This is a genomic window from Sphingomonas phyllosphaerae (assembly GCF_036946485.1).
In the GTDB taxonomy this organism is placed as follows: Bacteria; Pseudomonadota; Alphaproteobacteria; order Sphingomonadales; family Sphingomonadaceae; genus Sphingomonas; species Sphingomonas phyllosphaerae_E.
Genome location: NZ_JAQIJA010000001.1, coordinates 280926 through 338596 on the forward strand (window position 1 = coordinate 280926; position 57671 = coordinate 338596).

A 57671-nucleotide genomic window follows, 5' to 3' on the forward strand; every position below is an offset into this window, starting at 1 on the left:
AGTGGGCTGGTCGATCGCGGCGTGTTCCGGCTCGCGGCCGGGACGCATCGCGGCGCGGCGACCGCGCTGACGCCGTTCGCCGACATCGATTCGGTCCGACTTCCCGGCTTCGCGCGTCCGCGCAGCTTCACCTTCTGAGGATCGCCCCTTTGCGCCTTCGCCCGCCGTCGCTGCTGTCATCGGTTGCCATCACGTTGGTGCTGGCCGGGGCGATCCCGGCATCGGCGGAGACGCTGCGCGAGGCGCTGGTGCGCGCCTATCGCGACAACCCGACGCTGAACGCGCAACGCGCGGCGCAGCGCGCCAATGACGAGAACGTGCCGATCGCGCGGTCGCAGGGACGGCCGAGCGCGACGGCGCAGACCGGGCTGACCGACAATTTCCTGCGCGGGGGCAACAGCTTCACCACGCCCGAACGGCGGCTGGACGCGCAACTGGGCGTCACGGTGCCGCTGTATCAGGGCGGGCGCGTGCGCAACGGCGTGCTGGCGGCGGAAACGCGCGTCGAGGCCGGGCAGGCCAATCTGCGCGGCACCGAGGCCACGACCTTCACCGACGTGGTCAGCGCCTACAACAACGTGATCCGCGACGAGGCGATCGTCGGGCTCAACACGCAGAACGTCCGCGTGCTGGAAACCAATCTGCGCGCCAGCCGCGACCGCTTCGAGGTCGGCGACCTGACGCGCACCGACGTCGCGCAATCCGAGGCGCGGCTGAGCCTCGCGCGGGCGCAGCTGCAATCGGCGCAGGCGACGCTGATTTCCAGCCGCGAGAATTACGTGCGGCTGGTCGGGTCGCCGCCGGGAACGCTGGAAGCGCCGCCGCCCTTGCCGTCCTTCCCGCCGTCGGTCGACGGTGCGGTCGACATCGCCATGCAGGACAATCCTAACCTGATCGCGGCGCGACGGGTGCGCGACGCGACCGATTACGACATCCGCGTCGCGCGCGCCAATCGCCGCCCGCAGGTGAGCGCGACGCTGGGGCAGAATTACTTCAACTTCCTCGGCTCGCTCGGGCAGGGCAGCGCCGCCGGGCTGGGCAGCGTGCAGACCGGCAATGCCACGAGCGCCGGGGTGACGCTCAGCCTGCCGCTCTATCAGGGCGGGCGTCCCGGCGCGCTGGTGCGGCAGGCGCAGGAATTGCGCGGGCAGGCGATCGAACAGGCGACCGCCGCCGAGCGGCAGGTGATCGCCTCGGCCCGCTCGGCCTATGCGGTGTGGCGCTCCTCGCTGGAGGTGATCGCGTCGAGCGAGGCGGCGGTCAACGCCAACAAGCTGAGCCTGGAAGGCGTGCGCGCCGAAAACAGCGTCGGCACGCGCACCGTGCTCGACATCCTCAACGCCGAGCAGGAATTGCTCAACAGCCAGGTGACGCTCGTCTCGGCGCGACGCGACGCCTATGTCGCGGGCTTCGCGCTGTTGGCGGCGATGGGTCATGCCGAGGCCGAGGATCTGGGGCTGGACGGCGGCCCGCTCTACGATCCGACGATCCACTTCGCAAAAGTCCGCGGCAAGCTGAACGACTTCGACGACGGGCAGCGCGCCGCGCCGGTGTCGCGCAGCACCGCCGACAGCCCGGCGCAGACCGCCGTGGTCACGCGCCCGCTCGATCCGCTGCTCGAAAGCAATGTTGACAGGACGCCTGCATTGACGACAGGTGTCGACACACCACGCCCGTGATGTGCGGCGCAGCGTTGTGAGGTTGACCCGATGGGGGATTTGAGCGGCGAGCCGTCGATGGAAGACATTCTCGCCTCGATCAAGCGGGTCATCAAGGAGGGCGACGCGCCCGCGCCGCGGCGCGCGCCGGCCCCTGCGCCGGCGGCGCGTGACGAGGACGAGCCGACCCGCGACCAGGTTCTGGAGCTGAACGAACCGCTGGGCGCGCCGGAGCCGGTGGCGCCGCCGCCCGCGTCGTTCGCGCCGCCCCGTGCCGCCGAGACGTTCGAGGAGCGGGGCGCGCCGCCGGTCGCGGCTGCGCCGACGCCGGTGGCCAGTCCGACGCCCGCTCCGGCACCGGCACCGGCGCCCGAACCTGCGCCGGTAGCGGCTGCTCCCACGACGCCTGCGCCCGCCCCGGCACCGGCGCTCGACGAGCCGCCGGTCGTCTCGGCGGCGACGGTGCAGGCCGCGCGCGGCGCGCTGGGTGCGCTGTCGAAGCTGATCGTCAAGCCCGAACCCGACAGCGACGGGACGCTGGAAGGGCTGGTGCGCGAGATGCTGCGCCCGATGCTGAGCGACTGGCTGGACCAGAATTTGCCGCATCTGGTGGAGCAGATGGTGGCGCGCGAGATCGCCAAGATCACCAAGCAGGGGTGATTTCCCCGCCGGGGTGCGATTACGCCCGTCATCCCGGACTTGATCCGGGATCCCGCTTCTTCGTTTCTGTGGTTGAGAAGCGGGGCCCCGGATCAAGGCTCTCCTGAGCCTGTCGAAGGGTCCGAGGCGACGCAGAACGGCAGGGACACTGCTTCCGATGGCCTGATTGTCTCGCACGCAACCTTCTGCTTTATCATCGCGCGCATGAAGATGCTGACCTCCGCGACTCTGCTCGCGCTTGCCGCCACCACTGCCGCTCCAGCGCTGGCACGCCAGCTGACCATCGACGATGTCACCACGCTGAGCCGCGTCGGCGCGCCGTCGATGTCGAAGGACGGGCGCTGGCTGGTCTGGGCGCAGCGCGAAACCGACCTCGCTGCCGATCGCGGGCGTTACGACCTGTGGAAGCTCGACCTGACGCGCAAGGGGGCGGCGCCGGTGAAGCTCGCCGCCGATCCGCAGCTTGACGAGAACGATCCGCAGATTGTCGGCAACATCGTCTATTTCACCGCCGACGATGCGCTCTGGTCGGTGCCGATGGCGGGCGGCACGCCGCGGCGGCTGACCGACTTCAAGGGCGGCTTCAACGGCTTCAAGGTCGCGCCGACCGGCGACCGGGTGCTGATCTGGGCGGATCGTCGCCCCGGTGCGCCTTCGCTGGAACTGCCGGTCGAGAAGAAGGCGGCAAACGCCGGCAGCGGGCGGACCTATGACCAGTTGTTCGTGCGGCATTGGGATACGTGGGCGGACGGCACGCGCTCGCAATTGTTCGTGCTGCCGCTGACTTCTGCCGGCGCGCGCGGCAACGGGCAGGCGCTGGCGCCGACGCTGCTGGGCGACACGCCGTCGAAGCCGTTCGGCGGCGCGGAGGAAGTGAACTGGAGCCCGGACGGACGCACCGTTTATTTCGCGTTGCGCGAGCCGGGCCGGATCGAGCCGCTGTCGACGAATCTGGACATCTTTTCGGTCCCGGCCGACGCCAGCGCCGCGCCGACCAACCTGACCGCCGCCAATCAGGCGACCGATACCCAGCCGGCGGTGTCGCCCGACGGGCGCAAGCTGGCGTGGCTGGCGATGCGGCGCGCGGGCTATGAGGCGGATCGCTTCGTGGTGATGGTGCGCGATCTGGCGTCGGGGCAGACCGTCTCGCTGACCGAGCGCTGGGATCGCTCGCCGGGGTCGCTGCAATGGGCGCCCGACTCGCGCTCGCTGTACGTCACCGCCGACGACACGCAGGAAACACCGCTGTTTCAGGTCGATGTCGCGCACGGGCAGGTGACGCGGCTGACCGGCGAGGGGCATGTGTCGGGCGTCGCGGTCGGCGCGCAGGGCGTGGTGGTGGCGATGAACAGCCTGACCGCGCCCGACGATTTTTACCGTGTCGGGCCGCAGCGCAGCACGCTGCGGCTGACGCAGGTCAATGCCGCGCGGCTGGCGGGAATCGACATGCCGACGGTCGAGCGGTTCAGCTTCAAGGGCGCGAACGGCGACACCGTCTGGGGCTATGCGGTGCATCCTTACGGCGTCGCGGGCAAGGTGCCGGTCGCGTTCATGGTCCATGGCGGGCCGCAGGGATCGAGCAACAACAGTTGGTCGTACCGCTGGAACCCGGCGGTGTTCGCGGGCGCCGGTTACGGGCTGGTCGCGGTCGATTTCCACGGCTCGACCGGCTACGGGCAGGCGTTCACCGACGCGATCCGCAACAATTGGGGCGGCTGGCCGCTGGAGGACCTGCAAAAGGGGCTCGCCGCCGCGACGACGAAATTCGCGTGGCTCGACGGCGACAACGCCTGTGCGCTGGGCGCGAGCTATGGCGGCTATATGATGAACTGGATCGAAGGGCGCTGGCCCGATCGCTTCAAGTGCATCGTCCAGCATGACGGCGTCTTCGATGCGCGCGCGATGGCCTATGAGACCGAAGAGCTGTGGTTCGACGAATGGGAACATGGCGGCAAGGCCTATTTCCAGGACCCGCAGGCGTTCGAAAAGTGGAACCCGGTCAATTACGTCGACAAGTGGAAGACCCCGCAGCTGGTGATCACCGGCGAGAAGGACTTCCGCATTCCCTATACGCAGGGGCTGGCGGCGTTCACGGCGCTTCAGCGGCGCGACATCCCGTCGCGGCTGCTGGTGTTCCCGAACGAGAACCACTGGGTGCTGAAGCCCGCCAACTCGCGGCAATGGTATCGCGAGGTGCTGGGCTGGATGGATCGCTGGACGAAGGGCGCGCGATAGCACCGATCGACGTTTAGCGAGCGGCCGCCCTTTTTACGTCATCCCGGGCTAAGGAGCGGGGCCCCGGATCAAGTCCGGGGCGACGAAGGAGGGTGTCGGTGCCGCTTCCTCGTAAGTGGCGCAAACCCTAAGCCGCGGAAAGGCGCGGGAACAGTTCGCGCTCCTCCCACGCCAGCCGCATCCGCATCCGCTGCTGCAGCTTGAGCACCGCCTGCGCATACGTGTCCCACTCCGCCGGGATGCGCGCGGGCGGCCAGGCGCGGACATGCGCGCTATATTCGGCGAGCAATGCCTGCATGTCCGCCGTCAGCGCGGCGGCGAGCGGCGTGTCGGGCAGCGCCCGCGCGGTTTCACTATCCTCATCGACGCGGTGGCGGTGCAGGAGGTGTGAAAACAGCACGCGTTCGCGCAGCATCTCCGCCGCGACCGCGTCATGTCCCTGCGCCAGCAGCGCGGCGAACCGTTGCATCGCCGCTCGAATCTCGTTGTGATCGTTGTGGAATCGTCCCATCGGCCCGCTCGCCCCCCGTCCTTCGACCGGTAAGCGGCGCAGGTTAAGCAAGTGTTGGCCAGCGGCTTCTCAGCGCGGGACGCTGTGGCTACAGACACGGACATGACCGAGCTTCCCAAGACCTTCGACCCCGCCGCCATCGAATCCAAATGGTACGCCCATTGGGAGGACAAGGGCCTGTTCCGCCCCGATCGTCCCAACGCCGAGCCGTGGACGATCGTCAATCCGCCGCCCAACGTGACCGGTTCGCTGCACATCGGCCATGCGCTCGACAATACGTTGCAGGACATCCTGACGCGCCACGCGCGGCTGAAGGGCAAGGATGCCTTGTGGGTGGTCGGCACCGACCATGCCGGCATTGCGACGCAGATGGTGGTCGAGCGGCAGATGGCCGCCGGGGGCGAGAAGCGCACCGATCTGACGCGCGAGGCGTTCGTCGACAAGGTGTGGGCATGGAAGGCGGAGAGCGGCGGGCAGATCACGCGCCAGCTGCGCCGGCTCGGCTGCTCGATGGACTGGGCCAACGAGCGGTTCACGATGGACGAGGGCTTCAGCAAGGCGGTGCTGAAGGTGTTCGTCGAGCTGCACGCGCGCGGGTTGCTGTATCGCGACAAACGGCTGGTGAACTGGGATTCGGGCCTCGGCACCGCGATCAGCGACCTGGAGGTCGAGACGCGCGAGGTGCGCGGCAGCTTCTGGCACCTGCGCTATCCGCTGGCGGACGGGTCGGGGCATATCGACGTCGCGACGACGCGGCCCGAGACGATGCTCGCGGACATGGCGATTGCGGTGCACCCGGAGGACGAACGCTATCGCGCGCTGGTCGGACAGCAGGTGCGGCTGCCGATCACCGGGCGGCTGATCCCGATCGTCGCCGACGAGCACGCCGATCCGGCGCTGGGCTCGGGCGCGGTCAAGATCACGCCGGGGCATGATTTCAACGACTTCGAGGTCGGCCGCCGCGCCGGGATCGAGGCGCGCGACATGCTCAACATGCTCGATGCGCAGGCGCGGGTGGTGCAGACCGCCGATGGGCTGATCCCGGCCGAGTACCTCGGGCTGACCACCGCCGAGGCGCGCAAGGCGGTCGTCGCGCGGCTGAAGGCGGACGGCGTGCTGATCCCGCATGTCGACAAGGAGGGCTTCGAGCATGACGCCGAGGCGCGGACGATCCAGACGCCGTATGGCGACCGCTCGGGCGTGGTGATCGAGCCGTGGCTGACCGACCAATGGTATGTCGATGCCGCGACCTTGGCGAAGCCGGCGATCGAGGCGGTGCGCTCGGGCCAGATCAGGATCGTGCCGAAGACTTGGGAGAAGACGTTCTTCAACTGGATGGAGAACATCCAGCCGTGGTGCGTGAGCCGGCAATTGTGGTGGGGGCATCGGATTCCGGCGTGGTTCGGGCCGAGTGTTGTCGACAACGAGCTTCGGTACGACATCCCGCGACCGTTCGTTGCGATCGACAGCACGGATGCACAGACGGCAGCTGAAGATTTCTTGCCGTATCGTGGCCGGGGTGTTCGCGTCGTCGACACGCAGGTTCATGCAATCAACTTGATGCTCGCGGACGAGGATCAGGAGCGGGTTTACCTTTGGCGTGATCCTGACGTCCTCGATACATGGTTTTCCAGTGCTTTGTGGCCGTTCGCGACGATGGGCTGGCCGGACAACGCCGACCCGACACTCCACGGTCGTTACCCGAACGACGTGCTGATCTCCGGCTTCGACATCCTGTTCTTCTGGGATGCGCGGATGATGATGCAGGGCATCGAGTTCATGGGCGACGTGCCCTTCAAGACGCTCTACCTGCACGGCCTCGTCCGCGCGGCGGACGGCGCGAAGATGTCGAAGTCGAAGGGCAATACCGTCGATCCGCTCGGGTTGATCGACGCCTATGGCGCCGACGCGCTGCGCTTCTTCATGGCGGCGATGGAAAGCCAGGGCCGCGACATCAAGATGGATGAGAAGCGCGTCGAGGGCTATCGCAACTTCGCGACCAAGCTGTGGAACGCCAGCCGCTTCGCGCAGGCGAACGGCATCGGGGGGTCGACGACGATTGAGCCGCCGGTCGCGACCCTGGCGGTCAACAAGTGGATTATCGCCGAGACGGTGGCGACGGTGCAGGCGGTCGACCTCGCACTGGCCGACTATCGCTTCGATGCGGCGGCCAATGCGATCTATCAGTTCGTATGGAGCCGGTTCTGCGATTGGTATCTGGAGCTGATCAAGGGCGCGATCGACGACGAGACCAAGGCCGTGGCGGGCTGGGTGCTCGACCAGATCCTGATCCTGCTCCACCCGTTCATGCCGTTCATCACCGAGGAATTGTGGCATGCGCTCGCCCCGCGCGAGCACGAGCTGATCGTCGCGCACTGGCCGATGGCGGACGCGCGGGCGCTCGATCCGGCCGCGACCGCGCAGATCGGGCGCGCGATCGAGCTGGTCGAGGCGGTGCGCGGCGCGCGTGCCGAACTCAACGTGCCGCCGGGGGCGAGGATCGCGCTGCACACCGGCGCGGGCGAGGTGCCGGCGGCGATCGCGCCTTACGTCGAGCGGCTGGCGCGGGTGACGCTGACCGCGGGCGAGGCACAGGGGGCGCGGGCGCCGATCCTGTGGGGGGCGGAGACGTTCGCGCTGGCACTGGAGGGCGTGATCGACCTCGATGCCGAGCGGCAGCGGTTGCAGAAGTCGCTGGCGGCGGCCGAGAAGGAGCGCGATGCGCTGGCCGGGCGGCTGGGCAACGCGAGCTTCGTCGAGCGCGCCAAGCCCGAGGCGGTCGAGAAGGCGCGGGCGGATCACGCCGAGAAGAGCGCCGATGCCGAGCGGTTCGCGGCGGCGCTGGCGCGGTTGGGGTGACGTTTTGTTCGTCGCCCCGGGCTTGACCCGGGGCCCCGCTATTCTGCGAGGCCCGTCAAGAAGAAGCGGGGCCCCGGATCAGGTCCGGGGCGACGGAATATAGGTGACGGTGGGGCTTTTGTCAGACCGTCCGCCAAATCCCGCATCGTCATTGCTTCGCTGCGCTCGCAATGACGAAAAGAGGAGCACGGCACGGAAACCGGTGCCCTTACGCCTGCACCGCGCCGAAATCCGAACGGGTGCGGCGTTTGCCGCCCTCGCCGCCGCGGTTGAGCGCCAGCCGGACGCGGTCGAGCAGTTCGGAGCGACGATAGGGCTTGCTCAGCACGTCGGTCGCCCGCGCGCGTGGGCCGCCGACCACCAGTTCCTCGTTATAGCCGGTGGTCATCAGCACCGACACCGCAGCGTCGCGCTCGACGATCGCGTCGGCGAGCATCAGCCCGTTCATCCCGCCGGGCATCACCAGATCGGTGAACAGCAGGTCGAAACGGTCTTTCGGGTGGACCGCGTCGAACACCTTCAGCCCCGCTTCCGCGCTGATCGCCGTCGAGACACGGTAGCCCGCGCTTTCAAGGATCTCGCGCGCGATCGCCAGCACCTCGTCATTGTCCTCGACGACGAGGATGTGCTCGGCGCCCTCGCGCGGGGCGCTGGTCGCGGCTTCGGATTCGGCCTGATCGTTGTCGGTGTGGCGATCGGGCTGTATCACGGGGAACAGCATCCGCACCAGCGTGCCCTTGCCCGGCGTGCTCTCGATCTCCAGCCGTCCGCCCGACTGGCGGACGAAACCGCTGGCCATCGCCAGTCCGAGGCCGGTGCCCTTGCCGGTGCCCTTGGTGGTGAAGAACGGCTCGGTGGCGCGCTCCAGCACCTCGGGGCTCATGCCCTCGCCATTGTCCTCGACCTGCAAGACGACATAATCGCCCGACGGCAGATCGTGCGCGGCGGCGTCGCCGTTGAGGTGGCGGGGCAGGGTGGAGATCGTCACCAGCCCGCCGTTGGGCATCGCGTCGCGCGCGTTGTTGACGATGTTGAGCAGCGCCATTTCGAGCTGGTCGGGATCGACCACGACATGCTGCAAGCCGCGGCGCAGGCTGAGATGGATGTCGACCTGCTTGTTGACCGAACTTTCGATCAGCTCGCTGAACTCGGACACCAGATGCGTGAGGTTGAGCGGGCGCGGCTCCAGCCGGGTCTTGCGCGCGAAGGCGAGCAATTGCCGCGTCAGCTTTGCGCCGCGCTCGGCAGCCGATTGCGCCGCCGCGACATAGCGCTTCACGCGTTCAGGGTCCTTGGTGTGGGTGACCAGCTCCAGATTGCCGTTCACGACCTGCAGCAGATTGTTGAAATCGTGCGCGAGCCCGGCGGTGAGCTGGCCGATTGACTCCATCTTCTGCGCTTGCCGATAGGATTGCTCCGAATTGCGGCGGCGGGTGACGTCGAGCTGGCTGGCGAAGAAATATTGCAGCTTGCCCTGCGTGTCATAGACCGGGCCGATGAACACCGCGTTCCAGAACGGCGAGCCATCGCGGCGATAGTTGAGCAGTTCGAGCGCGACCGACGAGCGGGTGCGGACCGCCTCGCGCAGCTCGGCGACCGCGTTGCGATCCGTCTGCGCGCCCTGCAGGAACCGGCAGTTGCGGCCCAGCACCTCGTCTTCCTCGTAACCGGTAAGGTCGAGGAACGCCTTGTTGGCGAAGACGATCGGATTGTCGTCCTTGCTGGGATCGGTGAGCAGCATCGGCATCCGCGTCATCTCAATCGCGGCGAAGAACACGCCGCCGCGATCCTGGAGATTCGGGTCGGTGATCGTGCTTTCGCGCCAATGGTGCAGCCCGGGCCGTTCGATCGGCTCGCTGGCGCCGACGTCCATCGTCCCCTTGGCGGGGCGACCCGCGGCAAGCCCGGTGGGATCGGTATCGTCGTGCTTGTTCGGATCGGACGGCTGCACGTTGTCGCTCATTCCTCGGCTGTTATGCAGCCCAACCCTCCGACGCAAGAAAGGTCGCGCCGGACGGGGGAGCGTTGGAAATAATTGCCGTCAGCGCGTCGGGACCGGTTCGGCGCCCGAATAGTCGTAGAAGCCGCGACCGCTCTTCTTGCCGTACCAGCCGGCCTCGACATATTTGACCAGCAATGGGGCGGGACGGAACTTCGGGTCGCCGGTGCCCTCGAACAGCACGCGGATGATCTCGAGGCAGGTGTCGAGCCCGATGAAATCGGCGAGCGTCAGCGGCCCCATCGGATGATTGAGCCCCAGCTGACAGGCGAGATCGATGTCGCGGATCGTTGCCACGCCCTCGCCGAGCGCGAAGATCGCCTCGTTGAGCATCGGCATCAGCACGCGGTTGACGATGAAGCCCGGCGCATCGTTGGCGCGCACCACCGCCTTGCCGAGCCGTTCGGCATATTGCTCGATCGCGCTGACGGTCGCGTCGGCCGTGGCGAGGCCGCGGATCACCTCGATCAGCCCCATCACCGGCACCGGATTGAAGAAGTGGACGCCGATGAAGCGCGCCGGGTCGGGCGCGGCCTGCGCCAGCCGCGTGATCGGGATCGACGAGGTGTTCGAGGCGAGCAGCGCATCGGGGCGCAGCACCGCGCCGACATCGGCGAAGATCCGGCGCTTGATCTCCTCACGCTCGGTCGCAGCCTCGATCACCAGATCGCAGGGCGCGAAGTCGCTGGCGCCGGCGACCGGCTCGATCCGCGCCAGCGTGGCATCGCGCGCCGCGGCGTCGATCTGACCCTTGTCGACCGCGCGTGCGAGCCGTTTGGCGATCCCCGACTTGCCCGCCTCGGCGCGCGCCGTGTCGACGTCGCTGAGCAACACGCGATAGCCCGCCGCGGCGGACACCTGCGCGATCCCCGCGCCCATCTGCCCCGCGCCGATTACGCCGACCACTTGCATCTGCCATCTCCTATTCATGTTGGCGCGCCTTTAACCTGCCGCGACGATGATGCGCCAGCGGCAGGGGACAGAGCGATGAAAAGAGTGGCGTTTGCGGCCGTGCTGGGGCTGGCGGCCTGTTCGCAGCAACCCGCCGACGCGCCACCGTCACCGACGCCCACGCCGACCGTCGCGGCGACAGCGACTTCTGCCGGAGCGCCGGCCGGCGACGATCATGCGTCGCCGAAGCCCGGCGACCAGAAGACGTTCCGCGACTGGACCGTGGCGTGCGACAATGTCGCGCGCTGCGCGATGGCGTCGCTCGGCACCGACGCCGACTTCCCGGCGGTGACGATGCAGGTCGCGCGCGCCGCCGGTCCGGACGGCGCGATCGAGATCGCGCTCGACATGCCGCAGGGCGACGGCGACGCGCCCGCGACACTGCGGATCGACGGCCGCGCCTTTCCGGTCGCGGGTGCGGGGTTGAGTGGCACGGAGGCGGCGGCGATCGCGCGTGCGCTGGCCGATGCCAAGACGATCGAGGCGCTCGACAAGAGCGGCAAGCGGCTCGGGACGATTTCGGCCGCGGGCGCGTCGGCGGCGCTGCGCTATATCGACGCGCAACAGGGGCGTGCGGGGACGGTGACGGCGCTGGTGGCGCGCGGCGACAAAGCGGCCGCGACGGTGCCGGCAGCGCGCCCTGCGCCGCACGTCCGCGCGGTGGCGTTTGCGGGCACGCCGGCGACGATGACCCCCGACCTGCTCGCCGCCATGCGACGGACCGCCGAGTGCGACCCGTCCTTCACGGGACCGGAGCCGCGCGCGCATGGTCTTGCCGATGGCGCGACGCTGGTGCTGCTGCCCTGTTCGGCGGGTGCGTATAACGAGATCGACGCCTTGTTCATCGTGCGCGACGGCAAGGCGACGCCGGCCAGGACCGATGCGCCGTCCGGGTTCGAGGAAACCGGCGCGGACTCGCAGACGCCGGTACACAGCGTCATCAACGGCGACGTCGATGGTGGCGTGCTGCGCAGCTATGCCAAGGGGCGCGGGCTCGGCGATTGCGGGGTGATGCAGTCGTTCGTATGGGACGGCACGCAATTGCGGCTGACCGAGCAGCGCAGCATGGGCGAGTGCCGCGGCAACCCGGATTACCTACCCGTGTGGCAGGCGCGGGTGGTGCGCGGGTGAGCGTCGCGCTGTTGCTGGCGGGGCAGGCTGCGGTCGCGATCGCACCGGTCGACGCGGGCGACTGGCGGGTGTTCTGCGATCATCGCCAGCGCTGCGTCGCCCTGTCGCAGGTCCCGGCGGGCGGCGATCCCGCCGCCTATCCGTTGGTGGTGCTGCGCGGCGACGGACCGGTGGCGGCGGTCGATCTGCCGATCCCGGCGACGGTCGCGGCGGGAACGCGGATGACGGTGGCGGTCGACGGGCGGACGATCGCGCAACTGATCGCGCCGGGACGCGGGGTGGGGCTGTCGCTGCCGTTCAATGGCAAGCTCGCCCCCGCGCTGCGTCGCGGGCGATTGCTGACGCTGGCGGAACCGGGCGGGCGGGTGCGGGTACGCACGTCGCTGACCGGATTGAGCGCGGCGCTGGCCGCACTCGCGGAGGAACGTGCAGCATCGGCCGCGACGGCGGTGATCGACGTACCGCCGGTCGACGCGCGTGCGCCGCGTACCCTGTCGCGCAAGCAGCTCGAAAAGCTGGTCGGCAAGCCCGCCAAGGGATGCGGTGCGGTCTATGCGCGCGGTTATCGGCTGGATGCGGGGCACAGCCTGCTCGAAGTGGTGTCGCCGTGTCGCGGTGCCGGCGCCTTGCCGTACGTTCTGCCCGACAAGGGCGATGCGCACCCCGCCGCCGATCTTCCCGCGACCGGCGCGTGGGTGCCGGCCCGGCGTCGCTATGCGGTGCTGCTGCCCGCCACGCCCGGGCGGGATTGCGGGGTTCGACGTGACTTCGCCTGGGACGGCGCGGGCTTCCGGCTCGCGGAGGAGCGCGTCATCGCCGAGTGCCGTCGCGCGACCTATGAGGTGACGACCTATCGCGCCTTGGTGCGGGGCGGGTAGCCGCAATCGACTTTAACCCTGTTCTGTCATCCCGGACTTGATCCGGGATCCCGCTTCTTGCCTCGGTCGCGTAGGAGAAGCGGGGCCGCGGCTCAAGGCCGGATGACGACGGAAGAAACGCGCGTCTCGATCCGGGTCATGCGCGGATTGCGCGTGGCGGGCGAGGGTGTAACATCTCCCGATCAGCCACCGGCACCCCGCCGGGGCGTCTCCTTCGGATGTCACCCTCCCGATGATCGTTCGCACGCTGTCCTTCGCCGCCCTGCTGCTCGCCACCACCGCGCCCGCGCTGGCGCAGACCGACAAGACCACCACCACCGTCGAGAAGAAGCAGGAGGACGACAAGCAGCAGCAACCGCCGCTGCCCGCCGACAAGACGATCACGCAGACCGCACGGATCGGCGGCCGTACGATCAGCTACAAGGCGACGGTCGGCACGATCGCGGTGCGCGACGAAAAGGGCAAGGAGATCGGGCAGGTGGTCTATACCGCCTATACCGTTCCCGGCAGCGATCCGTCGCGCCCCGTCACCTTCGCGTTCAACGGCGGACCGGGCGCGGCGTCGGTCTATCTCAACATGGGCGCGGTCGGGCCGAAGCGCGTGCAGTTCGGCGCGCAGGGTGACTCGCCCTCCGACGCGCCGATCGCGCGCGACAATCCCAATAGCTGGCTGGACATGACCGATCTGGTCTTCATCGATCCGATCGGCACCGGGTTCAGCCGCAGCCTGGTCGATGCCGATGCGACCAAGAAGGCCTTCTACGCCAACGATCCCGACATCAAATATCTATCTAAGGTCGTCTACGACTGGCTGGTCAAGGAAGGCCGGCTGCGCTCGCCCAAGTACGTGATGGGCGAAAGCTACGGCGGCTATCGCGCGCCGCGCATCGCCTATGAGCTGCAATCGCAGGTCGGTGTCGGGCTGAGCGGGCTCATCATGGTCTCGCCCTATCTCGATCCGGCGGTCGGCAATGACGCGACCGCGCTGTCGCCGCTGCCGTGGATGATCGACCTGCCGTCGATGGCCGCCGCCAATCTGGAGCGCAAGGGGCAGCTCACCCCGGCGGCGATGGCCGAGGTCGAGGCCTATACCCGCGGCGATTTCGCGCGCGACCTGCTGCTGGGGCGCGCGAACACCGAGGCGGTGCAGCGCGTCGTCAGCAACGTGACGCGACTGACCGGGCTCGATCCGGCGCTGGTGCAGCGGATGGGCGGGCGCGTCGATACGCGCACCTTCCTGCGCGAGGTGCATCGCAACGATGCGACGATCGGCAGCATCTACGATTCGAACGTCACCGCCTTCGATCCCTTCCCCTGGTCGCCGCGGCAGGAGTCAAACGATTCGCTGCTCGACACGCTGATCGCGCCGACCACCAGCGCGATGGTCGATTTCGTGACGCGTGAAGTCGGCTGGAAGACCGACGCGCGCTACAATGCCTTGTCCTATGCGGTGAACGCGGCGTGGGATCGCGGACAGCCGGCCGACACGCCGGTCAGCGACCTGCGCAAGGCGATCGCCAATGATCCGAAGATGCGCGTGCTGATCGTGCATGGCTGGGACGATCTGTCGTGCCCGTTCTTTGCGTCGCGGCTGATCGTCGACCAGATGCCGGCGTTCGGCGTGCCCGAGCGCGTGCAGCTGCGCGTCTATCCCGGCGGGCACATGTTCTACAGCCGCACCGACAGCGGCGCGTCGTTCAAGGCGGATGCGGCGGCGATGTATCGGTGAGATAGGGACGTGGCGCTCGACCGCTTGTCGATCAGAACGGCGGGGATGGTCCGAGCGGCTTGACCCCTGTTCGTCGCTCCGGACTTGATCCGGGGCCCCGCTCTCTTTTGCCGTGGTGGCATTACTTTCCGCCGTCATTGCGAGCGCAGCGAAGCAATCCAGTGCGTCCTGGTCCGGCTCTGGATTGCTTCGCTGCGCTCGCAATGACGGGCTGAAGCTCAGCCTTCTCGCCGAGATGAAGCGGGGTCGCGGTTCAGGTCCGGGGCGACGGCCAAGCCGCCGCCTTCACGTCGGACGCGCGGCTTGGCCGCGCGCCGGCCGATCCCGGCCTTGCGCGGGCTTCTCGCCCGCGCAGCGCCGCGCGGGCGCGGCTAGGCCGGGATTTGCTGGCTGATACAGTGGAAGCTGCCGCCGCCGGTCAGGATCGCATCGGCGCGCAGGCCCACCACTTCCCGGTCGGGGAACAGGTCGCGGATCGCCGCGACGCCGGCGTCGTCATATTCGCTGCCATAGACCGGCACCACCACCGCGGCATTGCCGATGTAGAAGTTCATGTAGCTCGCCGGCACGACCTGTTCGTCGCGCAGCACGCGGCCGGGGGAGGGCACCTCGACCACCTCGATCCCCATCGCGCGTGCGCGGATCGCGGCGTCCTGGAAGACCTGCCAGTTCGGATCGTTCTCCTCCGCGCGCGGCAAAGCGAGCCGGTTCGGCGCGACGAACCGCGCGAGATTGTCGACATGCCCGTCGGTATGGTCGTTGAGCAGCCCGTTGCCGAGCCACAGCACGCGCGTCAGCCCGAGATCGTCGGCAAGGCGTTGTTCGATCTCCGCCTTCGACATGCGCGGGTTGCGATTGGGGTTGAGCAGGCATTGCTCGGTCGTCACCACCAGTCCGGTGCCGTCGCCGTCGATCGCGCCGCCTTCGAGGATCCAGTCGCACGGCAGCACCGTCAGCCCGTGCGCGCGCCCCAGCCGCGCGCCGATGTCGTCGTCACCCTCCAGCTCATACTTGCCGCCCCAGCCGTTGAAGCCGAAGTCGCGCGCCTTGCCGTCGCCGCCGAGGATCGGCGCGGTGTCGCGCAACCAGATATCGCCGAACGCCTCGACGACTACCTCCGCAAACGGGGCGCGCTCACGCGCGTCGCGGGCGGCTTCGTCGTCGGCGGCGACCAGCAACACCTGCTCGCCGCGGCCATCGGCATGGACCGCGCGCGCGAAGGCGGTGACTTCGGCGCGCGCCTCGTCCAGATCCTCCAGCCACAATTCGGGATGGCTGGGATAGCCGATCCAGACGGCGGCGTGCGGAGCCCATTCGGGCGGCGGGGTCTTGGTCATCGTCGTCCCTCTTACTTGGCCATCGCCGCGGCGCGGCTCTTGTCACGGATCGCGCGGAATTCGTCGCCGGCCACCCAATTGGGCCAGGCGCTGCTCTCCGCAAGTGCACGGCCGATTCCGTAATAGAGCTGCACATCCTTCACCGTGCCCGCCCAGTTCCAGTTCGGGTCATATTCGTCCTTGGGGCCGTGGTAGCGATGTTCCTCATAGTCCTTCGCCGCCGCTGCGCCCGCCGCCTTGCCGCCCGCGACCAGATCGTCGCCGGCGTCGAAATAGATCATCGGCACACCGCGCTTGGCGAGGCTGAAGTGATCGGAGCGATAATAGAAGCCCTTCTCGGGGGTCGGCTCGGCGCTGGCGACGCGGTTCTGCGTCTTGAGCGCGGCGTTCAGATAGGCGTCCAGCTCCGACTTGCCCTTGCCGACCACCACGACGTTCTTCGCCGGACCGGCCAGCGACAGCGCGTCCATGTTGACACCGCCAACCGTCTGGCTGAGCGGATACACCGGGTTGGCGGCGTAATATTCGGAGCCGAGCAGTCCGCTCTCCTCTCCGGTCACCGCGACGAACACTTGGCTGCGCGGGGTCGGCCCGGCTTTGACATTGGCTTCGGCGAGCGCGACCAGCGCGGCGGTGCCGGTGGCATTGTCGATCGCGCCGTTGCAGATGTCGTCGCCGTCGGGCGCCGCCTCGCAATGGCCGAGGTGATCCCAATGTGCGGAATACAGCACGTAATCGTTACGCCGCGTCGTGCCGGGCAGGATGCCGATCACGTTGCGCGACTGGTGGCGGCGGACGTTCTCGTCGAACGACACCGAGGCGCGGACGCCGTTCAGCGGACGCGCGCGGAAGCCCTTGCGCCCGGCCGCGGCGGTGAGCGCGTCGAAATCCAGCCCCTCGCGCTCGAACAGCTTTCGCGCCTGCGCCTCCTGCATCCAGCCGATCGCGGCGCTGTCGCCGGCATGGTTGTCGGCGGCGTCGGCGACCTGCTGCGCGCCGGTCCAGCTCGACTGCACGACGTTCCAGCCATAGGCGGCCGGCTCGGTCTGGTGGACGATGATCGCCGCTGCCGCGCCCTGCCGCGCGGCTTCCTCATATTTGTAGGTCCAGCGGCCGTAATAGGTCATCGCGCGCCCGCCGAACGGGCCGACCAGATCGGGGGTGCGCCAGTCGGGATCGTTGACGAGGATCAGCACCGTCTTGCCGCGCACGTCGAGCCCGGCATAGTCGTTCCAGCCCTTCTCCGGCGCGTTGATCCCGTAGCCGACGAAGACGACGGGCGAGTCCTTCACCTCGACGCGCGGTGTGATCCGCCACGTGCCGACCACCATGTCCGGTCCGTAGTTCAGGCTGAGCGGCGCGCCCGCGCCGGTGAACACCAATGGCGAGACGTTCTTCGCGGTCAGCTCGACCAGCGGCACGTCCTGATACCAGCTGCCCTTGTTGCCCGGCTTCAGCCCGGCGGCGGCGAAGCGCTTCGCGAGATAGGCGACGGTCTTCTCCTCGCCCGCGGTGCCCGGCGCGCGGCCTTCATAGGCGTCCGACGACAATTCCTTCGTCACATCCTTGAGCGTCTGTTCGGAGATCGGCGCGACCGGCGCGACGATCGTTTGCGCCGGCGCAGTGGCGGCGAGCGCGAGAAGGGGCAAGGCGGCGAAACGCAGACGCATGACAAGGGACTCCGCGGGAACAGGCCCGCGCCTTCTGCCAAGCGGCGCGGGCGCTGTCCACGCGTCGCGGTGCGGTCAGCCCGACGTGAGGACGCAATAGAGCAGCAGGGGGATGCCGAAAAACAGAATGGTCAGCAGCAGCCCGGTGGCCAATGCCCTGTCGGTGGCGGGGCCGGCCGGCGGCGGGCTATCGCGAAACGGCGCGGCGACATGGGCGTCGTGATCGGCGGACAAGGGCGATGCATCGGGCGGTAACAGGCGATCGGTCATGGCAAGGCTTCCGCTGGCTCGAAAGCGCGGGCGCCGCGGGCGCGCCGCGCGGGGATGTGGCGGGAAGGTCCCGAGCCCGAGCGGCGCGCCGCCGGACCCGGGCTGGCCGCGTGCGGCGAGCTGGCCTGCGTGGTCGCGAAAGCGTTGATGGAACACGGCGGTGTTCATGACGGAAATATGGGGATTTTTGCTGGCCAGTCAATCTGATGGTGGAGCGACGCGGCGCGGCCGCCGCCGTCTTCTTCCACCGTCATCCGGGGCGACGGTGGAGGTTAGCGGATCGCGCCGCCGCCCATCCCGAACCATGTATCGTCCAGCGCGTTCTGGACCAGCGTCTTCATCCGCTGACTGGCGGTTTCGCTGTCCGCAGCGGCGATCGCGTCGTAGACGAGGCGGTGTTCGGGCACCGGATCGCGAGGCAGCGCGCGCTTGCGCTGCTTGAAGCGCGTCGACCATTCGACGCCGGCCGCGATCCCCGAACTGAGCGCGATCAACGCATCATTGTCCGAGGCATTGAGGATCGTTTCGTGGAAGCGCCGGTCGGCGGCGAGCCCCTGTTCGTCGGCCAGCGTCAGCCGGTCCATGTCGCGCAGCGCCTGGTCCATGATCGCCAGATCCTCGTCGGTGCGCCGTTCCGCGGCCAGCCGCGCCGCGAACGGCTCGATCACCGCGCGCAACTCGAACAGGCTGCGCAGCAACCGCATGTCGGGCGTGCCCGAAAACGCCCAGGCGAGCACGTCGGGGTCGAGCATGTTCCAGCGCCCGCGCGGCAGGATGCGCGTGCCGGTCTTCGGCTTGCTTTCGACCAGTCCCTTGGCGATCAGCGCCTGCACCGCCTCGCGATAGGCACCGCGCGACACGCCCAGTTCGATGGCGTGGGCGACTTCGCCGGGCAGCACCTCACCCGGCTGATAATCGCCCGCGAGGATCGAGCGGCCCAGCGCATGGAGCACCGCGCCGCGGATCCGCCGGCCGGAGCCGCGCGGCTCCGGCCGGGGATCGATCGCGGACGGCTTCATGCGCGCAGGCGGTACAGGCCGGCACCGTGCGCCGGAAGCCGCTGCGCGAACCGACCGGTCACGTTCCCCAAAGCCGCGCCCGACCACAGGTCGGTCACGCGCGCCGCGCCGGGCAGATCGAGCTGGCGCAGCGCGATGCCGACGTCCTTCGGCGCCCCGGTGGTGTTGAACAGCGCGACATAGCGGTCGGCGGGCGCGTCTTCGGGACGGGCCGACCAGATGCGCGTGCCATCCTCGACGAAATGCGGGCGGTTGTCGGTCGACGCCTGATTGACCGCGAGCACCGCGCGGTTGGTGAGCAGCGCGAGCGTCGGTGCATCGAGGTGGCGCAGATCGCCGCCCATGATGAGCGGTGACCGCGCGATCGACCACAAGGTCATCAACGTCCGCTGTTCGTCGGGGGTGAATTTGGTGTCGCGCTGCCCGAGCGCGAGCCGGCCGAGCGGCAGCATGTCGGCATCGGGCCACGCGCCGGGGCGACGCCACGGGTTCCAGTTCTCCAGCCGGGTGAACTGCGCCTCCAGCATCGCCCAATCGTCCCAGAAATCGTCGGAGATGCGCCACATTTGGGCATATTGGCGGACATGCTCGCCGCGGATCACGGGGGTTTCGCCGGGCGACAGGCTGAGCATCATCGGGCGGCCGGTGGCGACGATCGCCTTGTGCGCGCCCTCGATCTCCGGCGCGTGGGCGTCATAGGGGCGGCTCATGTCGTCCATCTTGACGAAATCGACGCCCCAGCCGGCGTAGAGCGCGAAGACGCTGTCGTAATAGGCCTGCGCGCCCGGCTTCGTCATGTCGACGCCGTACATGTCGGGGTTCCAGGAGCAGATGCTGTTCTTGTCCGCGACATCGGCGGCGCGATAGCGGGTGCCGAGGATCGGAAGGTTCCGCTCGACCGCCAGCCGCGGGATGCCGCGCATCAGGTGGATGCCGAACTTCATGCCCATTGCATGGACGTCGGCGGCAAGCTTGGTGAAACCCGAGCCGTCCGCACTCGATGAAAAGCGATTGGGGGCGGGGATCAGGCGACCATAGCCGTCCATCGCCGGCGTCGGCTTCGCATTGTAGGTGTAGCTCGACGCCTCGGGTTCGTACCATTGGATGTCGACGGTGAAGACGTCGTAGCCGAACGGCAGCAGCTTCGCGCGCATGATCGCGGCGGTCTCGCGCGCCTGCGCCTCGGTGATCGTCGTCGCGAAGCTGTTCCAGCTATTCCACCCCATCGGCGGACGGGCGGCGAGCAGGGCGGCTCCGCCCGCAGCCTGCGTCGTTTCACGCTGTTGCGCAGCGGCGTCGCTTGCCGACAGCGCAGACATGCCGACGGCGGTGGCACCGATCAACGCCTGGCGCCGGTTAATCCCTGTCATGGTCACGTCGATCCTCTCCCTCGCGGCTTTGTTCGACGTCCTAGATGGCCGGAATCCTCGCGGGAAGGAGAATTGCGCGCCGCTCGCCACCATAGGTAGCGATCTCAGGTCGAGTGGTCGCCGCGTGGCGTTCGCGCGGGTCGCAAGTGAGATCCCGCGCGGTGGTTCCGCGACGATGAACGCGCCCTTTTCGGTCCGGGCACCCTGCGATGTCATTCGCGCTGCGCACGGCCCGTGCGTCACCAGCAACGCAACGCTGCTTTCAGCCTATGTTGGCGCTAACATTTAGCTAACGCTTTGAAGGAGCGGCAGGATTGCCGCGACAAGCGCCTGAAAACTGTCCCGGGCAAATACTATAAAATGCTTTGTTTTCGAAAAAAGGCGGCGTATTGGGAGCGCTACCTACAGCGCGTGAACGCGTGAAAGAGTCTTTAGGGGGGGTTATGATTTCATACCGGTATCATTCGCGCGCGCTTCGTCGCAGTGCGTCGGCGATCGCCTTTGCCGCGGTCGCGCTCGCCACGTCGGCGCAGGCGCAGATCGAGCCGCAGGGCGCCGTCGCCACCACGCAGGAAGCCACCGGTGAGGACGCCGGCGCGGGCGACGTCGTCGTCACCGGCCGCCGCGCCGCGTTGCAGGCCGCCGACGAGCGCAAGCGCCGCAGCGAGACGATCGTCGATTCGATCGTCGCCGACGATGCCGGCAAGCTCCCCGACAACTCGATCACCGAAGTGCTGCAGCGCGTGTCGGGCGTGTCGATCGTCCGCTTCGCTGCGCTCGGCGATCCCGATCACTATTCGGTGCAGGGCTCGGGCGTGCAGGTGCGCGGCCTGACCGGCGTCGCCTCGCGCCTGAACGGCCGCGAGATCTTCAGCGCCAACAACGGTCGCGCGATCCTGTGGAGCGACGTGACGCCGGAGTTGATGGCCGCGGTCGACGTCTACAAGGCGTCCACCGCCGACCTGATCGAGGGCGGCACCGGCGGCCAGATCGACCTGCGCACCAAGATGCCGTTCGACTTCAACGGCGACTGGCATGTCGCCGGCACCGGCGAGTTGAGCCTTGGCGACATGGCCAACAAGGCCGATCCGATGGGCTCGGTGCTGGTCACCAAGTCGTTCGACACCGGGATCGGCCGGATCGGCGTGCTGGCCGACGTGGCGTACAGCCAGTTCAGTTCGCTGTCGCAGTTCATCCGCACCGAGCCGTATTTCAAGACGCGGATCGACTCGAAGGATTACTACATCCCCGGTGGCTTCACTTATGGTGATGAAGCGTTCCAGTATCGCCGCTATGGCATCTATGGCGCGGTGCAGTGGGCACCGTCGGACTCGCTGACCTTTACGGGCAGCTTCTTCCAGTCGCGCTACAAGAGCAAGTCGAGCGATTACGGCGCGCAGGTGTCGTCGCAGACGCTGTCGGTCGATCCGGCGACCAGCGAGTTCGACGAGAACGGGCTGCTGCTGAAGACCAACTCGCTGTTCAACCGAGATACGGGCACCTTCCTGCCGAGCAGCGGACAGGTGAACAGCAGCGGCAACAAGGGCTATGTCACCAGCAACACCGTGACGCGCGACTATTCGCTGTCGTTCGTCTGGGCGCCCGATGATGGCCCGTTGACGATCAAGGGTGCGTTGCAGCGCGTTGACTCGCGCCAGATCTACGACCGGATCGACATCTTCCGCGAGATCGGGTTCGGTCAGGGCTTCGGCATGGACCTGACTGGCGACTTGCCGCGCATCACGGTCGGGCCGTCGACGCAGGCGTCGTTCGCCGATCCGTCCAATTACTTCTGGTCGGCTTCGATGCCGCACAATGAGGACAACAAGGGCCGGCTCGACACCGCCCAGGTGGATGCCGAATACAAGTTCGATGACAGCTTCTTCCGTTCGGTGAAGATCGGCGGCCGTGCCGCCAAGCGGACGGAGCGCGACTTCGCGAACGGCTACAACTGGACCGCGCTGGGCCGTGGCTGGAACGGCGATCCGCAACTGACCTATGTCAATGCGGCCCCCGGCGACACTTCGTACCACGCCTTCAACGACTTCTTCCGCGGCGAGACGACGTTGCCCGGCAATCTGATGTTCGCGTCGGAGGCGCTGGCCTCGCGCTACAACAGGGATCGCACCGGGCTGGTCCAGTCGCCGCCGGCGGGCTTCTGCGGCCCGGCGACTATCGCCGATCCCAACAATCCGGGAGCGACCATCTCGAATCCGCAATGGTCGAACTGCTCGTCATCGGGCGCGTTGCCGGCCGGCAGCGGCTATGGCGGCGCATCGGGTATCCGCCCGGTCCGCTTCGTCCTGCCCGACGATCGTGTCGACAACCAGACCCGTAATCTGGCGGCGTACGCGCTGGTGCGCTTCGGTCCGCAGGGCGATGCGCCGGGTATCTCGGGCAACGTCGGCGTCCGCGTCGTGAACATCACGAACGAGGGCAGCGGCTACATCCGTCAGAACGGCACGACGTTCATCCGCAACGGTGCGACCGCGACGCTGACCAACGACGCGGTGCCGCGTAGCGGCAAGGCCGAATTCACCCGCGTCCTGCCGTCGATCAACCTGGAGTTCGCGCCGACCGATCGGAGCAAGATCCGCGCCGGCTACAACATCACGCTCGACTTGCCGACCTTCAACGCACTGCGCGCTTCGGGCACGGTCGGTGTGGCGACGACTCCGGCGAGCACGCCGGGCGGGTTGCCGAACTTCACCAACTTCACGACGGAAACCGGCAATCCGTTGCTGAAGCCGACGATGTCGAACAACTTCGATCTGTCGTTCGAATATTATCTGAAGCCCGGCACGTCGTTCCACATCGCGCCCTTCTACAAGCGCCTGACGGATCTGCCGATCTTCTCGCTGACCCAACGTCAGGTGAACATTGTCTTCTCGGACGGCTCGACGGAACTCGCCAATATCGCAGCGTCCGACTACAGCAATGCGACCAAAGCCGCGACGGTCAAGGGTGTCGAAGTGGGTGGTCGCTTCTTCCTCGATATGTTGCCGGGCTGGTTGAGCGGCTTCGGGTTCGAAGGCAATTACACCTTCATCGACAGCAAGAACCCCGGCGATCTCTATCGCGACATCAACGGCGTCATCAAGAACGACGCGCCATTGGTAGGATTGTCGAAGCACAACTTTAACGCGACATTGTTATACGAGCGCAATCCGATCTCCTTCCGGGTCGCCTATTCGTGGCGGTCGCGTTACCTGCAGTCGACCAACAGTAACGGTACGAACCCGACGTACAATTACTTCACGGCGGCTAATACCTCGACGCCGATCCAGATCGCGCTGCCGGTGTATGGCGACAATTACGGGTCGCTCGACGCCGGTGTCCGCTTCAAGGTGACCGAGAACTTCTCGTTCGGTATTCAGGGCACGAACCTGACCGCCGCGACGCAGCGGACGCTGATGGGCGGCTATCCGGGCGGCACGCTGATCGGGCGGAGCTGGTTCCAGGCCGATCGCCGGATCAGTACCGGCATCAACCTGTCGTTCTGATAGGATGCGCAGGCTCGCCCCCTGGGGCGGGCCTGCGAAGGAGTCGGTGATGAGAAAGCGCGTCCTGATCGTCGGTGGCGGGACCGCCGGCTGGCTCACCGCCGGCTATCTGGCGAAGCGGCTGAGCGCGGACCTGCCCGGCGGGGCCGCGATTACGCTGATCGAATCGACCGATATCGGCATCTTGGGCGTGGGGGAGGGGACCTTTCCCACGATCCGCAACACGCTGGCGACGATCGGGATCGGCGAAGCCGACCTGATCCGCCATTGCGGCGCAAGCTTCAAGCAGGGCGCGAAGTTCGCGCACTGGCGCTTTACCCCCGGATTGGCGGGGCCGGATCATTATACGCACCCGTTCCAGGTCGCCGAGGCACCGAACGGCGTCGAACTGCTGCCTTATTGGCTGCTCGGCCACGGCGGCACCGACAATTGGGATGCGGTGTGCAGCCCGCAGAAGAAGGCCGCGGACGCGCACCGCGCGCCCAAGCTGCCCAGCCATCCCGATTATGTCGCGCCGCTCAACTACGCCTTCCATTTCGATGCGGTGGCGCTCGCCGCGCTGCTGCGCGACAAAGCGGTGGCGAGCGGGGTGACGCATCTCGACGGGCGCGTCGACGAGGTGCTGGTCGGCGAGGATGGCGCGATCGCCGGCGTCGTGACCGACCGCCACGGGACGCTGACCGCCGATCTGTACATCGACTGTACCGGCTTCCGCGCCGAGCTGATCGGCAAGGCGTTGGGGATGCCCTACCGTTCGTGCCGCGACGTGCTGTTCTGCGACAGCGCGCTGGCGGTGCAGGTGCCGTACCGCGACGAGCGCGAACCGATCGTCAGCTACACCGTCGCCACCGCGCAGGAGGCGGGGTGGATGTGGGACATCGGGCTCGATCGCCGCCGTGGGGTCGGGCACGTCTATTCGTCGGCGCACACCGACGACGCGCGCGCGGCGGAATTGCTGCGCGCCTACACCGGGCAGGATCTGGAGCCGCGCAAGATCCGCTTCGAGGCCGGCTATCGCGAGGTCAACTGGCACCGCAACTGCGTCGCGATCGGGTTGTCGAGCGGGTTCTTCGAACCGCTGGAGGCGACCGGGATCGTCTTCTCCGAAGTGGCGGCCGGGATGGTCGCGAACCTGTTCCCGTGGGGCGGCGATTACGACACCTCCGCGCGGCAGTTCAATGCCAACATGCTGAAGCGCTACGAACGCGCCCGCGACTTCATCAAACTGCATTATTGCATCACCGAGCGGCGCGATTCCGACTTCTGGCGTGACAATGTCGCGGCATCCTCGATCCCGGACAGCCTCCACGACATGCTGGAGCGCTGGCGTTTCCGTCCCCCGACCGAGATCGACATGGACGCCAATGTCGACATCTTCACCGACGCCAGCTGGCAATATGTGCTGTACGGCATGGGGTGGAAGACGGATTTGTCCGCCCGCGCCGGCGCCTATCGCTACGCCGAGGAGGCGCGCCGCGCGTTCGCCGAGGTCGAGCGGCAGGCGGCGTTCGCGGTGGCCAATCTGCCGAGCAACCGGCAATTGATTGAATACGCGCGTGTTCGTGGGTTCGGCGCGGCGTGAAGCGGGTCGTCATCGTCGGGGGCGGGACCGCCGGATGGATGACCGCCGCCGTCCTCGCACGTCTGACCGATGCGGGTATGACGGTGACGCTGGTCGAGTCCGAGGAGATCGGTACGGTCGGCGTCGGCGAGGCAACGATCCCGTCGCTTCACGACTTCAATCAGCGCCTTGGCATCGACGAGGATGCGTTCGTGCGCGCGACGGGCGCGACGTTCAAGCTGGGGATCGAGTTTGTCGATTGGCGGTGCGTCGGGGAACGTTACCTCCATCCGTTCGGCACCTTCGGGCGCGATGTGCAGGGGGTCAAGTTCCACCAGCTCTGGGCGCGCGCGCGGCACGACGGCGACGCGCCGGGCGGGCTGGAGGACTATTGCCTGACCGCGGTTGCGGCGCGGCAGGCGCGCTTCACGCGGCCCTCGCGCGATCCGGCGGCGGTGCTGTCATCGCTGCGCTATGCCTTCCATTTCGATGCCGGGCTATATGCCGCGTTCCTGCGCGCGCGGGCGGTCGGCGAGGGCGTGACCCGCGTCGAGGGGCGGATCGGCACGGTCGAGTTGGCCCCCGAAAGCGGCGACATCGCGGCGGTCACGCTCGCGGACGGACGGCGGATCGCGGGCGATTTCTTCGTCGATTGCAGCGGGTTCCGCTCGCTGCTGCTCGGCGAAGCGTTGGGCGTGCCGTTTGTGAGCTGGCAACATTGGCTGCCGTGCGACCGTGCGCTGGCGGTGCCGAGCGCCTCCACCACGCCGCTGCTGCCATATACGCGGGCGACTGCCGAGCCGGGCGGGTGGCGCTGGCGGATCCCGCTCCAGCACCGTGTCGGCAACGGGCATGTCTATGCCAGCGCGTTTGTCGACGACCAGCGGGCGGCGGATGCCTTGCTCGGCGGGCTCGACGGTGCCGCTCTGGGCGAGCCGCGCGCGTTGCGCTTCACCGCGGGCGTGCGCGAACGCTTGTGGGAGCGCAATTGTGTCGCGATCGGGCTGGCGGGCGGGTTCCTCGAACCGCTCGAATCGACCAGCATCCATCTGATCCAGTCAGGGATCGCGCGGTTGATGAGCCTGTTTCCGGGCGACGCGCACGCCGCGGTCGAGCGCGACACCTACAACCGCCTGCTCAGTACCGAATACCGCCAGATCCGTGACTTCATCATTCTCCATTATCACGCCACCGAACGCGATGACTCGGACTTCTGGCGGCAGTGCCGCACGACGCCGCCGCCCGATACGCTGGCCGAGAAGCTGGCGCTGTGGCGCGCACGCGGGCGGGTGTTGCCCGAACCGGGGGAACTGTTCACCGACGACAGCTGGGTCGCGGTGCTCGCCGGGCAAGAGGCGGAACCGGAGGCGCTCGATCCGCTGCTGGCCGCCTTGCCGCGCGACGAGGCGGGGCGGTTCCTTCACCACCTGCGCGGCGTAATCGCGCAGACCGCGGCGGCGATGCCCGACCACGCCGCCTTCATTGCGCGGCATTGCGCGAGTTCCAGCCGAGGATGACGATGATGCGGCGTTCGCTCCTGATCGCGCTGGCGGCGCTTGCCTGCACCGGCGCGGCACCGCCGCCGGCGACACCATATCGCTGGCAGAATGTCGTGGTCGGCGGGGGCGGGTTCGCGCCGGGGATCGTCTTCAGCCCGGTCGAGCGCGGGCTGGCCTATCTGCGCACGGACATGGGCGGCGCGTATCGCTGGGACGCGCGCAGCCGCCGCTGGCAGCCGCTGCAGGACGACGAGGCGGAGTCGAACTTCATGGGGATCGAAAGCATCGCACCCGATCCGCGCTACGGAAACATCGTCTATCTGGCGGCGGGCATGTCGGCGCGGGGGCCGGCGGCGGTCTTCCGTTCGACTGACCGCGGTGTGCACTGGCGCAAGACGATCGTGCCGTTCGCGATGGGCGGCAACGAGGACGGGCGCGGGCTGGGCGAGCGGCTGGCGATCGATCCGCATCATACCGCCACGCTGATGTTCGGTTCGCGCCACGACGGATTGTGGCGTAGCGACGATGCGGGTGCGCACTGGCAGAAGGTTGCGGCGTTCCCGCTCGCCGGTCTGGGGCGACCCGATCGCCCGCGGACGACGCACGGCGGGCTGTCGTTCGTGCTGTTCGATCCGGCGCAGCGCGGGCGGATCTTCGTCGCCAGCGCCGATCCGGGCGCTCGGCACCTGTTCCGCTCCGACGACGGCGGCGCGCACTGGCAGGCGGTGACGGGCGGGCCGGCGGCGGACCTCTTGCCGGTCAAGGGCGTGATCGGCACCGACGGCGTGCTGACGCTGACCTATTGCGACGCGATCGGTCCCAATGGGATCACGCGCGGCGCGGTGTGGCGGTTCGATCCGCGCGCTGGCGCGTGGCAGGACGTTACCCCCACTGAAGGGCGCGGCGGTGGTACCGGGCGGCTATATGGGGGTGGCGGTCGCCGCGCGCGATCCGCGCGTGATCGCGGTCGCGACGGTCAACCGCTCTCGCCCGGGCGACACGGTGTGGCGCTCGGCCGATGCCGGGCAGACGTGGCGCGAACTGGCGCGCGACAGCGTTCGTGACGTGTCCGCGACGCCGTTCCTCGACTTCGACGGCAAGGCGGACTTCGGGCATTGGATCGCCGGGCTGGCGATCGACCCGTTCGATGCCGACCATGCCGCCTATGTCACCGGCGCGACCGTCTATGCCACCGACGACTTCGCTGCGGCGCGCGCGATGCGCTGGGCGCCGTGGACGCGCGGGATCGAGCAGACCGCGATCATTACGTTGGTCAGCCCGACCGGCGGCGCGCCTTTGGTGTCGGGCTTCGGCGATCTCGGCGGGTTCCGGCATGACGATCTGACGCGCTCGCCGCCGCACGTGCATCGCAACCCGATGCTGACCAACACCAATTCGCTCGATTACGCGGGCATCGCGCCGCAGGTGATGGTGCGCAGCGGCAATACCCACAAGCCGGTCGTGCCCGACACCTCGCTCGCCTGGTCGGCGGATGGCGGCGCGACGTGGCAGCCGTTGCGCGTGCCCGCGCAGACCGGGGAGAGTGGCGCGCCCTCGCGCGCGCAGACCGGCAATGCCGCGATCACCGTCTCCGCCGACGGCACGACGTTCGTGGTCGAGACCGAGCAGCCGCTGCTGACCCGCGACCGGGGACGAAGCTGGGTCGCCGTTCGCGGATTGCCGACGCGCACGCGCGTGACCGCCGACAAGGCCAATGCGCAGCTCTTCTACGCGGTCGATGCGGACGGGGGGCGCGTGCTTCGCAGCGACGACGGCGGCGCGCGCTTTCACGCCGTCGCAGGTGTCGGACTTCCCGCCGATCTTTCCGGCGCGCGCGCGGTCGGGCGCGAGGCGGCCAACCCGCTGGTAGCCGTGCCGGGACGCGCCGGAGCCTTGTGGCTGCTGGTCGGGCCGGACCTGTACCGCTCGACCGATCGCGGTGAGCATTGGACGCGTGCGTCGCAGGAGATCGCGATCACGCGCTTCGGGATCGGCAAGGCGGCGCCGGGGGCGGCGTGGCCGGCGCTCTACGCGATCGGTGCGGTCGGCGAGCAGCGCGGCATCTATCGTTCGATCGATGGTGGCGCGCGGTGGACGCATATCAACGACGCGCGTCATCAATGGGGGCTGCGTCTGCGCGTCATCAGCGGCGATCCGCGCCGCTTCGGCCGGGTCTATGTCGGCACCGACGGGCGGGGGATCATGTACGGCGATCCCGTGCGCTGAGGTGACTCGTCGTTGGTAGCGCAGCGAGCGATCCACGGTCGCATCGGGACGCCGTGGATCGCTCGCAATGGCGACAAGTCCTCACGCCTGCGCCAGCTTCAGGGCACCAGCTTCTGCACCAGCGCCACCAGCTTGGCGGCGTCGAAGGGCTTGACCAGCCAGCCGGTCGCGCCCGCCGCCTTCGCCATCTGGCGCAGGTCGTCCTGCGATTCTGTGGTGAGCAGCACGATCGGCGTGAAGCTCATGCCGGGCAACTTACGGACCTCCTTCACCAAATCGATGCCGCTCATCCCGTCCATGTTGAGGTCGGTCAGGATCATGCGGGGGCTCAGCCCGCCGGCGAGCAGCGCCAGCGCCGCTTCGGCGCTGGAGGCTTCCTTGATGTCCAGACCGGTGGGGCGGAGGGCGATCGAAATGCTCATGAGCATCGAGGGAGAATCGTCCACGATCAGGATCGTATCGGGCACAGTCAGTCCTTCAAAATATCAGGCAGGAACGAGGTCGGGTGTCACGGCGGCGTCGATCAGCGACGCAAGTAGTGGGTCCGGTGGCAGGCTGGACACGACCGGCCGCAGCGCCAGGATCACCTGCAACAACGCCCCGTGCATACTGGTGCATTTGCCGAGCGAGATTTTCGCGCGCGGGTGCTTGCGCAGGAAATCGACGAGCGCGAGCGCCTCCTCGACCGCGCAGCGCCCCTCGAAATGCGCGTGGGTGCGCGCGTAGCGGATCGCCATCAGAACAGCTCCTTCAGATCGAGGACGAGCAGGACGCGGCCGTCGCCCAGCAGGGTGGTGCCGCAATAGCCGCCGACGTCGGCCAACAGGCCGGTCATCGGTTTCAGGATGACGTCCATCCCCTCGCGAAAGTCGTCGATGACCAGGCCGATGGTGCGTCCCTCCACACGGCACACCAAGACGGCTTCGCCGCGTCCCGGATCGACCACCGCCGGCTGGCCGCCGAGCAGCGCGGTCATGCGGATCAGCGGCACGACCTCGTCACGCAGCACGAACACCTCGCGATGCTTGATCCGCTGGATGACGGTCGGGTCGAGCCGCGTCGTCTGGACCACATGATCGATCGGAATGCCGTACAGGCTGCCGCCGATGTCGACGACCATGATCCGGGTGACGGCCATGCTGAGCGGCAGCGACAGGCGCGTGACGGTGCCTTGCCCAAGCTGGGAGCTGACCGAGACGCGCCCGCCCAGCTTCTGCACGGTGCTGAGCACCACATCCATGCCGACGCCACGGCCCGACAGGTCCGACACCTCCGCCGCAGTGGAGAAGCCGGGGCGGTAGATGAGGTTGATTGCTTCCTGATCCGACAGCGCATCGGCCTGTTCGCGGGTGACGACGCCCTTGTCGACCGCGACGGTGCGGATACGCGCCGGATCGATCCCGCGCCCGTCGTCCGCGATCTCGATCACCACGCAGTCATTGTCCTGCCACGCGCGCAGCCGCAGCGTCGCGAGCGGCGGCTTGCCGGCGGCGACGCGCGTCGCCGGTTCCTCGATGCCATGATCGAGCGAGTTGCGGACGATGTGGAGCAGCGGGTCCCCCAGCGCCTCGACGATCGTCTTGTCGGCGGCGGTGTCGGTGCCCTCCATCACCAGCTCGACCTGCTTGTCGAGGCGGCGCGCGATGTCGCGGACGAGGCGCGGGAAGCGATCGAACACCTCGGCGACCGGCAACATCCGGATCTGCATGATCGCGCCCTGCATTTCCTGCGTGAGCCGGTCGAGCGTCGCGAATTGCTCCTTGATCTCGCGGCCAATCTCGCGCGAGCCGTGGACCTCCTCGGCGCGGCGCGCGAGGAAGGGCAGGGCGTTCTTCTGGACGACCAACTCGCCGATGAGGTTCATCAGCAGGTCGATCTTGGTCTGATCGACCTTCAGCGTCTTGCTCGCGGGGCGCGGTTCGCCGGCGGGGGCAGTGGGCGCGGGAGCGGCGGCGGCCGGCGGGGCGGCCTCGGTCGGCAGCAGCGGAACGACCGGTGCGACCGACGGCGCCGCAGGCGCCGCGGGCGCGTCGTCAAGCGCGCCGAGGAAGGCCGTGACCGGGCCGCAGTCTTCCAGCGCGATTGCCTCGGCCAGCGCACGCTCCCAGCGGTCGCGCAATTCCTCCTGACGGAGGCTGCGCAGGAGGTTGCCGATCAGCGCGCCGGTCGAGCGCAGCCGCACCGCGTCATAGCCGCTGGCGATCACGCGCAACTGCGTCCGCACGATATGCCGCCCGGCCTCGCCGAGCAGCGCCGACGGTTCGGCGACGGGCGCCGGCTCGGGCATCGGATGCGGTGCGGCAGGCGGGGCATCGGCCAGCGTGCGCAGCTCGACGGCGTCAAGCTCATAGGTCAGCGCCTGTTCGACCGCCTCGCGCGAGGCGGCGGTCAGCGCGGTGAAGACCATGTTGCAATGATAGGGATCGAACTCGCTCGCAGCCTCGCCCCACGGTGCGCGCGGCGCGACGGCCACCGCGAGCAGATCGGGCACGTCGCGGATCGCGGCGAGCGGATCGGTGCCGGTGTAGAAGCAGCCCTCGTCCGGCGTGTAGCGGACCGCCAGCAACGCCTCGCCACCGCGCGCGCGCGCCAGCAGCGCCTCGCGTTCCGGCGCGGGGAAGCCGACTAGCCATTCGGCGGGCGCGGGGGCCAGCGCGGTATCCACTACCGCGACCACCATGTCGGTCGCGCCGCCCAGCCGTGCGCGCAGGGCGCTGGCGTGCTGCGTGGCGAGCCGGTCGGCATCGCCCGCCAGCACGCCGTCGCGATCGAGCTGATCGATGAACGCGCCGACCTGATCCAGGCTGTCGAGCAACAGGTCGACGACCCCGGAATCGAGCGTCATCGCGCCGGTGCGTACCTGTTGCAGCACGTCCTCCCCGGCATGGACGAGCCGGGTCAGCGCGGGCGTGTCGAACAGCCCCGACGAGCCCTTCAGCGTGTGGACTGCGCGGAACACCTCGTTGATCGCGGTGGTGTCGGTGGGATCGCGCTCCAGCGTCAGCAGCCCGCTGGCGGAGGTCTGCAACAGCTCGCGCGCCTCCTGCACGAACCGTTCGAGCAGGACGCCTTTCATCGCACCGTTTCCACGCCGGTCAGCATCTGCGCCGTCTCGGTCAGCAAAGCGGGATCGGCCGGCTTGACCATGTACAGGTTGGCGCCCGCCGAATAGGCGCGGTCGGCGTCGCTTTCGCCGGCCTCGGTGCTGATCGTGATGATCGGAATGTCGTGCAGCGCCGGGTCGACGCGCACCTGCGCGATCATCTCGTATCCGTCCATCTTCGGCATGTTGACGTCGACGATCAGCAGGTCGAACGCGCCCATCAGCGCGCGTTCCAGCCCCTCGACGCCGTTCACCGCCTCTTCGACGCCGAAGCCGGCGGTTTCCAGCACGTCGCGATAATAGAGGCGCGTGGTCATGCCATCGTCGACCACCAGGACGCGCTTGCCGTTCACATGGGGCTTAGTCATTGTCCAAGGGCCTTTGATAGAGAATGGTGGCGCCGAACTTGCGGGGCCGGAACACCGAGGAGATGCGGCTCATGCTCTCGGAATGGCCGAGACAGATGTAGCCGCCGGGGCGCAGGCTTTCGTAGAGTGCCTCCACCGCCTGCCGCCGCGAATTGTCGTCGAAGTAGATCAGCATGTTGCGGCAGAAGATCACGTCGAGATGGCGGAAGCGGCGCATGGCGAACGTGTCGGTGATGTTGACCACCGAGAAATCGATCGAGCCGCGCAGTTCCGCGCAGAGGCGGAAGTCTCCGTCGACGGGCGTGAAGTAGCGGTTGCGCAGCGTGGGCGTGAGGCGGTGCAGCGCGCGCGCGCTGTAGCGCCCGTGCTTGGCCTCGGCGATCACCCGGCTATCGATGTCCGAAGCGAGGATCTCGACCGAATATTCGTCCGCCTGCGGCCAGTTCTCCAGGATCTGCATGGCGATCGAATAGGGTTCTTCCCCGGTCGAACACGGCATCGACCACAAGCGGATCGGATCGGAGGGCGCGCGGGTGCGTGCGATCTCCGGCAGCAGATGCCGCACCAATGCGTCGAACTGATAGTCCTCGCGATAGAAATAGGTCTCGTTGACCGTCATCGCGTTGACGAGGCTCTGCATCTCCTCGCCGGACGCCTGGAAGCGGACCATCGTGAAGTAATCGCGGAAGGTCGCACTCTTGGTCGCGGCCATCCGCTCCTGAAGGCGACGCTCGACGAAATACGTCTTGTTCGCGCCGAACATGATGCCGGTCTTGCGATAGAAGAATTCGCAGAAGCGGGCGTAATCCTCCGGTGGGATGGCGGGGGCGGGCGCAGGATCGCGCGAGGGGGTGGCGACGCTCAGCATCCGCGGATCCTGCGCACCGCGACGCGCGCGGCGAAGGCGATGAAGCTGTTGCCCGGGAAGCGCGCCGGAACCGCCTCCAGCGCGGCGGCGGTGGCGGGATCGCCGATCTCCGCCAGTCCGTCGATCGCGGCGGCGCAGACGTTGACGTGTTCGTCGGAGAGCGCCTTCAGCAGCCATTCCGCGGCGCGCGGGTGCGGAAGCACGCCCAGCATGTTGCCGGCGAAGATGCGCACGTCGCTGTCGGGGTCGGCAAGCAGCGCCACGACATGCGGGGCGACCTCGTCGGGCATTTCAGCCAGCGCCTCGATCGCGGCATTGCGCAGCGCGGCATCCTCGGTGCGGAGCAGCGGGATCAGCGCGGCGGCGATCGCGGGCGAGCGGTGGCGGATCAGCGCGGCGAGGATCGCCTCGCGCACGCTGGCCGAGGGTTCGACCGCCAGGCGGCGGCACAGCGCGGCCTGACCGTCGACGCTGTCTTCGAGCGTGCGGACCGCGGCGCGGCGCTCGCCCGCGGTGGCCGCGGCAAGCGCGGTATCGGCATCGACCAGATCGGCGATGTGGACCGCGTCCAGATCGTCGTCGGCATCATGGGAACGGGCCTTGATGAGCGGCATGGAAAGTCCCTTTCAGTTCAGCAGGCGCGCTTGAGCGATGCCGGGTTGAGCCATCGTGTGATCTGCCCGGCGATCGAGCCGATCGGCAGCACCGTCGTGGCGCCACCGCGGCGGACGAGTTCGCCCGGCATGCCGAAGACGGCACAAGTGTCTTCATTCTGCGCGATCGTGCGCGCGCCCTGACGCTTCAGGGTCGCCATCGCCTCCGCCCCGTCGTCGCCCATGCCGGTGAGCTGGACGCACAGCAGGCGTTCGGCCGCCAGATGCTCGCCCGCGCTCTCCACCAGCCGCGTGACGCTGGGGTGCCAGGCATGGGCCTCGCTGGCCGGCACCGACGCGAGGAACAGTCCGCCGCTGCGGCGCACCACCAACAGGTCCGCATCGCCGCGCGCGACATAGATGTTGCCCGGCGCCATCTCGGTCTGCCCCGCGACTTCGTGCACGTCGAGCGCGCACAATTTGTCGAGCCGCCGGGCAAAGACGCCGGTAAAGCTGCGCGGCATGTGCTGGGCAACCACCACCGGCCACGGCAGCCGCGCCGGCAGCGCGGGCAGGAGCTGTTCCAGCGCCAGCGGACCGCCGGTCGACACGCCGATCAACACCAGCCCCGGCGGATCGCCCGCCGCCGCGCGCGACGATGCGCGCGGCGCCCGGGGCGTGGCGTCCGCCGCTGCCGCCTGCGGCCGGGCAGCGGTGGACGCCGGGGAGGGGCGGGGCGCGGCGATCCGCGTACCGCGCCGTCCGGACTTGGCGGCCATGCGGATCTTCTGGATCAGCTCCGCCGCGACCTGTTCGAGCGACAGCGAGATCGTGCCGCCCGGCTTCTGCACATAGTCGAGCGCGCCCAGGCTGAGCGCCTGCAACGTCGCCTCGGCCCCCGCCTCGGTGATCGAGGAGACCATGATGACCGGCCGCGGGCTGCCGACCATGATCCGCGCCAGACAGGTGATCCCGTCCATCTGGGGCATGTTGACGTCGAGGGTGACGACGTGCGGGTCGAAACTGTCGACCAGCGCCAGCGCCTCCTCTCCGTTACGTGCGGACTGGACCTCCAGCCCCTTCTCATCTTGCAGAAGCTGGACGAGATGCCGGCGCATCAGCGCGGAATCGTCGACCACCAATACGCGGACCACGGACATCGACTTCGTTCCTTCAGGCGGCAAGTCGCTCTTCGAAATGCGACAGCGCTTCGTCTTCTTCGGGCTCCACCAGGCAGCCCATGTCGAGCAGCAGGATCATGCGGCGCTGGTCGTGGAGGTTCGCCACCCCCTGCACCACGCGCCCGCGCTCGCCCGACAGCTCGGGGGCGGGGGAGATGGCGACCGTGGCGATGCGGCGCACCTCCGACACGCTGTCGACGATGAAGCCGGTGTCGCGCCCGTCGATCGTGAACACCATGATCCGCTGGCGATCCGACCGCTCGACCTCGTCCAGGCCGAAGCGGCGGCGCTGGTCGATGACCGGCAGCACCGTGCCGCGCAGGTTGATGACGCCCTCCACGAAATCCGGCGAGCGCGGCACGCGGGTGAGCTGATCGGGGACGCGCACGATCTCGCGCACCGCCTCGACAGGCACGCCATATTCCTCGTCCATCAACCGGAACACGACGAACTGCGCGTCGTCGGCGATCTCGCCTGCCATGAACCTGTCCTCCTGTGTGGTGTTCGCCGCGCCATCCTCGTCACCGCGGATGCCGCGCAGCACGTCGAGATCGAACATCCCGTCCGCGCCCAGCACCGAGACGAGCCGACGCCCTTCGTCCAGGCGGCAGATCGCACGGATGTCGCCGTGCCCGCCCGACTGGCCGAGCGTCGACGGCACCGGCTCCACCAGCGCGCGGTTCACCCGCAGCACCGCCTTCACCATGTCCATCACCACGCCGACCGAGACGCGGTCGCGCTCGCCATCGGCGACCGAGACCACCACGACCTTGTTGGCGTCGGACAGCGCCTGATCGTGCATCCCGAACAAGGCGCGCAGCGACACGAGCGGCAGGATGCGGCTGCGCAGCGTGGTGACGCCCAGCACGTGGCCCGGCGCATTGGGGACTGGCGTGATCGCCTCGGGTAGCTGGACGATTTCCTGCACGTCGCCGATCGGAAAGGCATATTCCTGCCCGTCGACCATGAAGCTGACGAGCTGTTCCTCGTCCGCGACGTCCACCTGACCGGCGGGGTCGCCGACCGTCGCCAGCGGCACCGCCTCGCCCTGGCCGTGTGCGGCGGTGCTCGCGACCATTTCGAAGTTGCGCCCGATCGTGCGCGCCACGTCGATGATCATCACGATCGTCTTGCCGTCGGCATCCTTGATCATGCCGGTCAGCAGATCGGTGTCGATCGTCGCGCGCACCCGGTCGACCGGCTCGACGCGATCGGCGTCGACCGTGACGACATTGGCCATCCGGTCGACCATCAGCCCGACCGGCTGGCCCTGATCGAGCACGACGACGCGGCTGGCATCGTCGATCTCGACCTCGGGCAGGTTGAACAGCCGGCGCAGGTCGAGCACCGGCAGCACCGTTCCGCGCAGGTTCGCCAGCCCGAGCAGGGCGGGAGGGCTGAGCGGCATCCGCACGACGTCGGGGACGCGGATGATTTCCTTCACCTCCGCCAGCGGCACGGCGAACATCTCGCCGGCGCTGTGGAAGATCACGAACTGGCGACTGGTGTCGTGTTCGTGAACCTCGGGGCTCCGGACGGCGGCCGGTGGGTCGGCCGCCGCGATGGATGGTTTGGTCTTGGCCATGAGCGCACTCCTCGGCGCTGGAGGAATAGGATCAGGCGGCCTGCAATTCGTCGGCGAGCGAGGCGATCTCCTCGATCGCCGCCGCGAGTTGCTCGGCACCCTGCGCCTGCTCGCGCGCCGCGCCGCTGGCCTCGTTCGACGAATGCGTGGCCTGCTGCGCCGCCGACGAGATCTGTTCGATCGCGACCTGCGTTTCCTGGAGCAGCCGCGCAATGTCCTCCGCGGCGCTGGCGATCGCGCCGTTGCCGCCGACGACCTCTGCGACGTCCTTGGCGATCTGATCGAGCCCGATGGCGATCGCGCGGTTCTTTTCGACCTCACCCGAGGCGGAGTCGGCGATCTCCTGCAGATCGCCGCGCACGCGCGCGATCGTGTCCTGGATCTCCTTCACCGTATCCTTGATGCGATCTGCATTCTCCGCCGAGTCCCGCGCCAGATTGCGGATGTCCGTGGAGACGACCGCGAAGCCCTTGCCGAACTCACCGGCGCGCGCGGCCTCCACCGATCCGCTGACCGCCAGCATGTTGGTCTGGATCGAGACGGTGGTGATCGCATCGACGATCTTGTCGATGCGGCGGCTGACCTGCTCCAGCGCGGCGATCTGGTCGCGGCTGGCGCGGCCGGCATCGACCGATTGCGCGACGCCGCTCATCAGCGCTTCGACTGACGCCTTGTTCTCGATGAGCAACGAGGCGATGGCGTTGCCCTTTTCGACGGCGACGTTGGCGAGCCGGGCGGCGGACTGCGCATTGCCCTCGATCTGGCTGATAGCGGCGGCCGACTGCTGCGTGGCGGCCGATGCCTGTTGCGCGCCGCGGTTGATCTGCTCCAGCGCGGTCGAGATTTGCGTCGAGGCGCGGTTGATCTCCTCGACGGCGCTCGACAGCTCCTCGGCCGCCGAGGCGACTTCCTCGGCGCTCTTGCCGATATTGGTGCTGTTCTTCAGCTCCTCGGCCAGTTCGGACAGTTCCTGCGCGGCCTGTTCGCACTGCTGAAGCGCGGCGGACTGCTGTTCGATCGTGGTGTTCGATTCCTGGCAGGCGGCGCCCTGTTCCTCGGCGGCGGTGGCGATCACCTCGGCACCCTTCAGCGCCTCGTTGGCGGCGATGGCGGCGGTTTCGGCACCGAGCGCGATTTCCTCGCAGCCCTTCATGATCTCGATCATGTCGGTGCGGATCTGCTCGAGCTGCGCGGTCACGACCGAGCCCTTCTCGACTTCGGTGCGCGCGGTCGTGGCGGACTGATCGATGCCCTGCGCCACTTCCTTCACGTCCTGCTGGACCTGCACGATCAGCTCCTGGATGTCGCGCGCCGACTTCTCGCTGGTTTCCGCGAGCGTGCGGACCTCGTCGGCGACGACCGCGAAGCCCTTGCCATGCTGACCGGCGCGTGCCGCCTCGATCGCGGCGTTCAGCGCGAGGAGGTTGGTCTGGTCGGCGATTCGCGCGACCGCCTTGACGACTTCGCCGATCCCGGCGGCTTGACGATCGAGTTCCTCGACCATCTTGACCGAGCTTTCCTGACGCTCCGACGCGCGCGAAATCGCGCTGATCGAATTGGCGACATCGGTGTTGGTGTTGCCGATCAGGTCCGACAACGTCTGCGTGAGCTTCAGCGAGGCATCGGCGCGCTCTTTCGCGTCGCGCAAGAGCCCGTCGGTCTGGCTGATCGACTTCATCGTCTGCTGCGCGGCACTGGATGCCTGTTCGGCGCCGACGCTGATTTGTTCGGAAGCCTTGCGCAGCTCCTCGGCCGCGGACGATGCTTCGGTGATGCCGCTCGACAATTGCGTGGTCGCGGATGCGATGCGCTCCGCCGCCTTTTGCTGTCGTGCAAAGGTGCGCGCCTTGCGCTTCTCCGCTTCCGCCGTAACGCGTACTGCGCGCGTCGACGTGGCGATTTCCCCACCCTGGTCGATAGGTGCGCGGCCGACCGATGTCCGCTTAGCCAGTGCCATAATCAATTCCCATCCCGCGATCTTGCATTTGCATGATGGCATCTGGGCTTTTTCTCTTGCCGAATACTTAATGTCACCTCCATCGGAACTTCGCTTGATTGTTTCTCGAATTGAGTGTCTATATAAAAACGTATATATTGCAGTGGCTTAAATTTCTGATATTGCGACCTGAAATGAACGGCATCAAAAGGGCTGGTGCGGAGTGGTGCATAACTTCAGGCGTTATTACATAAGGTTGCATAGGTTAGGGCAGAATCTGGATCATTATTTTATTGATCTAAATCAAACTCGCGATGAATTGTACTTTGGATCAGTTACTTGATGCTTCTCTGCGCTTCCTGCGGTGACGATTGCGCCGCGCCGGGTACGACCTGCCGGCGGGGAGGGGCGGAGGACGATCCGGTGCTTGGCGAACGGATCGCGTTGCGCCTGGTATCAGTCCCGACGTCAACGGGATGACGACGCCTGCGCGATCACGCGGTGAGCGTGACGGGCGTGAAGGCTGAGGCAAACGCCCCGCTCGCCGGCCGGCTTGCCTAAACGAATCGATTACAGACGGCTGCCGCGCCGTCGCCATAGGATCATGACCGGCATCATGCGGGAACGGGATCATGACAGCGATTGAAAGCAGGTTGACCGGCGCGGTGAGCACGAGCCCGCCGCCGGAGCCCGGTGCGGACGCTGCGCGCATCGGCGCGGGGCGGCTCGACCGGTTGATGGCCGGCGGCAGCGCGCTGGCGCGGTTCCAGCCCGACGACGCACGCTATACGGTGAAAGCGGGCGACACCCTGTCCGACATCGCCACGCGGCATGGCAGCGATTGGCAGACGCTGGCGCGGATCAACGGCCTTGCCGATCCCGACAAGCTGGCGGTGGGCCAGACGTTGCAACTGCCCGACCGCCGCAGCGCGCAGATCCATGTCGTGCGCCCCGGCGAGACGCTTTCCGGGATCGCGCGCGACAGCGGCGTCCCGGTGCGGACCATCGCCGATCGCAACGGGCTGGCCGACGTCGATCTGATCCGGCCGGGGCAACGGCTGACGATCGGTGGGCCAAAGGTGTCGACACCGGTCCCGGCGAACACGCCGCGCGCCGACACCGCGACGAACGCCCCCGCGAGCGGCGGACGTCCGGTGCCCGACGCTGCCTCGGTTCGCGCCGCCGACATCGCCGCCGAACGCGCGGCGGGCCATGCGTCGATCGGCAAATGCTATGCCTGGGTGAAGACCGCGCTTCAGCAATCCGGGGCGGTGCCCGACTATATGCCGGGCGTCGCGGCGAAAGGGGCGGGGCCGGCGCTGGAGGCGCGCGGCTTCGTCAACCTGCTCGACCGCCCCGGTAACGGCATCCGCTCTCCTTATGACGCGCCGAAAGGCGCGGTGCTGGTCTATGGCGCGGCACCCGGCGCCACCGACCGCAACGCGCGGTACGGGCATATCGAAATCCGCACCGGGTCCGGTTTTGCGAGCGATTATGCCTCGGCGAATGCGCGCACCGGCTCGGCCGGCAACGGGCTGGAGGGCCGGGGGCGCGTGTTGATCGGCGTCTATGTCAAGCCGGCGGCGGGGACGCAGGCTGCCGCGCCTCCGACGGGTGGGGCACCCGCCATGGGCGGCGGTCGATTGGGCAATCTGTCGATGAAGTACGAGACCGGCTACGCGCCCGGTCAGGAAGGTGCGGCCGCGGCCAAGGTGTCGTCCGGGATCGGCGATCCGGGCGGGAAATCCTATGGCGCGTATCAGCTCACCAGCTCGGCTTCGAGCGGGGCGCAGGTGAAGAAGTTTCTGGCCAACGAGGGCGCGGCCTGGGCGACGCGTTTCGACGGGCTGGACCCGACGAAGCCCGGCGCGTTCGAGCAGACGTGGAAAGCGGTGGCGGCCGAACAGCCGGCTGCCTTCTTCAAGGCGCAGCACGATTATATCGAGCGAACGCATTACAGCCCGGTCGCCGACCGCGCACGGGCGGCGGGGCTGGATCTGTCGACGCAACCGCAGGCGGTGCGCGATGCGGTCTGGTCGATGTCGGTTCAACATGCCGGCGCGTCGCGGATCGTCGCCACCGCGCTCGACAGCCTGCCGCAGGGCGGGGCATCGGGCGCGCGCGACATCATCGACGCCTTCTACGATGCGCGTAGCGCCTATGTGAAGGACGTGGCGATGCCGGCGCAGACCCGTCAATCGTTGCTCGATCGCTATGTTGCGGAACGGCGCGATGCGCTAGCGATGTTGCCAAATTGACGGCGGGACGCTGATGGCATGACGGTAGGGCGGTGGAGCGCGCTGGCGCTGACGATGGCGGTCGGAGCCTGCGGACAGGGGCCGGCGGATCAGGCGGCGACGACCGCGAACGCCACGACGGTGGCCGCGGCAGCGCCCGCACGACCGGGGCAGCCGCCGCTGTCGGCGCAGCCCTCGGCGGATTTCGACCGCTGCAGCGCCGCGGCGGGCGGGATCGATGTCGCGTTGCAGACCTGCGCCGAAGAGGAGATCGACCGCACGCAGGATGCATTGTCCGCGCGCTGGCGGGACGGTGGTGCACCGGCGGCGCGGGTGGAGGCGGCGCAGGCGGCGTTCCTGGAGGCGCTGCCGCTGCTGGCCCCGCCGGATGCGACCAGCGGTACGCTGGAGCGGATGCTGGCGGTGACCCGTGCGATGACGCTGACGCGCCTTCGGGCGAACCTGCTGACCGGCGGGCCCGTCGCGCAGCCGGGGCGCGTGCCGCCCGCCTTGAGCGACGCCGCGCGAACCGCCTGGGCGCGCAGCCGCGAGCGCGCATGCGCCCTGTCGTCCATACAGGAGTGCGCGCGCGCCTATGACGCCCTGCTCACGATCAAGGATGCCCCCGCCATGTCGTCACCCGCCGCGCCGAGCGTCGCCGGCCTGCCGCTCCCCGCTTGCGCCGAGGTCGATGCCACCGGGCTGACCGGTGCAGCGCTGGGCGATGCTTTCTACGCGCGCTATCCGCGAACGCTGGCCGATCCGGCGGCGGTGGAGAAGGTGAATCTGGACGCCGCCGGGATCGACAATGTCGTGTCCTATCTGGTCTGCGTGGCGGCGCGCACGAACTTCGATCCGACCGTGGTCGACAATGCGCTGGCGCTGTTCGACAGCGCGCGTCACGGCAAGGCCGCGCTCGGCCGACTGGAAGCGATCGGTCGTGCGGGCGGCGCGCAGGCGGGCGCGGCGCGCACCTTGCTGACGCAGGTGCGCGGTAATCTGGCGCAGCCGGCGGGGTGACGGGGAACGGGTAAGCAAGGCGCCTCGAAGCGGGGGGCGGCTACGACCAAAGCCCGTTGTCTCCGCACGCTCGCGGCGTTGCTGCTGATCCCAGCGGTGCGGTGACTTACGGCACGATGTCCGAAAGGGTCGCGGCCAGTTCGCTGCTTCGGAATGGCTTGGTGATGCGCGGGACCGAAGGATCGATCCCTTCCGCCTCGGCATAGCCCGAAACGATCAACGAGGGTAGCGATGGCCGGAGTTCGCTCAGTGCGGCCACCAGTTGCGCGCCGGTCATTCCCGGCATCAGATGATCGGTGACGAGCAGATCGGGGGTCAGTCCGTCGCGGACGAGCTGGAGCGCCGCCTCGCCGGACGCCGCCTCCACCACGTCGTAGCCGAGTTCCGACAGCATGTGCGCCGTGCTCATGCGCACCAGATCCTCGTCGTCGACCAGCAGCGCGATGCCGAGCGCGTCGCGGCGCTCGATCAACGGCACCGGGCGCTGCTCGACCTCCGGCAAATCGTGACCGATGCGCAGCCAGAGCGTGACCGCGGTGCCCTTGCCGATCTCGCTGTCGATCGTCAGCGCACCGCCGAGCTGCGCGGCAAGGCCATGAACCATCGACAGCCCCAAACCGGTGCCCTTGCCGATCCCCTTGGTCGAGAAGAACGGCTCGACCGCGCGGGCACGCGTTTCCTCGTCCATCCCGGTGCCGGTGTCGCGCACGCTGACGCGGACGTAGTGACCGCGCGCCAGCCCGTCGCGCGGTTCGCGGACGGACTCGCGGCTGACGGCGATCGTGAGCGTGCCGCCGTCGGGCATCGCGTCGCGCGCGTTCACCGCCAGGTTCAACAACGCCATTTCGAGCTGGTTCGGGTCCGCCTCGGCCGGCGGCAGATCGGGCGCCTCCTCGACCTTCAGCTCGATCGTTGGCCCCAGCGTCGATCCGATCAGGTCGAGCAGCCCGTGGATGAGATGCGGGACGTCGACCGCCGTCGCCTGCAGCGGCTGCCGCCGCGCGAACGCCAGCAGACGCTGGACCAGCGTCCGCGCCCGCTCGGCCGATTGCAGCGCGCCGTCGATCAGCCGCCGCTCACGCTCCGAACCAAGCCCCTTGCGGTGCAAGAGGTCGAGCGACCCGACGATCGGCGTCAGCAGATTGTTGAAATCATGCGCGACGCCGCCGGTCAGGCTGCCCATCGCCTCCATCTTCTGGCTTTGCCGCAGCGCCTCCTGCGCCGCCTGAAGCTCGGCCTCGCGAGCCTTGGCGTGGCTCAGATCGCGCCCCACCGCGATGAAATTCGCACCGCCGGGTTCCGGCGCGACGGTCCACTCGATCCATTTCCAGTCGCCGTCGCGGGTGGCGATCCGGTTTTCGAAGCGGGTCGGCTGCCCGGTCTGCGCCATCGCCTCGATCGCGGCGAGGGTGGGCGCTTCGTCTTCGGGGTGCATGAAGGTCGCATAGCCGCGCGACAGCAGTTCCTCGCTGCTCCATCCGAGTACCCATTGCCACGCCGGGCTGACCGCGGACATCATCCCGTCGAAGTCGGCGCGCGCGAGCATGTCCTGCGACAGGTTCCACAGCCGATCGCGTTCGGCCGAGCGTGCGGCGACCTGCGACTCCAGCGTCTGGTTCATCTCCTGCAAGCGCAATTCGGCATCGCGGCGGGCGGTGATGTCGTTGAACAGCACCGCGACGCGATTGCTGCCGGGATCGCCGATGCGAAAGGCATGGACGTCCCACCACCGCGCCAGCGTGGCGGAGCCTTCCTCGACACGGCCGGGAACGCCGGTGCGGGCGATCTCGCCGTAGAAGTCGAACCAATGCTGTTCGTGCTCGGGGACGATCTCGCGCACCCGTCGGCCTTCGGGTCGGAACCCGGCCTGATGTTCGAACGCGGGGTTCGCCTCGACGAAACGATAGTCGACCGGGTAATCGGCCTCGTCGAAGATCATGTCGATGATGCAGAAGCCGACTTCGATATTCTCGAACAGCGTGCGGTAGCGTGCCTCGCTTTCCTGCAAGGCGATCAACCGCGCGCGTGCGTCATACTGGCGGCGGCGGGCGCGAATCGCGGAGCGCACGATGCTGATCAGCGTCGTCGGGTGGAAGGGCCGTTCCAGGAAGGTGACGTTGCCCAGCACCTCCAGGTGCCGGGCCGCCGCCGGATTGCGCTCCAGCCCGCCGCCGCGGCGGGTCAGCAGGATGAAGGGCAGGTCGGACCATTCCTCCTGGCTGGCCAGCCACGCCGACACGGCGGACAGGTCGGCGGTCGCGATCGCTTCCTCGGTGACCACGACCAGTGCGGCGCCCCGGTCAAGCTCGGCGACCAGATGCGCAAGCGAGGAGCAGATGGTCGCTTCGAGATGCGCCTCGGCCAGCATCTCGCTCGCCAGCGCGGCGTCGCGGCCGCGCGGCGCGAGGACGAGCGCCCGTTCCGAGACGGTCGTCCGCTTCACGCCCCGTCACGGTCCAGAAGATCGCTCGCGCCGTGCAGCGTGGGCACGCCGCGCAAAACCCCCTGAAACTTCGTCAGCGGTGCGCCCAGCGTGATGCCGCTGCCGCCGATCTGGAGCTCGCGGATCGTATTTTCGTGCGGGCCGGTGCGCTTCTTGGCGATGGAGATGGCGCGGCGCACCTGGCCCAGCGCCTCGAAATAGCGCAGCAAAATGACCGTGTCGGCCAGGTAGGTCAGGTCGACCGGGGTCTTCATGTCGCCGATCAGCCCCTGTTGCGCGACGGTCAGAAAGGTCGTCGCGCCCTGCCGGTTCAGATATTGCAACAGTTCGTGCATGTGCAGCACCAACGCCTGTTCGCCGGGCATGGCTGCCTGATAACCGTTCAGGCTGTCGATGACGACGGTGCGGGCGCCATATCCCTCGACGGAGTGACGCACCTTGGCGGAGAATTGGCCGGGCGACAGTTCGGCGGCATCCACCTGTTGCAGCACCAGCTTGCCGTCATCGATCATCGCCTGAAGATCGACGCCCAGCCCCAGCGCGCGCTGGATCAGCAGGCCGATCTCCTCGTCGAAGACGAACATGACCGCGCTTTCGCCGCGCGTGACGGCGGTCTGGATGAAGTTGAGGGCGATCGAACTCTTGCCCGTCCCGGCCGGTCCCAGCACCAGCACGCTCGACCCGCGCTCGATCCCGCCGCCGAGCAACTGGTTCAGCTCCGCCGACGCGGTGGTCACCACCTCGCGAGCGAAGCTGGTGCGATGTTCCGACGAGATCAGGCGCGGATAGACGTGAAGGCCGCCGGTTTCGATCGTCGCGTCGTGGTAGCCGCCACGAAACCGCCGGCCGCGATATTTGATGATGCGCAGCCGTCGCCGCTCCGCGCCATATTCGGGCGCAAGCTCCTCCAGCCGGATCACGCCATGTGCCACCGAATGAACCGTCTTGTCGTTCGTGTCGGTGGTGAGGTCGTCCAGCATCAGCACCGTCGCGTGGCTCTTCGCGAAATAGTGTTTCAGCGCCAGGATCTGGCGTCGGTAGCGTAGCGAACTTTGCGCGAGCAGCCGGATCTCGGACAGGCTGTCGATCACGACGCGCTCGGGCCTGGTCCGCTCGAACGCCTCGAAGATGCGCTTGGTGGTTTCACCCAGCTCGAGATCGGAAGAGTAGAGCAGGCTTTGTTGCTGGTCGTCGTCGAGCAGGTTTTCCGGCGGGATCAACTCATAGAGGTCGACGCCGGACAGGTCCCAGTCGTGCGCCTTCGCCGTCGCCCGCAGTTCGTCCTCGGTCTCGGACAGCGTGACGTACAGGCAGCGTTCGCCCGCCGCCGCACCGGTTACCAGAAACTGAAGCGCGACCGTCGTCTTGCCGGTGCCCGGACTGCCTTCGAGAAGGAACGTTCGTGCGCGCTGCAACCCGCCGCCGAGCACATCGTCGAGCCCGCTGGTGCCGGTGAGGGCATCGTCCGTCGCAGAAGAAGGCAATCCGATTCTCCCCCATGCGCCCGCCGTTGCGACGCACGCCACCCGCGCCGTACGCGGGCGAGCACGGAATTTCCTTATCAACGATCTAAGGGGGAGACCAACATTCGCGGCGATTGTCGGTGTCGATGTCCGATCTGACACCCCTGCTGTGATTCAAGACGCCGGGTCGTTCCCCGGCGTTCGCCGCGTCATGCGGTCCGTGCGAGCCGTGGAGGCAGGTGCCGGTTCACAGGGCACGGAGCAGCCTGCCGGGGTGAAGGCATTTCCCAAGCTCCACCCCTCGGGAGCGGCGACGGTCTTCGCCTTTCGCTGAGGCTAGCCGGCGGAGCGATCGCAGGCAGGCGCGACAGGCGGCTTGGCCTTGGCCGGCACCGACGCACGCGGCGCAAGCGCTTCCCATTCCTGCACCGCGACGCCGGCATATTTGCCGGCGCGGCCGGAGGCGTCGAACACCGCGCGCAGGCAGCGTGTGGTGATCGGCGGGAAGCGTATCGCCTGCCAGCCGTCGACGCCGGCGCCATAGCCGCTGGCGCCGGGCACGGGTTTCCATCCGTTCTGCCAATATTCGAGATGCCAGGCGCGTGGCGGGGCGACGCCCTCGTTCGCGCCGGCGGGATGGTCGCCCCAGAAGCGGATGCGGCTGCCCTCCAGCGTCACCGGCGTCGGCCAGCGATATTCGATCCATTGCTGCGGCGGATTGTCCGGTGACCAGCTACCCCACAGGTCGGGGGGAAGCGGGTTGTCCTTGACGATGCCGTCGTTGAGCGACTTGATCCAATATTGCAGCGGGATCGGCTCGTTCGACGCGGCGGCGTGGGCGGCGGCGGCGATGTTGCGGGTGGGGGCAGCCGGTGGTCGCGGGCGACGCGTGGGCGTGATCGGGCGGATCGCGGCGGGGGTGACGCTGTCGTCCCACGCCATCCGGTCGATCGCGACGCTGCGGCGGAAATGACCGCCGCCGACCGCATCGGCGGTGTGGTAGGTGAGATACCACTGGCCCTTGAACTCGACCGCGCCGGAATGGTCGGTGGTGGAACTGACCGGCGGCAGCACGACCCCGCGATAGGTCCACGGCCCGAGCGGCGAGGGCGCGCTGCCATAGGCGATGCAGGCATGATAGACCGCAGGGGTGCAGGCGGAATTCGGCCCGGCATTGTTACCCGCATAGAGCATGTAATAGGTGCCCTTGCGCTTCATCAGCCACGGCGCCTCGAAAAAGCCGGTCAGCGATTTCACGGTCACCGCCTGGCCTTTCGGCGTCAGCATGTCCCGCGCCAGCTCGACGCCGCGCAATTGTCCGAAGGTGCCCCAATAGAGATAGACGCGCTGGTCGTCGTCGATCAGCACGGTGGGGTCGATATTCTGGATGGTGTTGGGAACGCCGACGCGCTGCGAGATGATCGGGCCGGACGGATGCGCGTCGCGCCACGGTCCGGTGATCCGGTCGGCGACCGCGACGCCGATCGCGAACCGATCCGGCGCGTCGCTGTTCCGCTCCAGCACCGGCGCATACAGGTAATAGCGGCCGTCGAAGCCTTTGACGATCTGCCCCGCATAGGCGCGGCCGGGCTCCGCCCAGGCGAACACCGCCTCCGGCCGCGCGATCGACGGATAGTGCCGCCAGTGACCCGACGCGGGGTCTTTCGTCGACAGCAACTGCCATTCGTTCATGATGAAGTCGTTGACGTTCGGCGGCGCCTCGTCGCGGCCGGCGAGGATCCACAAGGTGTCGCCATCGACGAACGGCGCAGGATCGGTCGAATAATAGCGGCCGTCGGCGAGGATCGGGTTGCCCGGCGCGACGACGGGGAAACCATCCTGCGCGAGCAGCGCGGCAGGGATTGCGGCGAGCGCGGCGGCGAGGAGGAAGCGGTTCACTTTGCGACCTCCTTTTCGGCCAGCAGCCGCGCCCCGAAAATCGGGCCGGCGGTCTGCCCCTGATGTGGCACCACGCGGACGCGCAGTGACGACTTGCCGCGCGTCAACGCCTGCGGCAGCGGATAGTCGATGTCGATGAAGCGGCCGGGCGCGCTGCCCTTCAGCAATTCGCTGGCGACCTTCACGTCGTCGACCAGAATGTCGAAGCCGCGGTTGCTGTCGTCGCCCCAATAGGTCGCCTGCAGCACCAGCGGCCCGGGCCGCGCCTTGAGCGTGAACGCCATATAGCCGCCCGAGCGCACGTCGCGACCATTGCGGCCGCGATAGCTGACCGGCCACGATTGCTCGCTTTCGAGATTGTGGTCGCGTTCGGGCTGCATCTCGCCGAAATGCATGACGTCGATCGAGCGTGCGGCGACGTCCTGCTGCCGCGCCTGTTCGGCGCGGAAGGCGGCTTCCTCCTTGCGCCATTCGCCCTCGGTGAACTCTCGGAAATAGACCGCGCTGCGGCGTTCGTACTGGCGGTAGAAGGGGACGAAGGTCAGGTCGCCGGGGCGGCCGACCCCCTTGGTGGCGAAGGTTCCCGCCGCGCCGACGACGGGCGTGAAGGCGGCGAGCACGTTGTCGCCGACCAGCGCCGGCTCGACGCCCTGCCACGGCGTCTCCGCCGGCCCCATGTCGGCTGCGAGCACCAGCGGGCCGCGCAGGATTGCGACCGGCCCGCCGCCCTGTGCGGCCTCGGTGCGCAGCTCCAGCGGGAGCGTGATCGCGAGCGTGTCGCCCGCCTTCCAGCGGCGCTCGACGATCGCATAGCCGCCGGCGTGCTCGGCGGTGACCGGTTCGCCGTTGACGGTGATCTGCTCGCGGGCTGCCGCCCATGCGGGCACGCGCAGCGCGACCGGGAAGCGTCCGCGCTTGCCGAGCGTCGCGAAGGTCAGCCGCGCTTCGGGCTCGTAAGGATAGCCGGTCGCCAAGGTCAGCGTCGCGGCGCGTGCGCGCCATTGCGCCTGCGCGGGGATGTAGAGGTTGACCAGCAACATGCCGTCGCCCTCCCAGAAGATCGAGTCACCGTGCTTGGCGTGCGCCTCCATCCCGCTGCCGCCGCAACAGACGAAGCCTTCCTGACCGGCCGGCGCATGGTCGCGCGCCGCCCCCGACAGCATCGGGGTGAAATAGGTGAAGCCGCGCGTGCGTGGGTTGATCTGGGACAGCGTGTGGTTGAGGTGCGCGCGCTCGTAATAGTCGAAATAGGTGCCGTCCGGGGTCTGCGCGAACAACTGCCGCGACAGTTTGAGCATGTTGTAGGTGTTGCAATGCTCGCAGGTCGCCTCGCTCAGATTGCGCGCGATCCGGTCCGGGCCGAAGAAATACTCGCGATCGGCATTGCCGCCGATGACGTAGCTGTGGTGCTTGGTCACGCGGTCCCAGAAGAATTGCGCGGCGGTGCGATACCGCTGATCGCCGGTTAGCTCGTACAGCCGCGCCAGCCCGACCAGCTTCGGCACCTGCGTATTGGCATGGAAGCCGGCGAGCTTGTCCTCCTGATTGGCCAACGGATCGAGCACGCGGCGATCGTAGATGCGCCGCGCGACTGCCAGCCAGCGCGGGTCCTTCGTGCGCGCATAGAGTTCTGCGTAGCTTTCGTTGAGCCCGCCATATTCGCAGCCCAGCACCTGCTGCATCTGCTCGTCGTTGAGCGCAGCGAACACGCGCTCGAAATAGGTCGCGAGCCCGAGTACCACGGTCAGCGCCTGCGCATTGCTCCAGCCGGCATGGACGTCGAGCAGCCCGGCGAACAGTTTGTGCACCGTGTAGAGCGGCGACCACGAGCCGTTGAGGTCGAACCCGCCCGAGCGGATCTCGCCGCGCATCACCTCGGGGAAGATTTCCTCGCCATCGACGATCGCGCTCTCGCCCTTCCGCTTTCGGCCGAGCGCGCCGACATAGCCGGTGCCGCGCTTCGCCTGCGCTTCGGCCAGTTCGGCGACGATATAGTCGGCGCGGCGGCGGCATTCGGCGTCGCCGGTCTGCTGATGCATCAGCACCAGCGCGGTCAGATAATGGCCGAGCGTGTGGCCGGCGAGCGAGTCACTCTCCCAACCGCCGTAGATCTCCCCCTTGGGCTCCAGCCCGGCATATTTGCGGAAATTGTGGAGCAGCCGGTCGGCGCTGAGTTCGAGCAGATAGCTGCGATCGGCCTCCACCGCGGTCGCGAAATCGGACGCCGACAGTCGCACGTCCGAGAGCGGCAGCGGCGCGGCGTGCGCCGGCAGGCGAGCACGGGAGGCGGCGTGCAATGCCCGCGGCACGGCGGTCGCCATCGCCAGCGCGGCGCTCCCGGTCATCAGCGAGCGGCGGGTGAGGGCCGGCATCAGAATCCTCCTCTTGATGTTCTTCATTACTCGGACATAAACCGTATACGATATTAGCGGATTGGCAAACGATTCTGTCGAGGCGCGGCACGTCGTCGGCCCAACGGAGAGGCATGATGCACAGATATTCGATCGCGTTCGCGCTGCTGGTCGCGGGGCTGGCGTCGCTCCCCGCCTTGGCGCGTGGGGCCACGACGGTGCTGCCGGCGACCGGCGGGACGTTGCGCGTGGCGTTCGATCAGCGCGAACCGCGGCCCGGCGTGCGGCTGCTCGAACTGACGCACACGCGCGGCGGATGGGAAGGCCAGCTTACCTCCGACTGGTACGGGACGATGCCGATGCGCAATATCGTGCGGAGCGGCAACGAGGTCAGCTTCGACATCCGCAACATCAATACGCCCGATGCGCCCGTTCGACGCTGGACCGCGCGGCTGACGCCGGCGGGGGTCGTGCTGACCGGCGGGGTGTGGTTCTCGGAGGTGCGGCAGACTGGGAAGCCGGTCGGCGCGGCTCGCGCCGCAGCGCTGGCGCATCGTGAGGTGCCGCTGCCGCCGCTGGGCACGATCGCGCCCGACGGCCTTGCCGCGACGCCGCCGATGGGGTGGAGTAGCTGGAACAAGTTCGCCGAGAAGATCGACGACCGCACGATCCGTGCGATGGCGGACGCCATGGTGTCGAGCGGCTTGCGCGACGCCGGCTATCGCTACGTCAACATCGACGACGGTTGGCAGGGCGAACGCGGGGCGGACGGCGAACTGCGTCCCAATGCCAAGTTTCCTGACATGAAGGCGCTGGCCGATTACGTCCATGCGCGCGGGCTGAAGCTCGGCATCTACAGTTCGCCGGGCTTGAAGACCTGCGCCGGCTACGCGGGCAGTTACGGCCATGTCGAGCAGGATGCGCGGACCTTCGCGCGGTGGGGCGTCGACTATCTCAAATACGATCTCTGTTCGGGCGAGTGGCAACATGCCGACGCCGACACCGTTCGGCGTACCTATTACCAGATGGGGGCCGCGCTGAAGGCCACCGGGCGTCCGATCATCTATTCCTTGTGCGAATACGGGCGGTTCGATGTCGCATCATGGGGGCGATCGGTCGGCGGCCATCTATGGCGCACCACCGGCGACATCACCGACGATTATGCAAAGATGAGCGAGATCGGCTTCGAGCGGAACCCGCGCTTCGGCCATGCCGGTCCGGGCGGGTGGAACGATCCCGACATGCTGGAGATCGGCAATGGCGGGATGAGCGACGACGAATATCGCACGCACATGACCCTGTGGGCGATGTCGGCGGCGCCGCTGATGATGGGGCACGACCTGCGCACGACGAGCCCGGCGGCGCTGGCGCTGCTGTCGAACCGCGACGCGATCGCGATCGATCAGGACCCGGCGGGCGTACAGGGCAAGGCAGCGATCGTGTCGGGGCGGCAGGAGATCTGGACCAAGCGGCTCTCGGACGGGGGGATGGCGATCGCGCTGTTCAATCGCGGCACGGAGCCCGTCACGATGACGCTGGCGCCCGACGAAATCGGCCTGACGCGCATCGGCGGCCTCCGGGACATATGGCGGGCGACCGACATTGATCCGTCCGCGCGTTCGTTCACCGTCCCGGCGCATGGCACCGTCTTCTTGCGTGCAAGAGGGGCGAGCTGAGCCTTACCTGAGCCATCGCTACAAACGTCAGGCGCGATCTTCCTTCGAAACGCTCACCGAGCAGGACCTGCCGGAGCTACAATAAGCCTTCGAAGGTCGCCTTGAAGAAAAAAAAAAGCCTCCCCGGCGGGCGCCGGGGAGGGAAGGGGAGGTCGTCAGAAGCGCGCCCGAACGCCGAACAGGTAACGGGCGCCGGTGTTCTGGAGCAGCAGGAACCGCTCCTCGAGCACGGAATAGTCGTGAACATAAGCGCTGGTGAGGTTCACCCCCTGTGCATACACCTGCAGCTCCGGCGTGATGTCATACGCAAGGCTGGCATCGAGCTGACCGTAAGCGGCGCGGTTTTCAGGCCGCGACGCCGCCCCGAAGCACTGCCGCAGGAACGACGACCGCCAATTGTACGAGACGCGCGCCTGAACGCCGAACTTCTCGTAGAACACGCTGCCGTTGGCCGAATGCGGCGACAGACCGTTGTAGCCGCATTGCGTGTTGCTGGAGCTGCTGCCCCGATCGACGCTGCTGGTCACGTAGGTGTAATTGCCCGCGACCCCGAGTCCGGACAGCGCGCCGGGCAGCTTGTCGAGGGCATATTGGCCGCCGATCTCGACACCGGCGATCGAACCGGTCTGCCCGTTGCGGGTACGCGTGTCCTGGAAGGTGTAGCCCGCGAAGGCGACCGGCAGCGTCTGGCTTTCGAGGAAGTTCGTGAAGGACTTGTAGAAGCCCGACACGCTGACATAGCTGATGTCGTTGAGATAATATTCGTACGACAGGTCGTAATTGGTGGACCGGAACGGCTTGAGCAGCGGGTTCCCGCCTCCTGACGTCGCCGCGGTGATCCGTCCCGAATAGCTGTTGTCGACACCAAGAGACGTCAGCGTCGGGCGCGTGACGGTCTTCGATACCGCAGCGCGCAGGAACATCCGCGACGTCAGCTCATATTTGAGGTTCGCGGAGGGCAGAAGGTCGGAATAGTGGTTGTCGACCTTGATCGCCTGGGGCGCGCCGAAGGTGAAGTTCAGATTGTCGTCGCCGGGATTGACGAAGATGCTGACCACCTGCTGCCCGAACCCGCGCGAGGTGACGCGGGTGTCAATGAAGCGCGCGCCGACATTGCCCGACCAATTGTCCCCGCCGAAGTTGGCGTTGACGTAGCCGGCAACGACCTTCTCCTGCACGTCGAGCGTCTGTGCGGGACGAGCACGCAGGCCGTATGGTCCACCTGCCAGCGCCTGCACGCGTGCCGCCTCGGCGGCCTGCTGCGCTGCGGTACGTCCTTGCCGCGGCGTGGCGAGCACCGACGGTTGGGAGATATAGGCAAACACCGCCGCCGGATCGAAGGTGAAGAACTTGCTGGGCACCTTGTCGCTGCCCGACGCCTTCGTCAGGAAGCCATCCAGCGTGTAGGGCGTGACCAGATTGGTCGGGATCGGCACGTCATAGCCGCAATAGGTGCAGACCGAATCCGCATTGTCGGCCAGCGTGCGGGTCTTGCGGCGTTGATTGTAGGCCGCGCCGAACATCAGCGACTTAACGATCCCGCTGTCGACCTTGTACGTGCCGTCGGCGTGGAACTCGAGCCCCTTGTCCTTGACGCGCACGAACTCGTTCAGGCCGTAGTGCGCCCGCATCAGGCTGGCATCGGTGATCGGGCCGAGGTTCGATGCGGTCGGCAGATCGTTTTCGGGCGTCAGATCGAAACGCGGCGAGGTCTGCGCGAGCGAGCCGACGACGAGGAAGTACCGCGGCTGGTTGCGCGTCGCCTGCGTCGCCGAGGCGTCGAACTTCAGCTGCATCCGGTCGCTGACGTCCCAGGCCAGGTTGGTCCCGATCTGGAAGCTCTCCGTCTTGCGCTTCTGCCCGGTCACGATGTTGTCGTTCTGCGACAGCGTCACGCGATCGTCCTTCAACGACGGGTCGGTCAGCGCGGGATTGGCCGCAAGGAACTGCGAGCCCGGGCGGTTGAAGCCAGTTACGGTGCCGTTGGCATCGGTCGTTAGGCCGATGAAGCGCGGCGTGTAGAAAATACCGAAGAAGCGGTTCGTGCTGGTGACGTTGAAGCGCGAGTAGAGGCCGTCGACGGTCAGCAGCAGGTTGTCGTTGATTTGCGACTGGATCGAACCTGATACGTTAATGCGCTCGCGATCGTTGGCTTCGCGGTTGAAGTTCAGGTTGCGCGGGGTGTGGATACCGTCGCGCGTGACGAGCGACGATGCGCCCAGCCCGGTCGAGCTGGCCGAGCCGTTGATCAATCCTTCTGGGCCAAAGATCCAGCCGTTGAGATCGACGAAGTCGCGCTGGCTCTTGCGGTCGGTATAGGATGCCGACAGCAAGGCGCCGAAGGTCTTGTCCTCGTTCGTCCAACTGATGACGCCCGACACGTCCGGGCTCAGCTTCTTGGCGAGGCCGTCGTAGATGCCGCCTGCCGCTGCGGCGACATGCAGGCCCGACTTGCCGTCGAGCGGGCGTGCCGTGACGACATTGACGGTCGCGCCGATGCCGCCTTCCTGCAATTGTGGCAGCGACGACTTGTAGACGTCGGTGCGCTGAATCATGTTCGATGAGAGAACGTCGAAAGAGAACTCACGGCCGTCGTTGTCGGTCGCCATGATGCGCCCGTTGACGAGGACAGTGTTGAACTCCGGCCCGAGCCCACGAACCGTGATGAACTGACCTTCACCGCCCGAACGGTCGATCGCGACGCCGGTGATCCGCTGAAGCGATTCGGCGACGTTGTTGTCGGGGAATTTGCCGGTGTCTTCGGCGGAGATGGAATCGACGATGTTTTCGGCGTTGCGCTTCGTTGCCACAGATGAGCGAAGGCTGCTGCGGATACCGGTGACCACGATATCGTCCGCAGCCGCCTGTTCCGACGGTGCCTGCACCTGCGCGGGCGTGTCGGCCAGCGGCGTGCCGGTGTCTGCCACTGAATTCGCGTTGGATTGTGCTAGTGCAGACGACGAAACGCAGGCGAAGAACACCGCGCCGCAAAGCAATGCAGCTTTCATAAACCCCCTCCTTGTTGGCTCGACTATCTCGACGCCGACAAGATCATATATGTCCGAGTTATCTTAGGCAATAACGACGCATAAATTTCGCATAATAATTTCATTCCTTTGATAACTAACGAAATTATCTGCTTTCCTGCGTCCTGGGTGCCCCACTAACTTGTTGGACATCAACGGCGACTTCTTTCGATTCGTGCATCGCCGGAAGAAGGGGAGGGATACATGGACGCCATCAACATCAGCCGGCGCGAGGCGCTGGTTGGCGGAACAGCAGCGGGCGTGGCGGCAATGGCGACGTCTCACGCTGCGTTGGCGGCGACAGGTTCGACGCTCGCATTGCGCCCACCGATGGGCTGGAATAGCTGGAACAGTTTCGCCACGACGATCAACGAGGCGCAGGCACTGGAAACGGCGGGCATCATGGCTGCCAAGCTGCTTCCGTTCGGCTACGACATCTTCACGATCGACATTCAATGGTACGAACCCAAGGCGTCGAGCTATGACTATAGCGCCACGCCTCAGCCGACCCTCGACGCATACGGCCGGCTCCTTCCGGCGCCCAATCGCTTTCCGTCGAGCCGCGGTGGCATGGGCTTCAGGCCGCTGGCCGATCGTATCCACGCGCTGGGCCTGAAATTCGGCGTCCACCTGATGCGCGGCATTCCGCGGCTGGCGGTGGAGCGCAACCTGCCCATCGAAGGCACGCCCTACCGGGCGGCGGACATCGCCGATCGCAACAACCCCTGTCACTGGAATCCCGATATGTGGGGCGTGGACATGTCGAAGCCGGGGGCGCAGGCCTATTACAACAGCGTCTTTCGCCTCTATGCTTCCTGGGGGCTCGACTTCATCAAGGTGGACGATCTCAGCTATCCCTACGATACGCGGGCGGCGGAAGTGGAGGCGATCCATGCCGCGATCATGCGCTGCGGGCGGCCGATCATCCTTAGCTGTTCGCCGGGAGAGGCGCCGCTGCATCAGGGCGCTCACGTGTCTCGCCACGCCCAGATGTGGCGCATCGCCGACGATCTGTGGGACGAATGGCCGATGCTGGAGGCGCAGTTCGCACGGCTCGAAAATTGGACGCCTTACCGTCGGCCGGGCGCGTGGCCGGATGCCGACATGCTGCCGCTCGGCCGGCTGGCATTGGGCGAACGCGATACCCGGTTCACCCCCGACGAGCAGCGTACGCTGATGACGCTGTGGGCGATCGCCCGTTCACCGCTGATCATGGGTGGCGACCTGCGCCACCTCGACGCGCCGACCCTGGCGCTCTTGACCAATCGTGAGGTTCTTGCGGTCAATCAGCATTCGACCGACAATCGCGCGCACGACGTGCAATGGGGTACCAGGATCTGGTCCGCCCGCGCGGAAGGATCGGAGGACCGTTACGTCGCGCTATTCCATCCCGGCGACAAGCTGAACCCCGGGAAGAAGCCGCGGGAGGTCGCGATCGGGCTCGATCAACTCGGTATCACCGGGCGCGTTCGCGTTCGCGATCTGTGGACCGGGCGTGACGTGGGTCAGGCGGAGGGGCGGATCGCGGCGGAACTGCCCGTTCACGGGGCAGCGTTATATCGTCTGATCGTGTAGCATGTCGCGGTCGCTCGTCGTGGTGCGACGGCGTATCCGACTATCGCACCGTCACCGGAACGGAGAAGTCCAGTGTCGTACCCGCCGGTACGCGGCCGCGCGGGCGGAAGCGGACCGCATTCGCCAGCACGGAGCCGGGACCGGGGATGTAATTCCACGTCAGCCCCTGATCGGCGGAAAAGTCCACGTCGTCGCTCGCGCTTGCCGGCCCGTCGTAAGCAAGCGCCACTGCGCCGCCCGATGGCGTGACGGTGAAGGTGACGAGCCCGGCGGAGATACCGTCGCCGTCGAGCGCAAGCGTCTGGCGCGGTGCGATCGGCATCACGACCGTGACGTTGCCGTCGGTTGCGACGATGTCGGGGTTGTTGAGCTGAACGCTGACGCGGCGCTTGCCGCCCGGTACCGCCTTGGGGAAGGTGCTGCCGTTCACCGGATCCCAGGTGGTGCGACTGCTGGCGGTGAGCACCAGTTTGCGTGCGGCGACGGTCAACGTGATGTCGACCACGGTGGTGGCGGTGTCCTTCTCCAATCCCAGGATACATGCACCGAGCGCACCGATACCCTGGCAGAGATACCAGTCCCATTTGATCGTCAGGCGATCGGTATAGACACCCTCGGGCAAGGCGGCGGTGGCGAGGGGGCGGACGAAGAACGGCAGGTCGGCGGAGGTGCCGCCCAGCAACCCGAGCAGGTTCAGCAGATCGCCCTGCATATAATCGATCGTGCCGTTCTGTGCGATCGGCACGGTGTTGTTGGGGTCGGCCGAGAGCACATAAGAGAGCGTCGGCGCGCCAGCGGTGGCGGAAGCCAGCTTCAAGGCGTTGCGGCTCTGGAACGTCGCCTTGATGTAATTTCCGCTCAGCACCTTCAGCAGGCCCGGCGTGCAGACGAGCCCGGCACGGCTGCGCAGCGCCGGCACCGCACCGGAGGTGGCGATGGCCGAGGGTGAGAAGCTGCCGAGATCGGTCGTGGTCAGCGTGGTGGCGGTGCACGCGGCCGCCATCGCCGGCGTCGCGCCGATCGTGCCCATCAGCACGGCCAACGTGAGCAGGAGCGCGCGCCACAGGTTCGACGATGGTGACGGGATGGCGCGGGACATGGCAGGTCGCGACGTTACGGCGAGAAGGGCTAAGATACTGTTAAGCTAAACGTTCTCTGCGCGATCGAGCGTGAGGAGCGCATGGGCGGTCGCGCGGCGGGTGGCGGCATCGGGGGCGTGTCCGTACTCGGCGACGCGCAGCCAATGCCGCCCCAGCGCCGCAAAGCCGAGTGTCCCGGCCA

The 57671-nt window shown here is 67.6% G+C and carries 40 protein-coding genes (2 of these 40 cut by a window edge); 16 read left to right on the forward strand and 24 right to left on the reverse strand.

All coding sequences use genetic code 11. The features are described from left to right. The 4 genes from PGN16_RS01395 to PGN16_RS01410 all read left to right on the forward strand — a co-directional run. A protein-coding gene (locus PGN16_RS01395; protein ID WP_335307610.1) for a protein-L-isoaspartate O-methyltransferase family protein crosses the window boundary here: on the forward strand, positions 1 to 138 show its 3' portion. Its footprint begins 537 nt before the window's first position; the window shows 138 of its 675 coding nt (coding positions 538-675); the start codon falls outside the window, past its left edge; it ends in the stop codon at positions 136 to 138. Between the two features lie 11 nt (positions 139 to 149). Beyond that, the gene (locus PGN16_RS01400) at positions 150 to 1679 is read left to right on the forward strand and encodes a TolC family outer membrane protein (protein WP_335307611.1); all 1530 of its coding nucleotides are present in this window, start codon (positions 150 to 152) and stop codon (positions 1677 to 1679) included. Positions 1680 to 1736: 57 nt separating this feature from the next. Beyond that, positions 1737 to 2318: a DUF2497 domain-containing protein gene (locus tag PGN16_RS01405; protein ID WP_335307612.1), complete on the forward strand. Its 582-nt coding sequence runs from the start codon at positions 1737 to 1739 to the stop codon at positions 2316 to 2318. Positions 2319 to 2522: 204 nt separating this feature from the next. Beyond that, a complete protein-coding gene (locus tag PGN16_RS01410) occupies positions 2523 to 4553 on the forward strand; it encodes a S9 family peptidase (RefSeq protein WP_335307613.1) in 2031 nt (676 codons plus the stop codon). 127 nt (positions 4554 to 4680) lie between these two features. Here PGN16_RS01410 and PGN16_RS01415 read toward each other — a convergent pair whose 3' ends face one another. Beyond that, positions 4681 to 5022, reverse strand: a complete 342-nt coding sequence (locus PGN16_RS01415; RefSeq protein ID WP_335307614.1) for a hypothetical protein — start codon at positions 5020 to 5022, stop codon at positions 4681 to 4683. A gap of 144 nt (positions 5023 to 5166) precedes the next feature. Here PGN16_RS01415 and PGN16_RS01420 point away from each other — a divergent pair, with 144 nt between their 5' ends. Next, positions 5167 to 7923 (forward strand): valine--tRNA ligase, encoded by a 2757-nt coding sequence (locus PGN16_RS01420; RefSeq protein ID WP_335307615.1) that lies wholly within the window; start codon positions 5167 to 5169, stop codon positions 7921 to 7923. A 208-nt stretch (positions 7924 to 8131) separates the two neighbouring features. On the opposite strand, the gene PGN16_RS01425 is transcribed toward PGN16_RS01420, so the two are convergent. Then, a complete protein-coding gene (locus tag PGN16_RS01425; protein WP_335307616.1) occupies positions 8132 to 9886 on the reverse strand; it encodes a histidine kinase famiy protein in 1755 nt (584 codons plus the stop codon). 78 nt (positions 9887 to 9964) lie between these two features. Next, positions 9965 to 10834 carry a 3-hydroxybutyryl-CoA dehydrogenase gene (locus tag PGN16_RS01430; protein WP_335307617.1) on the reverse strand — a complete coding sequence of 290 codons (870 nt, stop codon included), beginning with the start codon at positions 10832 to 10834 and terminating at the stop codon, positions 9965 to 9967. A 75-nt stretch (positions 10835 to 10909) separates the two neighbouring features. Here PGN16_RS01430 and PGN16_RS01435 point away from each other — a divergent pair, with 75 nt between their 5' ends. The 3 genes from PGN16_RS01435 to PGN16_RS01445 all read left to right on the forward strand — a co-directional run bounded on the left by PGN16_RS01435 (position 10910) and on the right by PGN16_RS01445 (position 14611). Then, complete coding sequence (locus PGN16_RS01435; RefSeq protein WP_443019558.1) at positions 10910 to 12004, forward strand: DUF1176 domain-containing protein; 1095 nt, start codon at positions 10910 to 10912, stop codon at positions 12002 to 12004. Then, entirely contained in the window at positions 12001 to 12882 is an 882-nt protein-coding gene (locus PGN16_RS01440; RefSeq protein ID WP_335307619.1) for a DUF1176 domain-containing protein, read from the forward strand. Before PGN16_RS01435 ends, PGN16_RS01440 begins: the two co-directional genes overlap by 4 nt. Before the next feature lie 232 nt (positions 12883 to 13114). Further along, a complete protein-coding gene (locus PGN16_RS01445; RefSeq protein ID WP_335307620.1) occupies positions 13115 to 14611 on the forward strand; it encodes a S10 family peptidase in 1497 nt (498 codons plus the stop codon). A gap of 371 nt (positions 14612 to 14982) precedes the next feature. Here the strand turns inward: PGN16_RS01445 and PGN16_RS01450 are convergent, their stop codons facing one another. The 5 genes from PGN16_RS01450 to PGN16_RS01470 all read right to left on the reverse strand — a co-directional run bounded on the left by PGN16_RS01450 (position 14983) and on the right by PGN16_RS01470 (position 20277). Further along, positions 14983 to 15948 carry an agmatine deiminase family protein gene (locus PGN16_RS01450; protein WP_335307621.1) on the reverse strand — a complete coding sequence of 322 codons (966 nt, stop codon included), beginning with the start codon at positions 15946 to 15948 and terminating at the stop codon, positions 14983 to 14985. 11 nt (positions 15949 to 15959) lie between these two features. Next, on the reverse strand, positions 15960 to 17618 hold the full coding sequence (locus PGN16_RS01455; protein ID WP_335307622.1) for a M28 family peptidase: 1659 nt from the start codon (positions 17616 to 17618) through the stop codon (positions 15960 to 15962). A 75-nt stretch (positions 17619 to 17693) separates the two neighbouring features. After that, on the reverse strand, positions 17694 to 18056 hold the full coding sequence (locus PGN16_RS01460; protein WP_335307623.1) for a hypothetical protein: 363 nt from the start codon (positions 18054 to 18056) through the stop codon (positions 17694 to 17696). A gap of 104 nt (positions 18057 to 18160) precedes the next feature. Next, entirely contained in the window at positions 18161 to 18907 is a 747-nt protein-coding gene (locus tag PGN16_RS01465) for a FadR/GntR family transcriptional regulator (RefSeq protein ID WP_335307624.1), read from the reverse strand. Then, positions 18904 to 20277 (reverse strand): glycoside hydrolase family 27 protein, encoded by a 1374-nt coding sequence (locus PGN16_RS01470; RefSeq protein WP_335307625.1) that lies wholly within the window; start codon positions 20275 to 20277, stop codon positions 18904 to 18906. Before PGN16_RS01470 ends, PGN16_RS01465 begins: the two co-directional genes overlap by 4 nt. A 443-nt stretch (positions 20278 to 20720) precedes the next feature. Here PGN16_RS01470 and PGN16_RS01475 point away from each other — a divergent pair, with 443 nt between their 5' ends. The 4 genes from PGN16_RS01475 (at position 20721) to PGN16_RS01490 (ending at position 29066) form a co-directional block, all read left to right on the forward strand. Then, on the forward strand, positions 20721 to 23780 hold the full coding sequence (locus PGN16_RS01475) for a TonB-dependent receptor (protein WP_335307626.1): 3060 nt from the start codon (positions 20721 to 20723) through the stop codon (positions 23778 to 23780). A 49-nt stretch (positions 23781 to 23829) separates the two neighbouring features. Next, positions 23830 to 25362: a tryptophan halogenase family protein gene (locus tag PGN16_RS01480; protein ID WP_335307627.1), complete on the forward strand. Its 1533-nt coding sequence runs from the start codon at positions 23830 to 23832 to the stop codon at positions 25360 to 25362. After that, positions 25359 to 26858, forward strand: coding sequence for a tryptophan halogenase family protein (locus tag PGN16_RS01485; protein WP_335307628.1), 1500 nt, complete (start codon positions 25359 to 25361; stop codon positions 26856 to 26858). Before PGN16_RS01480 ends, PGN16_RS01485 begins: the two co-directional genes overlap by 4 nt. Before the next feature lie 888 nt (positions 26859 to 27746). Then, positions 27747 to 29066 carry a WD40/YVTN/BNR-like repeat-containing protein gene (locus PGN16_RS01490; protein WP_335307629.1) on the forward strand — a complete coding sequence of 440 codons (1320 nt, stop codon included), beginning with the start codon at positions 27747 to 27749 and terminating at the stop codon, positions 29064 to 29066. A gap of 98 nt (positions 29067 to 29164) precedes the next feature. On the opposite strand, the gene PGN16_RS01495 is transcribed toward PGN16_RS01490, so the two are convergent. The 9 genes from PGN16_RS01495 to PGN16_RS01535 are packed head-to-tail and all read right to left on the reverse strand — an operon-like array spanning position 29165 to position 38721. Next, positions 29165 to 29533: a response regulator gene (locus tag PGN16_RS01495; protein ID WP_335307630.1), complete on the reverse strand. Its 369-nt coding sequence runs from the start codon at positions 29531 to 29533 to the stop codon at positions 29165 to 29167. 18 nt (positions 29534 to 29551) lie between these two features. Continuing rightward, on the reverse strand, positions 29552 to 29803 hold the full coding sequence (locus PGN16_RS01500) for a hypothetical protein (RefSeq protein ID WP_335307631.1): 252 nt from the start codon (positions 29801 to 29803) through the stop codon (positions 29552 to 29554). Continuing rightward, positions 29803 to 32142: a chemotaxis protein CheA gene (locus tag PGN16_RS01505; protein ID WP_335307632.1), complete on the reverse strand. Its 2340-nt coding sequence runs from the start codon at positions 32140 to 32142 to the stop codon at positions 29803 to 29805. Before PGN16_RS01505 ends, PGN16_RS01500 begins: the two co-directional genes overlap by 1 nt. Next, a complete protein-coding gene (locus PGN16_RS01510) occupies positions 32139 to 32537 on the reverse strand; it encodes a response regulator (RefSeq protein ID WP_335307633.1) in 399 nt (132 codons plus the stop codon). Before PGN16_RS01510 ends, PGN16_RS01505 begins: the two co-directional genes overlap by 4 nt. Further along, complete coding sequence (locus tag PGN16_RS01515; protein ID WP_335307634.1) at positions 32530 to 33405, reverse strand: CheR family methyltransferase; 876 nt, start codon at positions 33403 to 33405, stop codon at positions 32530 to 32532. Before PGN16_RS01515 ends, PGN16_RS01510 begins: the two co-directional genes overlap by 8 nt. Beyond that, on the reverse strand, positions 33399 to 34019 hold the full coding sequence (locus tag PGN16_RS01520) for a HEAT repeat domain-containing protein (RefSeq protein WP_335307635.1): 621 nt from the start codon (positions 34017 to 34019) through the stop codon (positions 33399 to 33401). The genes PGN16_RS01515 and PGN16_RS01520 overlap by 7 nt, the downstream gene beginning before the upstream one ends. Positions 34020 to 34036: 17 nt before the next feature. Continuing rightward, positions 34037 to 35158: a chemotaxis-specific protein-glutamate methyltransferase CheB gene (gene cheB / locus PGN16_RS01525; RefSeq protein WP_335307636.1), complete on the reverse strand. Its 1122-nt coding sequence runs from the start codon at positions 35156 to 35158 to the stop codon at positions 34037 to 34039. A 13-nt stretch (positions 35159 to 35171) separates the two neighbouring features. After that, positions 35172 to 36764: a chemotaxis protein CheW gene (locus tag PGN16_RS01530; RefSeq protein ID WP_335307637.1), complete on the reverse strand. Its 1593-nt coding sequence runs from the start codon at positions 36762 to 36764 to the stop codon at positions 35172 to 35174. 31 nt (positions 36765 to 36795) lie between these two features. Next, positions 36796 to 38721 (reverse strand): methyl-accepting chemotaxis protein, encoded by a 1926-nt coding sequence (locus PGN16_RS01535; protein WP_335307638.1) that lies wholly within the window; start codon positions 38719 to 38721, stop codon positions 36796 to 36798. Between the two features lie 611 nt (positions 38722 to 39332). Between PGN16_RS01535 and PGN16_RS01540 the strand changes: the two genes are divergently transcribed. Beyond that, positions 39333 to 40958 (forward strand): LysM peptidoglycan-binding domain-containing protein, encoded by a 1626-nt coding sequence (locus tag PGN16_RS01540; RefSeq protein WP_335307639.1) that lies wholly within the window; start codon positions 39333 to 39335, stop codon positions 40956 to 40958. Between the two features lie 18 nt (positions 40959 to 40976). Continuing rightward, positions 40977 to 41957, forward strand: coding sequence for a hypothetical protein (locus PGN16_RS01545; protein ID WP_335307640.1), 981 nt, complete (start codon positions 40977 to 40979; stop codon positions 41955 to 41957). A gap of 106 nt (positions 41958 to 42063) precedes the next feature. Here PGN16_RS01545 and PGN16_RS01550 read toward each other — a convergent pair whose 3' ends face one another. The 4 genes from PGN16_RS01550 to PGN16_RS01565 all read right to left on the reverse strand — a co-directional run bounded on the left by PGN16_RS01550 (position 42064) and on the right by PGN16_RS01565 (position 50134). Next, positions 42064 to 44325, reverse strand: coding sequence for a PAS domain S-box protein (locus tag PGN16_RS01550; RefSeq protein WP_335308370.1), 2262 nt, complete (start codon positions 44323 to 44325; stop codon positions 42064 to 42066). A 71-nt stretch (positions 44326 to 44396) separates the two neighbouring features. After that, positions 44397 to 45884: an ATPase domain-containing protein gene (locus PGN16_RS01555; protein ID WP_335307641.1), complete on the reverse strand. Its 1488-nt coding sequence runs from the start codon at positions 45882 to 45884 to the stop codon at positions 44397 to 44399. Between the two features lie 315 nt (positions 45885 to 46199). Beyond that, positions 46200 to 47762: a family 43 glycosylhydrolase gene (locus PGN16_RS01560; protein ID WP_335307642.1), complete on the reverse strand. Its 1563-nt coding sequence runs from the start codon at positions 47760 to 47762 to the stop codon at positions 46200 to 46202. Then, positions 47759 to 50134, reverse strand: coding sequence for a beta-L-arabinofuranosidase domain-containing protein (locus tag PGN16_RS01565; RefSeq protein ID WP_335307643.1), 2376 nt, complete (start codon positions 50132 to 50134; stop codon positions 47759 to 47761). Before PGN16_RS01565 ends, PGN16_RS01560 begins: the two co-directional genes overlap by 4 nt. Before the next feature lie 116 nt (positions 50135 to 50250). On the opposite strand from PGN16_RS01565, the gene PGN16_RS01570 reads away from it, so the two are divergent. Then, positions 50251 to 51789, forward strand: coding sequence for a glycoside hydrolase family 27 protein (locus PGN16_RS01570; RefSeq protein ID WP_335307644.1), 1539 nt, complete (start codon positions 50251 to 50253; stop codon positions 51787 to 51789). 155 nt (positions 51790 to 51944) lie between these two features. Here the strand turns inward: PGN16_RS01570 and PGN16_RS01575 are convergent, their stop codons facing one another. Next, positions 51945 to 54716, reverse strand: a complete 2772-nt coding sequence (locus PGN16_RS01575; RefSeq protein ID WP_335307645.1) for a TonB-dependent receptor — start codon at positions 54714 to 54716, stop codon at positions 51945 to 51947. Positions 54717 to 55019: 303 nt separating this feature from the next. Here PGN16_RS01575 and PGN16_RS01580 point away from each other — a divergent pair, with 303 nt between their 5' ends. Beyond that, entirely contained in the window at positions 55020 to 56390 is a 1371-nt protein-coding gene (locus tag PGN16_RS01580; protein ID WP_335307646.1) for a glycoside hydrolase family 27 protein, read from the forward strand. A 40-nt stretch (positions 56391 to 56430) separates the two neighbouring features. On the opposite strand, the gene PGN16_RS01585 is transcribed toward PGN16_RS01580, so the two are convergent. After that, positions 56431 to 57489, reverse strand: a complete 1059-nt coding sequence (locus PGN16_RS01585) for a spore coat protein U domain-containing protein (protein ID WP_335307647.1) — start codon at positions 57487 to 57489, stop codon at positions 56431 to 56433. Between the two features lie 45 nt (positions 57490 to 57534). Beyond that, positions 57535 to 57671 carry the final stretch of a hypothetical protein gene (locus PGN16_RS01590; protein ID WP_335307648.1) on the reverse strand. 415 nt of this gene lie beyond the right edge of the window, so only the last 137 of its 552 coding nucleotides appear in the window; its start codon lies off the right edge, out of view; its stop codon occupies positions 57535 to 57537.

Excerpts from the sequence above, each read along its gene's own strand:
- PGN16_RS01405 (WP_335307612.1), top strand. The coding sequence starts at position 1,737 with ATGGAAGACATTCTCGCCTCGATCAAGCGGGTCATCAAGGAGGGCGAC.
- PGN16_RS01410 (WP_335307613.1), top strand. The coding sequence starts at position 2,523 with ATGAAGATGCTGACCTCCGCGACTCTGCTCGCGCTTGCCGCCACCACT.
- PGN16_RS01415 (WP_335307614.1), bottom strand. The coding sequence starts at position 5,022 with ATGCAACGGTTCGCCGCGCTGCTGGCGCAGGGACATGACGCGGTCGCG.
- PGN16_RS01420 (WP_335307615.1), top strand. The coding sequence starts at position 5,167 with ATGACCGAGCTTCCCAAGACCTTCGACCCCGCCGCCATCGAATCCAAA.
- PGN16_RS01425 (WP_335307616.1), bottom strand. The coding sequence starts at position 9,886 with ATGAGCGACAACGTGCAGCCGTCCGATCCGAACAAGCACGACGATACC.
- PGN16_RS01430 (WP_335307617.1), bottom strand. The coding sequence starts at position 10,834 with ATGCAAGTGGTCGGCGTAATCGGCGCGGGGCAGATGGGCGCGGGGATC.
- PGN16_RS01435 (WP_443019558.1), top strand. The coding sequence starts at position 10,910 with ATGAAAAGAGTGGCGTTTGCGGCCGTGCTGGGGCTGGCGGCCTGTTCG.
- PGN16_RS01445 (WP_335307620.1), top strand. The coding sequence starts at position 13,115 with ATGATCGTTCGCACGCTGTCCTTCGCCGCCCTGCTGCTCGCCACCACC.
- PGN16_RS01450 (WP_335307621.1), bottom strand. The coding sequence starts at position 15,948 with ATGACCAAGACCCCGCCGCCCGAATGGGCTCCGCACGCCGCCGTCTGG.
- PGN16_RS01455 (WP_335307622.1), bottom strand. The coding sequence starts at position 17,618 with ATGCGTCTGCGTTTCGCCGCCTTGCCCCTTCTCGCGCTCGCCGCCACT.
- PGN16_RS01460 (WP_335307623.1), bottom strand. The coding sequence starts at position 18,056 with ATGAACACCGCCGTGTTCCATCAACGCTTTCGCGACCACGCAGGCCAG.
- PGN16_RS01465 (WP_335307624.1), bottom strand. The coding sequence starts at position 18,907 with ATGAAGCCGTCCGCGATCGATCCCCGGCCGGAGCCGCGCGGCTCCGGC.
- PGN16_RS01470 (WP_335307625.1), bottom strand. The coding sequence starts at position 20,277 with ATGACAGGGATTAACCGGCGCCAGGCGTTGATCGGTGCCACCGCCGTC.
- PGN16_RS01475 (WP_335307626.1), top strand. The coding sequence starts at position 20,721 with ATGATTTCATACCGGTATCATTCGCGCGCGCTTCGTCGCAGTGCGTCG.
- PGN16_RS01480 (WP_335307627.1), top strand. The coding sequence starts at position 23,830 with ATGAGAAAGCGCGTCCTGATCGTCGGTGGCGGGACCGCCGGCTGGCTC.
- PGN16_RS01500 (WP_335307631.1), bottom strand. The coding sequence starts at position 29,803 with ATGGCGATCCGCTACGCGCGCACCCACGCGCATTTCGAGGGGCGCTGC.
- PGN16_RS01505 (WP_335307632.1), bottom strand. The coding sequence starts at position 32,142 with ATGAAAGGCGTCCTGCTCGAACGGTTCGTGCAGGAGGCGCGCGAGCTG.
- PGN16_RS01510 (WP_335307633.1), bottom strand. The coding sequence starts at position 32,537 with ATGACTAAGCCCCATGTGAACGGCAAGCGCGTCCTGGTGGTCGACGAT.
- PGN16_RS01515 (WP_335307634.1), bottom strand. The coding sequence starts at position 33,405 with ATGCTGAGCGTCGCCACCCCCTCGCGCGATCCTGCGCCCGCCCCCGCC.
- PGN16_RS01520 (WP_335307635.1), bottom strand. The coding sequence starts at position 34,019 with ATGCCGCTCATCAAGGCCCGTTCCCATGATGCCGACGACGATCTGGAC.
- cheB (WP_335307636.1), bottom strand. The coding sequence starts at position 35,158 with ATGTCCGTGGTCCGCGTATTGGTGGTCGACGATTCCGCGCTGATGCGC.
- PGN16_RS01530 (WP_335307637.1), bottom strand. The coding sequence starts at position 36,764 with ATGGCCAAGACCAAACCATCCATCGCGGCGGCCGACCCACCGGCCGCC.
- PGN16_RS01535 (WP_335307638.1), bottom strand. The coding sequence starts at position 38,721 with ATGGCACTGGCTAAGCGGACATCGGTCGGCCGCGCACCTATCGACCAG.
- PGN16_RS01540 (WP_335307639.1), top strand. The coding sequence starts at position 39,333 with ATGACAGCGATTGAAAGCAGGTTGACCGGCGCGGTGAGCACGAGCCCG.
- PGN16_RS01545 (WP_335307640.1), top strand. The coding sequence starts at position 40,977 with ATGACGGTAGGGCGGTGGAGCGCGCTGGCGCTGACGATGGCGGTCGGA.
- PGN16_RS01550 (WP_335308370.1), bottom strand. The coding sequence starts at position 44,325 with ATGCTGGCCGAGGCGCATCTCGAAGCGACCATCTGCTCCTCGCTTGCG.
- PGN16_RS01565 (WP_335307643.1), bottom strand. The coding sequence starts at position 50,134 with ATGCCGGCCCTCACCCGCCGCTCGCTGATGACCGGGAGCGCCGCGCTG.
- PGN16_RS01570 (WP_335307644.1), top strand. The coding sequence starts at position 50,251 with ATGCACAGATATTCGATCGCGTTCGCGCTGCTGGTCGCGGGGCTGGCG.
- PGN16_RS01580 (WP_335307646.1), top strand. The coding sequence starts at position 55,020 with ATGGACGCCATCAACATCAGCCGGCGCGAGGCGCTGGTTGGCGGAACA.
- PGN16_RS01585 (WP_335307647.1), bottom strand. The coding sequence starts at position 57,489 with ATGTCCCGCGCCATCCCGTCACCATCGTCGAACCTGTGGCGCGCGCTC.